The sequence below is a fragment of the Myxococcota bacterium genome, from assembly GCA_035498015.1.
GTDB lineage: Bacteria > Myxococcota_A > UBA9160 > SZUA-336 > SZUA-336 > VGRW01.
Genome location: DATKAO010000055.1, coordinates 1 through 40,617, shown reverse-complemented (window position 1 = coordinate 40,617; position 40,617 = coordinate 1). Strand labels below are relative to the sequence as shown.

Annotated in this window: 41 protein-coding genes and 2 pseudogenes; 13 read left to right on the top strand and 30 right to left on the bottom strand. The window is 71.4% G+C overall.

Features of this window, described 5'->3' with window-relative positions; all coding sequences use genetic code 11:
• From VMR86_04790 to VMR86_04745, 10 genes are all read right to left on the bottom strand, one after another.
• On the bottom strand, window positions 1-392 hold a 392-nt coding region (locus tag VMR86_04790), incomplete at its 3' end, for a LysM peptidoglycan-binding domain-containing protein (protein HTO06354.1).
• 77 nt (window positions 393-469) lie between these two features.
• Complete coding sequence (locus tag VMR86_04785; protein ID HTO06353.1) at window positions 470-2,920, bottom strand: tetratricopeptide repeat protein; 2,451 nt, start codon at window positions 2,918-2,920, stop codon at window positions 470-472.
• Between the two features lie 76 nt (window positions 2,921-2,996).
• Window positions 2,997-3,668, bottom strand: a complete 672-nt coding sequence (locus VMR86_04780) for a Crp/Fnr family transcriptional regulator (protein HTO06352.1) — start codon at window positions 3,666-3,668, stop codon at window positions 2,997-2,999.
• Window positions 3,669-3,709: 41 nt separating this feature from the next.
• Window positions 3,710-4,780: a mannose-1-phosphate guanylyltransferase gene (locus VMR86_04775; protein HTO06351.1), complete on the bottom strand. Its 1,071-nt coding sequence runs from the start codon at window positions 4,778-4,780 to the stop codon at window positions 3,710-3,712.
• Between the two features lie 14 nt (window positions 4,781-4,794).
• On the bottom strand, window positions 4,795-6,105 hold the full coding sequence (locus VMR86_04770) for a UDP-glucose/GDP-mannose dehydrogenase family protein (GenBank protein ID HTO06350.1): 1,311 nt from the start codon (window positions 6,103-6,105) through the stop codon (window positions 4,795-4,797).
• Window positions 6,102-6,503 (bottom strand): VanZ family protein, encoded by a 402-nt coding sequence (locus VMR86_04765; GenBank protein HTO06349.1) that lies wholly within the window; start codon window positions 6,501-6,503, stop codon window positions 6,102-6,104. The genes VMR86_04770 and VMR86_04765 overlap by 4 nt, the downstream gene beginning before the upstream one ends.
• Window positions 6,504-6,507: 4 nt before the next feature.
• Entirely contained in the window at window positions 6,508-7,467 is a 960-nt protein-coding gene (locus VMR86_04760; GenBank protein ID HTO06348.1) for an NAD-dependent epimerase/dehydratase family protein, read from the bottom strand.
• Window positions 7,468-7,477: 10 nt separating this feature from the next.
• Window positions 7,478-9,022 (bottom strand): hypothetical protein, encoded by a 1,545-nt coding sequence (locus VMR86_04755; protein ID HTO06347.1) that lies wholly within the window; start codon window positions 9,020-9,022, stop codon window positions 7,478-7,480.
• Complete coding sequence (locus VMR86_04750; protein HTO06346.1) at window positions 8,991-9,629, bottom strand: polysaccharide biosynthesis/export family protein; 639 nt, start codon at window positions 9,627-9,629, stop codon at window positions 8,991-8,993. The genes VMR86_04755 and VMR86_04750 overlap by 32 nt, the downstream gene beginning before the upstream one ends.
• A 14-nt stretch (window positions 9,630-9,643) precedes the next feature.
• Window positions 9,644-11,080 (bottom strand): sigma-54 dependent transcriptional regulator, encoded by a 1,437-nt coding sequence (locus VMR86_04745; protein ID HTO06345.1) that lies wholly within the window; start codon window positions 11,078-11,080, stop codon window positions 9,644-9,646.
• 236 nt (window positions 11,081-11,316) lie between these two features.
• On the opposite strand from VMR86_04745, the gene VMR86_04740 reads away from it, so the two are divergent.
• Both VMR86_04740 and VMR86_04735 read left to right on the top strand, forming a co-directional pair.
• On the top strand, window positions 11,317-11,673 hold the full coding sequence (locus VMR86_04740) for a cupin domain-containing protein (GenBank protein ID HTO06344.1): 357 nt from the start codon (window positions 11,317-11,319) through the stop codon (window positions 11,671-11,673).
• Between the two features lie 561 nt (window positions 11,674-12,234).
• Window positions 12,235-12,837, top strand: a pseudogene (locus VMR86_04735) (glycosyltransferase family 4 protein).
• 26 nt (window positions 12,838-12,863) lie between these two features.
• On the opposite strand, the gene VMR86_04730 reads toward VMR86_04735, so the two are convergent.
• The 7 genes from VMR86_04730 to VMR86_04700 form a co-directional block, all read right to left on the bottom strand.
• On the bottom strand, window positions 12,864-14,264 hold the full coding sequence (locus tag VMR86_04730) for an O-antigen ligase family protein (GenBank protein HTO06343.1): 1,401 nt from the start codon (window positions 14,262-14,264) through the stop codon (window positions 12,864-12,866).
• Between the two features lie 2 nt (window positions 14,265-14,266).
• Window positions 14,267-15,433 carry an MraY family glycosyltransferase gene (locus VMR86_04725; protein HTO06342.1) on the bottom strand — a complete coding sequence of 389 codons (1,167 nt, stop codon included), beginning with the start codon at window positions 15,431-15,433 and terminating at the stop codon, window positions 14,267-14,269.
• Window positions 15,434-15,458: 25 nt separating this feature from the next.
• Window positions 15,459-16,298, bottom strand: a complete 840-nt coding sequence (locus VMR86_04720; GenBank protein ID HTO06341.1) for a CpsD/CapB family tyrosine-protein kinase — start codon at window positions 16,296-16,298, stop codon at window positions 15,459-15,461.
• 18 nt (window positions 16,299-16,316) lie between these two features.
• Complete coding sequence (locus tag VMR86_04715; protein ID HTO06340.1) at window positions 16,317-17,243, bottom strand: AAA family ATPase; 927 nt, start codon at window positions 17,241-17,243, stop codon at window positions 16,317-16,319.
• Window positions 17,236-18,708 carry a Wzz/FepE/Etk N-terminal domain-containing protein gene (locus VMR86_04710; protein HTO06339.1) on the bottom strand — a complete coding sequence of 491 codons (1,473 nt, stop codon included), beginning with the start codon at window positions 18,706-18,708 and terminating at the stop codon, window positions 17,236-17,238. The genes VMR86_04715 and VMR86_04710 overlap by 8 nt, the downstream gene beginning before the upstream one ends.
• Window positions 18,709-18,928: 220 nt before the next feature.
• A complete protein-coding gene (locus VMR86_04705) occupies window positions 18,929-20,386 on the bottom strand; it encodes a sigma-54 dependent transcriptional regulator (GenBank protein ID HTO06338.1) in 1,458 nt (485 codons plus the stop codon).
• On the bottom strand, window positions 20,383-21,408 hold the full coding sequence (locus VMR86_04700; GenBank protein HTO06337.1) for a PAS domain-containing sensor histidine kinase: 1,026 nt from the start codon (window positions 21,406-21,408) through the stop codon (window positions 20,383-20,385). Before VMR86_04700 ends, VMR86_04705 begins: the two co-directional genes overlap by 4 nt.
• A 269-nt stretch (window positions 21,409-21,677) precedes the next feature.
• Here VMR86_04700 and ligA point away from each other — a divergent pair, with 269 nt between their 5' ends.
• Window positions 21,678-23,657 (top strand): NAD-dependent DNA ligase LigA, encoded by a 1,980-nt coding sequence (gene ligA / locus VMR86_04695; GenBank protein HTO06336.1) that lies wholly within the window; start codon window positions 21,678-21,680, stop codon window positions 23,655-23,657.
• Here ligA and rsmI read toward each other — a convergent pair.
• Window positions 23,632-24,495: a 16S rRNA (cytidine(1402)-2'-O)-methyltransferase gene (rsmI, locus tag VMR86_04690; protein HTO06335.1), complete on the bottom strand. Its 864-nt coding sequence runs from the start codon at window positions 24,493-24,495 to the stop codon at window positions 23,632-23,634. The genes ligA and rsmI overlap by 26 nt on opposite strands.
• An 85-nt stretch (window positions 24,496-24,580) precedes the next feature.
• Here rsmI and VMR86_04685 point away from each other — a divergent pair, with 85 nt between their 5' ends.
• Window positions 24,581-24,952: a YraN family protein gene (locus VMR86_04685; protein ID HTO06334.1), complete on the top strand. Its 372-nt coding sequence runs from the start codon at window positions 24,581-24,583 to the stop codon at window positions 24,950-24,952.
• Between the two features lie 11 nt (window positions 24,953-24,963).
• Here VMR86_04685 and VMR86_04680 read toward each other — a convergent pair whose 3' ends face one another.
• The 6 genes and pseudogenes from VMR86_04680 to rpsP form a co-directional block, all read right to left on the bottom strand.
• Complete coding sequence (locus VMR86_04680; protein ID HTO06333.1) at window positions 24,964-26,889, bottom strand: hypothetical protein; 1,926 nt, start codon at window positions 26,887-26,889, stop codon at window positions 24,964-24,966.
• A 74-nt stretch (window positions 26,890-26,963) separates the two neighbouring features.
• Window positions 26,964-27,290 (bottom strand): annotated as a pseudogene (gene rplS, locus VMR86_04675) (50S ribosomal protein L19).
• The gene (gene trmD / locus VMR86_04670) at window positions 27,287-27,985 is read right to left on the bottom strand and encodes a tRNA (guanosine(37)-N1)-methyltransferase TrmD (protein ID HTO06332.1); all 699 of its coding nucleotides are present in this window, start codon (window positions 27,983-27,985) and stop codon (window positions 27,287-27,289) included. Before trmD ends, rplS begins: the two are co-directional and overlap by 4 nt.
• Window positions 27,982-28,572: a ribosome maturation factor RimM gene (gene rimM, locus VMR86_04665; protein HTO06331.1), complete on the bottom strand. Its 591-nt coding sequence runs from the start codon at window positions 28,570-28,572 to the stop codon at window positions 27,982-27,984. The genes trmD and rimM overlap by 4 nt, the downstream gene beginning before the upstream one ends.
• Window positions 28,573-28,575: 3 nt before the next feature.
• Window positions 28,576-28,842 (bottom strand): KH domain-containing protein, encoded by a 267-nt coding sequence (locus VMR86_04660; protein HTO06330.1) that lies wholly within the window; start codon window positions 28,840-28,842, stop codon window positions 28,576-28,578.
• 7 nt (window positions 28,843-28,849) lie between these two features.
• Window positions 28,850-29,107, bottom strand: coding sequence for a 30S ribosomal protein S16 (gene rpsP, locus VMR86_04655; protein HTO06329.1), 258 nt, complete (start codon window positions 29,105-29,107; stop codon window positions 28,850-28,852).
• 287 nt (window positions 29,108-29,394) lie between these two features.
• Here rpsP and VMR86_04650 point away from each other — a divergent pair, with 287 nt between their 5' ends.
• On the top strand, window positions 29,395-29,754 hold the full coding sequence (locus tag VMR86_04650) for a DUF721 domain-containing protein (protein HTO06328.1): 360 nt from the start codon (window positions 29,395-29,397) through the stop codon (window positions 29,752-29,754).
• Here VMR86_04650 and VMR86_04645 read toward each other — a convergent pair.
• A complete protein-coding gene (locus VMR86_04645; GenBank protein HTO06327.1) occupies window positions 29,751-30,962 on the bottom strand; it encodes a cytochrome P450 in 1,212 nt (403 codons plus the stop codon). The two genes, VMR86_04650 and VMR86_04645, sit on opposite strands and share 4 nt — an antisense overlap.
• Before the next feature lie 20 nt (window positions 30,963-30,982).
• Window positions 30,983-31,636, bottom strand: a complete 654-nt coding sequence (locus tag VMR86_04640) for a helix-turn-helix domain-containing protein (protein ID HTO06326.1) — start codon at window positions 31,634-31,636, stop codon at window positions 30,983-30,985.
• Between the two features lie 99 nt (window positions 31,637-31,735).
• Between VMR86_04640 and VMR86_04635 the strand changes: the two genes are divergently transcribed.
• Genes VMR86_04635 through VMR86_04620 form a run of 4 tightly spaced genes read left to right on the top strand, consistent with a single transcriptional unit; the run spans window position 31,736 to window position 34,551 of the window.
• Entirely contained in the window at window positions 31,736-33,310 is a 1,575-nt protein-coding gene (locus VMR86_04635) for an AAA family ATPase (GenBank protein ID HTO06325.1), read from the top strand.
• Between the two features lie 3 nt (window positions 33,311-33,313).
• Window positions 33,314-33,961 carry a zinc ribbon domain-containing protein gene (locus VMR86_04630; GenBank protein ID HTO06324.1) on the top strand — a complete coding sequence of 216 codons (648 nt, stop codon included), beginning with the start codon at window positions 33,314-33,316 and terminating at the stop codon, window positions 33,959-33,961.
• A 4-nt stretch (window positions 33,962-33,965) separates the two neighbouring features.
• On the top strand, window positions 33,966-34,343 hold the full coding sequence (locus VMR86_04625; protein ID HTO06323.1) for a DUF1257 domain-containing protein: 378 nt from the start codon (window positions 33,966-33,968) through the stop codon (window positions 34,341-34,343).
• 1 nt (window position 34,344) lies between these two features.
• Window positions 34,345-34,551: a DUF2997 domain-containing protein gene (locus tag VMR86_04620; GenBank protein ID HTO06322.1), complete on the top strand. Its 207-nt coding sequence runs from the start codon at window positions 34,345-34,347 to the stop codon at window positions 34,549-34,551.
• A 169-nt stretch (window positions 34,552-34,720) separates the two neighbouring features.
• On the opposite strand, the gene VMR86_04615 is transcribed toward VMR86_04620, so the two are convergent.
• The 4 genes from VMR86_04615 to alr are packed head-to-tail and all read right to left on the bottom strand — an operon-like array spanning window position 34,721 to window position 38,417.
• The gene (locus VMR86_04615) at window positions 34,721-35,383 is read right to left on the bottom strand and encodes a 4Fe-4S single cluster domain-containing protein (protein HTO06321.1); all 663 of its coding nucleotides are present in this window, start codon (window positions 35,381-35,383) and stop codon (window positions 34,721-34,723) included.
• Between the two features lie 6 nt (window positions 35,384-35,389).
• Entirely contained in the window at window positions 35,390-35,986 is a 597-nt protein-coding gene (locus tag VMR86_04610) for an L-threonylcarbamoyladenylate synthase (GenBank protein ID HTO06320.1), read from the bottom strand.
• Window positions 35,983-37,254, bottom strand: a complete 1,272-nt coding sequence (purD, locus tag VMR86_04605) for a phosphoribosylamine--glycine ligase (GenBank protein ID HTO06319.1) — start codon at window positions 37,252-37,254, stop codon at window positions 35,983-35,985. The genes VMR86_04610 and purD overlap by 4 nt, the downstream gene beginning before the upstream one ends.
• 32 nt (window positions 37,255-37,286) lie before the next feature.
• On the bottom strand, window positions 37,287-38,417 hold the full coding sequence (alr, locus tag VMR86_04600) for an alanine racemase (protein HTO06318.1): 1,131 nt from the start codon (window positions 38,415-38,417) through the stop codon (window positions 37,287-37,289).
• A 40-nt stretch (window positions 38,418-38,457) separates the two neighbouring features.
• On the opposite strand from alr, the gene thiS reads away from it, so the two are divergent.
• The 4 genes from thiS to VMR86_04580 form a co-directional block, all read left to right on the top strand.
• Complete coding sequence (thiS, locus tag VMR86_04595) at window positions 38,458-38,661, top strand: sulfur carrier protein ThiS (GenBank protein HTO06317.1); 204 nt, start codon at window positions 38,458-38,460, stop codon at window positions 38,659-38,661.
• On the top strand, window positions 38,658-39,437 hold the full coding sequence (locus VMR86_04590; GenBank protein HTO06316.1) for a thiazole synthase: 780 nt from the start codon (window positions 38,658-38,660) through the stop codon (window positions 39,435-39,437). The genes thiS and VMR86_04590 overlap by 4 nt, the downstream gene beginning before the upstream one ends.
• A complete protein-coding gene (locus VMR86_04585; GenBank protein HTO06315.1) occupies window positions 39,434-40,060 on the top strand; it encodes a thiamine phosphate synthase in 627 nt (208 codons plus the stop codon). The genes VMR86_04590 and VMR86_04585 overlap by 4 nt, the downstream gene beginning before the upstream one ends.
• On the top strand, window positions 40,057-40,617 hold a 561-nt coding region (locus tag VMR86_04580), incomplete at its 3' end, for a trypsin-like peptidase domain-containing protein (protein HTO06314.1). The genes VMR86_04585 and VMR86_04580, both read left to right, overlap by 4 nt.

Below are 40,617 nucleotides of genomic sequence, written 5' to 3'. Positions count from 1 at the left end.
TGCTGCGGCACCTGTCGGGGCTCCGGCGCCTGCGCAGCCTCCGGTGCAGCGGGCGTCTCGGGCGGAGTCTGTCCGCCCGCGGCCGCGAGTCGCGCCGCCTCTTCGGGAGTCAGCTTGCGCATCGAGCCGGACGAGATCCAGATCAAGTCACCGGGATAGATCAGGTGCGGATTCACGAGCTTCGGCTCGTTCTCCTTCCACACCGACGGCCAGATCCACGGCGTACCGAGATACTTCTCGGAGATTGCCCAGAGAGTGTCTCCCTTCTGGACCTTGTAGATCTGTCCCTTCCGGCCGTCCGGAGTCACACCCTCTCCCTGCTCCTGCGCAGACGAGAGCGCAGGCAGGACGAGCAGTCCGACGGCGAGAATGACGGGGCGCAGCGAGGACATGGGTTCCCCCTTCTGCGCCGCGCATCGGCAACGGCCGAGCGCCGCTTTACAGGGGAAGACACGTCCCTCGAGGACGCTCAGCCCGTCTGCAGCTCTTTCAGGAACTTCTCGGCGTCGGCGCGCTCGCTGAAGTTCGAGACCTCGTCGAGCGCGCGCTTCAGCTCTGAGACAGCGCGGTCTCTCTCGCCATTGCGGTCATAGGCCTTGGCCAGGTGGTAGCGCACGGTGCCGCGCAGCGGGTGACCTTCCGGGTACTTGTCGATCGCCTCGCGGAAGAGCGCGATCGCCGCGGCGGGAATGCCCTTCTTGTACATGATCCAGCCCAGCGTGTCGGCGACGCTCGGGTTGTTGGGCAGCGCGTTCTTCGCGTCCTGCGCCAGCTGGAGCGCGCGGTCGAGCTCGGTCGGGCTCGGGTTCTCGCTGTTGGCGAGGAGCCACGCGAGATTGTTCTTGGCCGCGGGCTGGTCCTGGTCGACGCGCAGGACGTCCTCGTAGTAGTCCTTCGCCTGCTGGGTCCGGCCCGCCGACTCACACAGCTGCGCGAGCTCGAGCGAGATGGCCGGGTTGTCCTTCTGCAGCGCGTGGGCCTGGTCGAAGGTCTGGATCGCCTGGTCGAGCCGCTTCTCGCCGCCTTCCTTCTTCCAGGCTTCGCGGTACAGCTTGCCCAGCGTCATCATGGTCTCGACGCGCTTGGGGTCCTTCTCGATCGCCTTCTTCAGGTCGGCTTCGGCCAGCTCGAAGGTGTCGGGCTTCTGCTCCGAGCTGCCCAGACGGATCTTGGCGCGCATCTCGTAGAGCGCCGGGTTGTCGGGCTGCTTCTCGATCCAGCCGTCGACCTTCTTCATGGCCTCTTCGGGCTGGCGATCGTCGATGTCGGCCTGGGCCAGCTCGGCCATCGCCGCGGAGTTGTTCGGGTCCTGCTCGAGGATCTTCTCGAGGATCGGCGCCGCGACCTTCCGCTCGCCGGTGCGCCGGTAGAGCTGCGCGACCTTCAGCCGCACGTCGGCGGGCGCGTCGTCCTTGAGCTGGATCTTGTGCAGCGCCTCGCGCGCCTCGAAGTTGCGCTTCAGCCGCACGAGTGACTCGACGTAGATCAGCGCCACGCGCAGGTCACCGGGGTTCTGCTCGAGCGCGGCCTTGGCCTCGCGCGCGGCACTCTCGTTCTCGTTCGTGTCGAGATAAAGCGCAGCCAGCTGGCTGCGCGCAGGCAGGCTCTGGGCGTCGAGCTGCAGCGCCTGCTGGAACTCGCTGCGCGCGAGCTCGTTCTGATGCTGCGCGAGATAGGCGGTGCCGAGCAGCACGTGCGCCGAGGCGTTGGGCTGCTCGTCGATCACGCGCCGCAGGCTGGTCGCCGCCTCGGCGTATTTCTTGTCGAGCAGATAGAACTTCCCCTGCGTGAACAGGCCGAGCACGCTCTTGGGGTTCTTGGCCAGCACGTCGTTCACGATCTTCCAGGACTCGGTCGTCGGCGTGGCCAGCTCGCCCTTCTGGTCGACCATCAGCTCGGCCTTCCGCAGCTTCGCGGCCTCGTTCGACGGGTCGAGCGCGATCGCGCGGTCGACGTCGGCGAGCGCCTTGTCCATCGCGCCCGTGCGGCGGTGGTAGTCGGCGAGCACGAGCAGCGGGTCGACCTCTTTGGGCTTGGCCTTCACGCCCTCTTCGAGCATCTCCTCGGCCTTGTCCGCCTTGCCGGCCGAATAGTAGAAGCGCGCGAGCGTGAGCAGCACGTTCGAGTCGGTGGGCGAGTCGTCGCGCGCCTGCAGCAGCACCTTCTCGGCCTCGTCGTTCTTGCCCTGGTTCACGTAGAAGTTGGTGAGGAACAGGCGGACGGCGGTGCGCTCTTCGGGTGTCTCCGCGACCTGGACCGCGGTCTGCAGCTCCTTCAGCGCTTCGTCGTTCTTGCCCGTGATGGCAAGGAAGCGCGCGAGGCTGGCGTGATTCGCAGCCGAGCCCTTGGCCTCGACCAGCTTGCGCAGCGCGTCCTCGGCGCCCGCGACGTCGCCCTTGCGGCCGAGCGCCTGGGCCTTCAACGCGAGCGCGGCTTCGTGCTGCGGGTTGATCGCGAGCGCGGCGTCGACGTCTTCGAGCAGGCCGTCCACGTCGCCCTTCACCGACTTCAGCCCGCCGCGCAGGAGCAGCGCGTCGATGTTCTTCGGGTCCTTCTCGAGCAGCTGAGTCGTGTTCTCGAGCGAGGCGTCGTAGTCGCGCGCGACGAACAGGATCTGCGCGAGCTTGAGCTTCCAGCTCTCGTTCTCGGGCTGGAGCCGCGAGGCCTCCTTGTACTGCCAGAGCGACTCGCCGTACTCCTGGAGGTTCCAGAGTGTCTCGGCCATCTGGTAGTGCGCCTCGCCGTCGTTCGGGGCGAGCTTCAGGAGGTTGAGCAGCGCGATCTTGGCCTCGCTCCACTCCTTCTTGTCGTAGTACTCCTTGGCCGTCTGGCGCTGCTGCAGGATGCGCGCTTCGCGGGACTTGCAGCCGCCGGCAAAAGCCAAGAGGAGGACGATGGAGCAGACCAGGGCGGCGCGCATGCTGGGAGACCCTCCCTCGGGTGAGACGGGGCGGAGAACCGGTGCGTTTTCGCCCGGTAGTCTAACCCGGGTTGGGCTATTCGGAATTCGCGTCGGCCGCCGGGACCAGGTAGCGCTTGCCTTCCTGCTCCAGCCAGCCCTCGTCCTTCAGCTCCTTCACCACGCGGGTGATGGTCTCGCGGCTGGTGCCCACGAGGTCGGCAAGTTGCTGGTGCGTGATGGGTGACGTCGCCATGCGGTCCTGGCGTTCGGGCACCGGCTCCTTGGCCAGGCGGGCGAGCAGGCGCCGGGTGCGGCCCTCGACGCGCTCGAACAGGAGCCCCTTGATCTGCTCGTCGGTCTCGCGCAGGCGGCGCGCGAGCACACGGATCAGCTCGAGAGTCACTTCGTGGTTCTGCTTGAGCAGGCCCAGGAAGTCCTGGCGCGACAGCGCCAGCAGCACGCAGGGCGTCGTGGTCTTCACGGAGGCCGAGCGCGGCGCGCGGTCGAGCAGCGCCATCTCGCCGTGGAAGTCACCCGGGCCGAGGATCTCGAGGATCTTCTCGCGCCCGTCCTCGGACATCTTGGTGACCTTCACCTGCCCTTCCTGGATGATGTACATGTAGTCGCCGATCGAGCCGTCCTCGTAGATGACGGCATCGCGCGGGAACTTGCGGTCGATCAGCAGGCCCGCGATGTCGGCGAGATCCTTCTCACCGAGATCCCGGAACAACGGAATCGCGCGCAGAGCTTCGTTGCGGTCTTTCATCCCTGATCCCCCGGGTGTTGCGTCGGCGAGGTCTCGGGCGCTCACAGGAGATCCTCACGGCCGCGGCGAGCCAGCTCGTCCACGATCTTTCGCACGTCTTGCGCCCGATGGTTAGCACAGACCAGAAGTGCATCGGTGGTCTGGATCACAAGCAGATCCTTCACGCCGAGGAGCGCGACAGTCTTATCGGTCGAGGTCCACACGACATTGTGTTGCGCATCGAGCAGGACCGGTGGCGTGCCCGCATGCACCCGATTCTCGCCGAGCGCGGGCAGGTGCGCACCCAGCGCGTCCCAGCTGCCGAGGTCACTCCAGGCGAAACGCCCGCGCAAGGCGAACACGCGCCGGCTGCGCTCCAGGACCGCGTAGTCGAACGAGAGCGGGCGGACCGCGCGATAGGCGCGCGCGAGCGCGGCGCGCGGCGGGCGGCCGCCCTTGGCGATGCGCTCCAGCGTCGGGCCCAGGGCGTCCCAGACCTCGGGCGCGAGCGCGCGCGTCTCGGCCAGGATCCGCTCGGGCCGCGCCAGAACCATGCCCGCGTTCCACAGGTAGCCGCCGTCGGCGACGAAGCGCCGCGCGCGCGCGGCGTCGGGCTTCTCGACGAAGCGCGCCACCGGCACCACGCCGCCGCGCGCGCCCTTGCCCAGGCGCAGGTAGCCGTAGGCGGTGTCGGGCCAGGACGGCTCGATGCCCAGCAGCACGAGTTTCTCGCCGTCGGCGGCCGCCCGCGCGCACGTGCGCACCGCCGCCGCGAAGGCGCGCGCGTCGGGAATGTGGTGATCGGCGGGAAACACTCCGATGACTCCCGAAGCGCCGCGACCCAGCGCCTCGGCCGCGGCCCAGGCGATCGCGGCCGCAGTGTTGCGCGCGACCGGCTCGAGCAAGAGCCGCGTGCCCGGGTGCCCGCGCAGCGCCGCGCGCGTGGCGCCGGCCAGCGCCTCGGCCGACACGACCAGGGTGCGCGCCGCGGGCGCGAGCAGCCGCAGGCGCTGCAGGGTGTCACCGATCAGTGTACGGCGGCCCACCAGCGGCACGAACGGCTTCGGCACCGCGCGCCGGCTGGCAGGCCAGAAGCGCGTGCCCGCGCCGCCCGCCAGCACGACGGGCAGCACCTGCGCCCGCGCCGCTATCGGCCGACCCCGGTGTAACGGAAGCCCAGGCGCCGCATCTCGGCGGGCTCGCAGATGTTGCGCATGTCCACGACCACGGGCTGGCGCAGGCGCTCCTTCAAGAGCCCCAGATCGAGCTTGCGGAACTGGTTCCACTCGGTGAGGAACAACAGCGCGTCGCAGCCCTTCGCGGTGTCGTAGGGGTCCTCGCAGAACACCGCGCCCTCGAGCTCGCGCGCGGCGTTCTCCATGGCCTGCGGGTCGAAGCAGCGCAGGTGCGCCCCGCGCCACAAGAGCTGCTGACTCACCCAGATGGAAGGTGAGTCGCGCACGTCGTCGGTGTTGGGCTTGAACGAGAGACCGAGCACGCCCAGCGTCTTGCCCGCCACCCCGCCGACCATGCGCTCGACCTTGTCGAGCATGCGCTCGCGCTGCGCCTGGTTGGCGGCGACCGTGGCCGAGACGATGCGCTGCTCGACGCCGAACTCGCGGCTGAACTGCACCAGCGACAGCGTGTCCTTCGGGAAGCACGAGCCGCCGTAGCCCGGCCCGGGGTGCAGGAACTTGCGGCCGATGCGCCCGTCGAGGCCCATCGCGCGAGACACGTCGTGCACGTCGGCGCCCACCGCCTCGCACAGCGCGGACACCTCGTTGATGAAGCTGATCTTGGTGGCGAGAAACGCGTTGCTCGCGTACTTGATCAGCTCCGCGGTCGCGACGTTCGTGATCACGAACGGGACCTCGATCAGGTTCAGCGGCTTGTACAGGTCCTTCAGGATCGCGATCGCCTGCGGGTCCTCGGCACCGATCACCACGCGGTCGGGGCGCATGAAGTCCTCGACCGCGCTGCCCTCGCGCAGGAACTCGGGGTTCGACGCGACCGAGCACAGCACGCCCTCGCGGCCCGCGGCGGCGGCCGACTCACTGATGATGCGCCGCACGCGCTCCGCGGTCTTCACCGGCACGGTGCTCTTGGTGACCACGACCTTGTAGCCGTCGAGGTGGCCGCCGATCGTGCGCGCGACCTCGTCCACGTACGACAGATCGGTGCTGCCGTCCGCGCTGGGCGGCGTGGGCACCGCGATGAAGATCACGAGTGAGTGCTGCACCGCGCGCTCGGCGTCGGTCGTGAACTGCAGCAGTCCCGCCTGCATGTTGCGGCGCACGATCTCCTCGAGCCCCGGCTCGAAGATCGGGATCTCGCCCGCCTCGAGGCGCGCGACCTTCTCCGCGTCCTTGTCCACGCAGGTCACGTGGATGCCGAACTCTGCGAAACACGCGCCGGTCACCAGACCGACGTAGCCCGTACCGATCACCGCGATGTTCATCTTCCCCACTCCCTCAGCGCGATGGCGACCGGCCGCATGCCCTCCGAGAGCGCCACGCCGATCACCGCCCCGAGCGCGTCGCGCGCGAAATCCGCGTACGACGCCACGCGTCCCGGGACCCAGAGCTGCAGAATCTCGTCGCCCGCCGCGAACAGAGTCACTGCCAAAAGCACACACAGCGCACGCGGCACGCGCGGGGCAACGATCGCCCATAGGGTAACCATTGCCAGGCCGGCGAACAGCGGGATGTGCAGCAGGTCGAGCTGGTGCACCGACAGCCCCCAGCGCGCGACCGTCCGCCCGGGCAGCGCCGAGAGCGAGAGCACGCCGCCCATGTACAAGAGCGCCACCAGCCCGCGCAGCGGCTCGATCCCGACCCCGGACCTGCCGGCCTTCATCGAGTCACCCAGTGACACACTCGCCTTCGTCGCGCAGCCAGGCCACGGTGCGCGCCACGCCCTCCTCGAGCTCCACGCGCGGCGCGTAGCCCAGCTCGGCGGCGGCCAGCGCCGTGGAGGCCCAGGTGCGCGGCAGGTCGCCCGGCGCGGCCGGCAGGCTCTCGCGCTCGGCGCGCCGGCCGATCACGCGCTCGAGCGTCGCGATGATGTCGTTCACGGTCACGGGCTTGCCGCGGCCCAGGTTGTAGACGTGGAAGCCCGCGGCGCGGTCGAGCGCACGCACGATGCCGTCCACGGTGTCGGCCACGAACGTGAAATCGCGCTCGATCGAGCCGTCGCCGAACACCGGGATCGGCCGGCCCTCGAGCATGAGCGTCGCAAATTTGTGTAGGGCCAGGTCGGGGCGCATGCGCGGGCCGTAGGCGTTGAAGAAGCGCAGACAAGTCACCGCCAGCCCGCTCGCGGCGTGCGCCGCGTGACACAACAGCTCGCCGCCGCGCTTGGTCGCGCCGTAGGGCGACAGCGGCCGGTCGGCCGCGAGGTCCTCGGTGAACTCGCCGCGCGGCCGTTCTCCGTAGACGCTCGACGACGACGCGAACACGAAGCGTTCGACGCCCTGGCGCGCGGCCGCGTTCAGCACCACCGAGGTGCCGAGCAGGTTCACGTCGGCGTAGGTGACCGGGTCCGCCAGGCTGGGCCGCACGCCCGCGCGCGCCGCCAGGTGCACGATCGCGCGCGGCGCGAAGCGCTCGACCGTCTTCGCGACCCCGTCCACGTCGCGCACGTCGAGCTCGAACACGCCCGCGAAGCCAGGCTGCGCGCGGGCGCGCGCGAGATTCAGCTCTTTGCGGGCGCGCGGATAGAAGTCGTGGAAGGAGTCGAGGACGGCGACCTCGTCCCCGCGCGCGAGCAGCGCATCGACCAGCACCGAGCCGATCGCGCCCGCGCCGCCGGTGACCAGCACGCGCGCGCGGCTAGTGGCCGAACGCGTAGTCCCAGGAGAACCCGACGCCGACGGTGAACTTGTTGTATGGCGGCCCGAAGAGCTGGACATCCCCCGTCCGGTCCGTGAAGCGGAGGGTCACGAAGGTGGCCAAGCGCTTGCGCAGCTGCCAGTCGAGCCGCGCCTCGGCGTAGTAGGCGTCGCTCTGCAGCGTGGAGCGCGCGTTGAACTGGCACTGTCCCGCCTTGTTCGCGCCCGAGCCGAAGAGCGTGAGCCTCCCGCCCGTGGGGCAGGAGAACGACGGCCCCGTGACCGGGTTGAAGGAGTTCGCGATGTACTGCGCCCCGACTGCGACCGGCGAGTCGTTTACCGACTCGTAGTGCTCGTAGAGTCCGGTGAGCGACAGGGTCGCGCGCTGCGACAGGTTGTGGATGTAAGCCAGGCTGACCGTGTCGACGTCGACGTCGGAGCTGAACAGGCTGCTCGTGGTGCGCGTCTCGCGCTGGTAGGCGAACTGCACGCGGCCGCGCGGCAGCGCGCGGCGGACCAGGATCTGGCCGACCACGCCGGGACCGACCGAGTCGAAGTCGGTGGCCAGGAAGTCGTGGAACGGGAACGCGTCGCTCGAGCCGCCCACTGGCGGGCCGACCCGAGTCACCTGGCGCTGCGCGCCCTTGGTGAGACTCTCGAGCCGCCGGACGCCGATCTCGATGTGCGTGGTCCAGAGCTCGCTCCAGGTCCGGTCCCAGCCGATCGAGAAGCTCTGCTGGTTGCTGATGTCGCGGCCCGTGTTCACGCCCACGGTGTGCGGGTCGAACGGGTCCTGCACCGGGACGTCGGCCAGCACCGCGTCGGCGACGTTGGTGGAATTCGCGCTGAGCTCGAAGCTGATCGTGTCGAGATACGAGAGGTCGTGCTGCAGCACCAGCCGCGTGAACCAGCCGTCGCGGTCGCGCAGGTCGGCGCGCCCGATCTCGTGCGCGAGATAGTCGACCGAGAACGGCCCGCCCGAGAGCTGGAGCTTGTCGAGCGGCGTGAGCTGATAGCGGCCGCCGAACTGGCCCTGCGCGAGGTCCGCATTGGGCACCGCGCCTTCGATCAGCTGGCCGGGGCTGATCACGGGCTCGGTCGGCGTGCCCGGCTCGGTCACGAAGCCGACTTCGGAGGGCGCGCGGATCTCGGCGTGCGGGGCGATCCGCATGTAGCTGCCGTCGCCGAACAGCGAGAGCCGGGGCAGGACCGTGCGGTCGAAGCCGCCGCTCATGCCGCGGTCGACGCCGTCGAGATCGCTCTCGTCCCAGTAGGTGTGACTCGACAGCCAGCCGTCGAGGTACCAGCGGCCCAGCGTGCCCGTGCTCTCCAGGTTCAGCGAGGGCCGCACGATCGTGACCGGGCTGCCCTTGGCGGCCGGGTCGCTGTTCGGGATGGAGAAGATGTTCGAGTCGTAGTCCTGCTCGACGATGATCTGCGGGCGGAGCTCGACCGTCTCGCCCGCGCGAGCGGCCGATGCGAGACACGCGAGCGCGGCCAGGGCGAGGGCCGCGCTAGCGCCAGAACGGTCGTTCTTCCGGAACAATGATCTGATCTCCGGGCAGGAGCAGGATGTTCTGCGCGACGTTCTCGCCGTCCACGAACGAGTCGTAGTCGAACAGGAACTCCGCGGGCTGTGACCCGTGACCGCGGATGATCTTCACGCGGCGCTTGCCGGCGAAAGCGCTGAAGCCGCCCGAGATCGCGATCGCGTCGAGCACGCGCATCTCCGGCTGCAAGGGGATCACGCCCTGGCGCGCCACCTCGCCCAGCACGAACACGTTCTTGGACCCGACCTTGAGCACGATCACGGTGACCTGGGGCGCAGTCACGAACTCCTTCAGGCGCTCGGTGATCGCGTCCTTGAGCTGCGTGGTGGTGAGCCCGGCGGCCTGGATGTCGTCGACCAGCGGCACCGAGATCTTGCCGTCGAGCCGCACCTCGACCTGGGCGAGTGACAGCGCTTCTTCCTTCCACACGCTGATCTGCAGCACGTCCATCGCGCCGATCAGGTAGTCGCTCTGCGCGGCGACCGCGCCCTCTTCGAGCTGCTGCGCGGTCGGCTGCTGGCGCATCGTGGTTCCGCAGCCCGCGAGGCCCAGCGCCAGAAGCGCAGACAGAAGGGTCTTCGCGGGAGAAGGTCGGGGGGGCATCGTTCGTCTCCGGGCTAGGGCCTAGGGGAGTCCGAGAGACCCGCGTCTCTCATCTTGTACAGCAAGGCCTTGTAGCTGATCTGCAGGATCGCCGCGGCTTCCTTCCGGTTCCAGCGCGTGCGCTGCAGGACCCGCGCGATGAGTCGCGCCTCGGCCACCTGCGCCGCTTCGCGCGCGACGCGCTTCAAGCTGACTCGTGGGGTCTCCCCAGCGAGATAGCGATCGAGCTCGCCGGTCGAGGCCGGGGCCGGCGCGGGCGCGCGCGGCGCGGAGGCGCTGCGCGCGCGCAGCTCGGCGAGCACGGGCGCGGCGTCGCCCAAGACGACGATGCGCTTGACCAGGTTCTCGAGCTCGCGGATGTTGCCCGGCCAGTCGTAGACCAGGAACGCGGCGCGCACCTCGTCCGGCAGCGGCTTGGCCTCCTTGCCGTACTCGCGCGCGTAGCGCTCGAGGAAGTGATCGGTGAGCGGCGGAACCTCGTCGCGGCGCTCGCGCAAGGGCGGCAGCTGGATGGTGACCACGTTCAGCCGGTAGAAGAGGTCTTCGCGGAAGCTGCCCTCGCGCACCGCCGCCTCGAGGTGGCGGTTGGTCGCCGCGATCACGCGCGCGTCGACCGCCACGTCGCCGTGACCGCCGAGCCGCGAGAACTGACCGTCCTGCAGCACTTGCAACAGCTTCGCCTGCAGGCTCGGGTGCATCTCGGAGATCTCGTCGAGGAAGATCGTCCCGCCGTTGGCGATCTCGAACTTGCCGAGCTTGCGCTTGTGCGCGCCGGTGAAGGCGCCCTTCTCGTAGCCGAACAGCTCGCTCTCGAGCAGCTCGTGCGGCAGCGCCGCGCAGTTCACCTTCACGAACGGCCGGCGCGCGCGGTTGGAGCGGGTCCAGATCGTGCGCGCGACCAGCTCCTTGCCCGTTCCGCTCTCGCCGCGGATCAGCACGGTGATGTCGGTGTCCGCGACGTGGTCGATCATGTCGTCGACCAGGCGCATCTTGCTGCTCTGACCCGCGAACAGCGGCGCGGACGCGGCGCCGAACGCGCCGTCGGAGAAGCGCACGCGCGGCCCGCTCTCGGCCTCGAGCGCGGCGCGCGCCAGCACCTTGTCGAGCGCGATCTCGAGCTCCTCGACTTCGAAAGGCTTGCGCAGGAAATCGGCCGCACCGAAACGCAGCGCCTCGACGATGGCCTGCGTGGTGCCGACGCCCGAGAGGATGATCACGGGCACGCGCGGCGCCGAGGCCTTCAGCGCGCGCAGCGTCGCAATGCCGTCCATGCCCGGCAGCACGAGGTCCAGGGTCACCACGTCCGGGGTCGCGCGGCGCAGCTCCTCGAGCGCTTCCTCGCCCGAGGCCGCCGCGACCGGCACGAGCCCGCGCGAACGCATGAACGCGCCGAGCCACTCTCTGGCGCTCGCGTCGTCGTCGACGATCAGGACTCTCTGTACCGGCTTCATTCTCGGTCGTAGGTCAGGGGGATTTCGGTGAGGCGGATCCGGAGACCGGCCTTGCGACAAGCGTGCCAATTGTACTCCGAGCGCTTCCATCGCGGGGTCGCGGTCACTGGGGCCGAAGCTGCACAAGTGTGTAGAGCCCCTCCAAAAAGGAGAGCCGGGCTACTCACCGCGCCCCCGCGCGCAGGCGATGCGCAGATCGGGTGCAGAAGCTCTGTGCTACGCTCCGCCGCGCGAAGATGTCGCGGCGTGTCGAAAAGCCCTGGGGGCACGAAGAGATCTGGGCGGAGACCCCGCGCTATCTCGGCAAGATTCTCGCGATCAAGGCGGGCAAGCGGCTCTCGCTGCAGCTCCATCGCCAGAAGGACGAAGCCATCTACGTGCTGCGCGGCACGCTGCGGCTCACGCTCGAGAACGACAAGGGCGCGCTCGAGGTCACTGATCTGCAGCCCGGCGCGAGCCGCCGCATCGAGCCCGGCCGGCGCCACCGCTTCGAGGCCGTCTCGGACTGCGAGCTGTGCGAGGTCTCGAGCCCCGAGATCGACGACGTCGTGCGGATCGAAGACGACTACGGCCGCGCGCCCAACGCTTCGTAGGGCGCAGTGGGGAGCGGGCCCGATCCGGCCGTCGTGGCGGTCGTCGGCAGTGTGTTTCCGATCCCGCCCGAGCCCGGCACGCCGCGTCCGTTCCAGCTCTTGAAGCGCCTCGCGCAGCGCACGCCGGTCCACCTGCTCGGCGTGGTCGGTCAGTCGCCCGAGGAGTGGGAGCGCTTTCGCGAGCACCCCGCCCTGCGCGACGTGTTCGCCTCGACCTGCGCCTTCTACCGGCGCGGCGCGGCGTCGGTGGCGGCTGAGCTGGCGAGCGCGCTCAGCGTGCGGCCGAGCTTCGACCTGCGCTTCCGCGACCCCGCGATCCTGCGCGCCGCGCAGGCGCGCGCGCGGGCGCTGGTGCGCGCGCACGGCCCGGTCGTCTTCTACTGCTGGGAGCGAGACACTCTGCAGTACGTGCCGCGCGCGCTGTGGCGCTCGACGTTCTGGGACCTGGTCGACGACCCGGTGCGCGGGGCCGAAAGTCGCCTCTCGGCCGACGAGACATTGTCGCGCTGGGAGCGCGCGAAGCTGCGGCTCTCGCTCCGCCCGCTGCGGCGCTTGGAGCGCATGGGCCTCACGCGCGCGGGCGGGGCCGCGCTGAGCTCGGCGGTGGACATTGCGTCCGTGCGCGCGCGGCTCCCGGCGCTCGAGGTCGCGCGCGTGATCGAGGGCGTCGACCTGGCCTACTTCTCGCCCGACGCCGCCAGTGACTCGCAGGAGGCGCCCTACGACCTCTTGTTCTTCGGCAGCCTGGCGCTGCCCGCCAACGCCGACGCCGCGCTGCGCTTCGTGCGCGACGTCATGCCGCTGGTGTGGCGCGCGCGGCCCGATGCGCGCGCGATCGTCGTCGGGCCCGACCCGCCCGAGGCGCTGCGCACCCTGCAGGACGGCCGGCGCGTGCTCGTGACCGGCTTCGTGCCCGACCTGCGGCCCTACCTCGCGCGCGCCACGGTGGTCGTGAGTCCGCTGCGCTTCGGCGCCGGCATGAAGCACAAGCTGCAGGCCGCGCTGGCCATGAGGAAGGCCGTGGTCGCGAGCCGGGTCAGCTGCGAGGGCTTCGCGGAGCTCGAGCCCGGCACTCACGCCCTGCTGGCAGACGGCGCGGACGAGACCGCGCGCGCGGCGCTGTCGCTCCTCAACGATCCGGCGCGGCGCCGGGCGCTCGGCGCTGCGGGCGCCGAGCTGGTCCGCACTCACTACAGCTGGGACACCGCGGCAGCCGCCCTCTGGGAGAACCTGCGCCACCTGGGAACCGCCGCCGCCAGCGAAGGCTCGGCCTCGGCCGCGGACACCCATTCCACGGCGCCGCGCGCCGACATGCCGTAGAGGATCCAGAAGTAACTCGAGATCTGACTCGTGGTGATGAAGGCGTTGGTGGAGAAGTTCGCGACCAGGAGATGCGCGCCCGACGCCAGCAGCACCGCGCCGAGCCGGTAGTCGACGGTGTTCGCCTTCCACAAGCGGCGGCCGCAGCGGTAGACCGCCCACCAGATCCAGAGCAGCACGCCCACGCCGATCATGCCCATCTCGACGGCCATCTTGACCAGCAGGTTGTGTGCGTCGCGCTGCTCGAGGCTGCCGTACTTCGCGCTGAACTCGGGCGTGCGGAAGAAGAAGAAGTTCAGCCCGCGGCCCCAGATGGGCGAGGTGCGGAACATGTCGAGCCCGGTCTGCACGAGCACGAGCCGCTGCGCGGTCGAGCCCTCGAGCCGCTCGCCGCCCGCGACGCGGTAGCCGGCGCCGCCGCTGGCGGTGTACTCGATGCGTTCGCGCACCACGCTGGGCAAGAGCGGGAACGCGACCGTCGAGAGCAGCGCGACGGTCGCGACGCCCGCGATCAACAGCCCCCGGTTCAAGAGCGCGAAGAACACCAGGTGGGCGACCACCAGCGCGACGTAGTTGCCGCGCGAGAGCGTGAGCACGACGGCCAGGAACGAGATCGCGTACGTGCCCAGATGGAACGCGCGTCGCATGAACGAGACGTCGGGCGCCCAGAACACCAGATACAACGAGGCGAACATCGCCATGCCGATCGCGCAGGCGGTGCCGTTCGGGTCACCTTGCAGGCCCGTCGCGCGGCCGAGCGCGCCGTTGGACGTGAAGGGGTGGACGAAGTCGACCAGCGCAATCACCGACGAGAGCAGCGTGCCGAACGACAGCGCCTCGAGCATGCGCTGGCGGTCCGCCGGACGCGAGAACCACCAGTACGACGCGAAGAAGAACAGCGTGCTGAACGTCGCGCTCTTCCAGTGTTTGAACGTGTACCAGATGGCGGGCTCGCCACCCATGACGGTCATCTTCCGCGCCCAGGGCACCGAGAGCAGGAAGCCCGCGCCCATCACCACGATGAACGCGATCACCGGCGCCGAGTAACGCAGCGGCGGGAGCCGCGCGCCGAAGCGCAGGATGGTGACTGCCAGCGCGCTGAGCAGGAGGATCGTCTCGGTGTTCACGCCCGGAACGCCGAGGCGCGGCGACACCGCGTCGAGCGGGAAGAACGCCGCCACGAACACGAGCGCCACCACCGGGCGCCAGAACATGAGCGCGAGCGCCAGCGCGGCGAACGGCAGATACGCGTAGCCCAGGGCGTCGGCCATGGTCACCCGGCCACCCGCTGCTCGGCGTGGGGCAGCTTGGCCGGCGCGCCGGCCTCGGCCGCCCGGGCCGCGTCGGCCTCGAGGCGCGAGGCGCGGCGCTCCAGCACGCGCAGCGCCGCGTAGCCCGCCGCCACGAGCGCTCCGAAGATGCCGAAGCGCAGGTCGCTCGCGAGCGCGCGCGTCTCGAAGCCGACCGCGGCCAGCGCGGTGCAGATCGCGTACAGCACGAGCAGCGACTGAGTCACCGACAGGCCGTTGCGCAGCAGCAGGTGGTGCAGGTGACCGCGGTCCGCGCGAGTCACCGCGGAGAGCAGCTCGCGCACGCCCAGGCCGCGCGTGCCGTGCACGGACAGGTGCGAGAGACCCCGGCGCACGATCGAGAGGATGGTGTCGAGCAGTGGCAGCCCGAGCACGAGCAGCGGTACGATCAACGCCACGGCGGCGGGCGCCTTCTGGTACGACGCGAGCGCGAGCACGGCCGTGAGATAGCCGATCGAGAGCGCCCCGGCGTCACCCAGGAAGATGCGCGCCGGCGGCAGGTTGAAGCGCAGGAAGCCCGCGAGCGCGCCGGCCAGCGCGAGCGTCCCGATCACCGGCACGGTCGCGGCGTACTGGTTCGCGAGCAGGAAGATGGTGAGCGAGGTGACCAGCGCCACGCCCGACGCCAGTCCGTCCATGCCGTCGATCAGGTTGAAGGCGTTGGCGACGATCACGATCCAGGCCACGGTGACCACGAACGAGATCGGCCCCGCGTCCGACAGATCGAAGCCGAACGGCAGCTCCACCGCACCGGCCTTGAAGCCCATCCAGTAAGTCAGCGCGGCGATCGCGATCTGCCCCGCCGCCTTCTGGAACGCGGTGATGTCGTACAGGTCGTCCCACAGGCCGAGCGCCACCATCAGCCCGCAGCCCAGCGCGAGCGCGCCGAGTGACCCGGGCCCGAACGCGAGCTCGCGCAGCGGGTGCCCGATCCAGAGCAGCACCCCGACGCCGAGCACCATGGACAGATACAGGGCGACCCCGCCCAGCATGGCCACCGGCTGCTTGTGCGCCTTGCGCGCGGTGGGCCGGTCGAGCAGGTCGAAGCGGTGCGCGAACGCGATCGTCGCAGGCGTCAGCGCGATCGCCAGCAGCCACGGGACGATCAGGATTGCCGCGAAGACCGCCATGTCCGCCTTTGGGCTCGCCGGTCCTTCAGGACTTCCCGTAGCCGTAGTTGCCGATGTAGCCGAGCTCGTGTCTGGCGCAGCGGTTCAGCACCACGCCGATCACCTTGCTGGCGTCGAGTCTCTCGAGCGCCGACTCGACCTCTTCGCGCGGCGCCCGGCCGGCGCCGACCACGAACAGCGCGGAGTCACACAGGTCGACCAGCGTGACCGTGTCGGGCAGGCCCAGCACCGGCGGCGCGTCGAAGATCACGGTGCCAAAGCGCGTATGCAGCTCGGCCACCAGCTGAACCATCGCACGCGAGCTCAAGAGCTCCGACGGGGCGGTGGGCAGCGCCTTCACCGGCAGCACCATGAGCCGCGTGTCCGGCACCGGCACCAGCGCCTCTTCGAGCTTCGCATCGCCCTCGAGCACCTCGGCCAGGCCCACGATGCCGGCGCGGAAGGCCTTGTGGATGCGCGGCGTGCGCAGGTCGGCGTCGACCAGACACACCGAGTTCTCGCGCTCGGCGCCGAACGAGAGCGCCAGGTTCACGGCCGTCGTGGTCTTGCCCTCGCTGGGCCGGGCCGACGACAGCACGATGCTGCGCACCTCGCGCGTGCGGCGCAGTGACTGGATGCGCGCGCGCAGCGTGCGGTATTCCTCGGAGAACGGCGCTCCCGTGCCGCCGACCAGCACCTCGGGAGACGGGCCGGCGTCGACCTTCGCGGGCGCGCGGGGCTTCGCCGAGCGGCGGAAGCGCGCGCGCCAGCCGACGCGCTCTGCAGGGACCTGCGTCAGCTCGGGCGCCGACAGCGACGCGAGCGTCTCGTCGCTGCGCGGGCGCAGCGACTCGGCGCGCTGCAGAGCGTCGTGGATCTTTCCCATGCCCCAGAACCTCCTGAGCTACAGCTCCGGTCGCGCGCCGGCGCCGCCTCTTCGCCAGAGGCGTCGCAGCCAACCGGTCCGAGCCCTGGGCTCGGAGCTGCCGCCCTCGCGAACGAAGTGCGGCTCGTGCGGGCTCAGCGAGAGCCCCAGATCGGAAGCGGACGACTCGACCATCTGCGCGCTCACGTGCCCTGACTCGCGGGCGTAGGCCGCGATCAGCGCGTTGTCGCAGAGAACGTTGATCACGCGCGGGATGCCGCGCGCATAGCGGTGCACGGCCTTCTCGGCGGGGCCCGCGAACACGTCGCCGCGCGGGTGACCCGCCACCACCAGCCGCTCGCGGATGTAGAGCGCGGTCTCCTCGGCGCGCAGCGGGCGGATCGCGTGGCGCAGCTCGACGCGCTGGCGCAGCTGCCGGAGCGCCGGCCGCGAAAGCTTCTCGGCCAGCTCGGGCTGACCCACGAGCATGATCTGCAGGAGCTTCGACTGCGGCGTCTCGAGGTTCGACAGCATGCGGATCTCCTCGAGCATCTCGTCGGAGAGGTTCTGCGCCTCGTCGACGATCAGGAGCGTTTGCAGGCCATCGCTGAGTCGCCGGATCAAATGCTGGTTCAGGCGCGAGAGCGCCGCGGTCTTGCGGAACGGCTCGACCGGCGGGAGCTCGAGCTCCTCGAACAGAGCGGCGAACAGGTCCTCGACGGTGAGCGAGGTGTTGAAGATGTAGGCCGTCTGCACGGTGCTGCCGAGCTTCTGCAAGAGCGCGTTCAGGATCGTGGTCTTCCCGGTGCCGACCTCGCCGGTCAGCGTGATGAAGCCCTTCCGCTCCTGCACGGCGTAGATCAGCGTCGCCAGCGCCTCGGCGTGGCTCTCCGACATGTACAGAAAGCGCGGATCCGGGTTGACCCGGAACGGATCCGAATCGAAGCCGAAGAAGGAGTTATACACGCGACCACCACAGGAGCCGGCGGCGTTCGCCGCCGTTCCCGTTGTCGAGCACCGGCACCGCCGCGAGCACGGGCAGGCCGAGCGAATTCTGCAGGTCGACGACACTGTGGTAGCTCTGGTCGCTCATTTCGCGCACGACCAGCGCCCCCAGGCCGATCAGCATGCCGATGAGCGTCCCCGCGATGAACCACACCGGCCGGTTCGGGCTGATCGGCGAGGTCGGGAGCTCGGCGGACTCCACCACGCGGAAGCGCTCGCCCTTGCTGGTGGTTTCCATGGTGCGCCCGATGTCCGCGTCGACCTTCTTGAGCTGCAGGGTGCGGATCGCCTCGGTGATGTTCTTGTACTGGGCCTCGAGGTGGTCGAGCTCGGCGGCGCGCCGGGGGGTGTTCTCGATGCGCTGCTCGTACTCCGCGATGTCGGCCTTCAGCCGCTCGATCTCGCCCGAGAGCACGCTCTGCTCGACCTCGTAGTCGCGCAGCTTGTCGCGCATGGCGATCTCTTCGCGCGACTGCGCCGCGGTGACCGGCTGGTCCTGGCGGGCGGCGATCATCTGCTCCAGCGCCGCGATCTCGGCGCGCGTGCGCACCACGTCGGGGTACTTCTCGGTCTTGCCCGCCGACAGCATGCGGTTCAGCTCGAGCTCGAGCGCGCTCTTGCGCACCGACGGGTCGGTCTGATCGTTGGCGGCCGCGGTGCGGTACTCCTGGAGCTGCTGGGTGAGCAGGCGCACCTGATCGCGCGCGCCCTCGGCCTTGGACTCGGTGGTCGCGAGGTCGATGCGGTTGCGCTCGAGTCTCTCGCGGTTGAGTGACAGCTGCTCCGGCAGCTCGCCCTGGTAGTTCTCCTTGTAGTCACTCACCTGGCGCGCGATGTCGGCCAGGTCGGCGCGCGCCTTCTGCAGCTGCTGCTCGAAGAACTCGGTGGTGCTCTCCGCGAGGGCGGTGCGATCGCGCAAGTTCGCGGAGATGAAGTCACGCGCCAGCCGGTTCGCGACCTCGGCCGCGGTCTTCGGGTTGCGGTGCCGGAACGAGATCTTGAACGAGTTCAGCTCGACCGGCTTGCGCGGGTCCACGATCGCGGGCGGCAGCGGATCGAGTGAGATCTGCTTGCGCAGAGACTCGACCTGGTCCTCGCGTGAGTCCTTCGAGTTCTCGTACAGCTTGAAGTCGGTGATGATCGACGAGAGGCTGTCGCGCGCGAGCAGCTGCAGCTTCAGGTTCTCGTAACGGTTCTCGGTCTTGGCCTCGATCGTCGACGGTGCGAGGTCCTTCGGAATCACCTGCGGCTCGACGGTGACCGTCGCGACGCCTTCGTATTCCGGCGGCAGGCTGAGGGCGAGAATGCCCGAGATCAACAGGCCCAGGACGGCCGGGATCAGGAAGAACCACATCCGTCGGCGAAAGATGCCGGCCAGATCCCCCAGGCTGACGCCGGTCTCGTTCCGGATGTCTCTCGCGGTCATTGGATCACCCTCGTCGTCGCGCTGCGCGCGCCCTGTTGCCGACGCGCAGATACACCGCGGCACGCGTGCCGGGGTCGGCTGGGGCGCACATCATGCCACAAGCGTGCCAAAGGTCTCGGTTGACCTCGGCGTCCGGCGCAAGGGGGCGGTGGGAAGCGCACTACATATTACGGGAAGTGCAGGTGACCGGAGAGACTTTTCCGCGAAGAATGCCCGGCGCTCACTCGCCCAGGCCGCATTCCTTGATCTTCTGGAGCAGCGTCTTGTACGACACTTCCAGGATCCGGGCGGCCTTCTTGCGATTCCAATTGGTCTGGTAGAGGACCCGCTTGAGCGCTTCGCGCTCGGCGTCCCGGGCCGCCTTGCGGCCGATGTCGCGCAGCGAGATGGGGCCGGACAGAGCCGGCCCCCCCTCGGACTCCGGCTCTGCCGCCTCGGCGGGAGACGAAGCCGCCGCCGTGCGCCCGGCCGCGGCCGTCGCCCCGAAGATCTCTTCTGCGATCGCATCCTCGCTCTGTAGGACGACGATGCGTTTGACCATGTTCTCCAGCTCGCGGACGTTGCCGGGCCAGCCGTAGTCGAGGAATCCGCGCATCAGGCGCTCCGAGATCCCGTTCAGCTGACGGCCGTACTTGGCGCTGTACAGCTGGCGAAAGTGGTCGACCAGGACCGGGATCTCCTCGCGGCGCTCGCGCAGCGGCGGGATCCAGACGTTGACCACGTTCAGCCGGTAGTACAGGTCCTCCCGGAAGCCGCCCTTTCGCACCATCTCTTCGAGGTTGCGGTTGGTGGCGGCGAGCACGCGCACGTCGACGTGTACGTCGGTGTCGCCGCCCAGCCGGGAGAACTCGCCGTCCTGCAGGACCTGCAGGAGCTTGGCCTGGAGCTTCGGGCTCATCTCCCCGATCTCGTCCAGGAACATGGTGCCGCCGCTGGCCACCTCGAACTTGCCGGCTTTGCGGGACGAAGCGCCGGTGAAAGCGCCGCGCTCGTAGCCGAAGAGCTCGCTCTCGAGCAGCTCCTCGGGCAGCGCCGCGCAGTTCACCTTCACGAAGCGGGCGTCGCGCCGGTTCGACAGGTCGTGAGTCGTGCGCGCCACGACCTCCTTGCCCACGCCGGACTCGCCGTGGATCAGGATCGTGACGTCGGCGTCGGAGACCTGCTCGAGAATCTCCTTGATGCGCGACATCTTGTCGCTCGCCCACAGGAAGCCCGTGCGCTCGCGCGCCTCGACCTCGCGCAGCCGGTCGCGCAGCTCGTCGCGGTCGCCCTTCAGGTTCTCGATCTCGAGCACCTTCTTGAGCGCGATCTCGAGCTCTTCCTCCTCGAAGGGCTTGTTGATGTAGTCGGCCGCGCCGAGGTTCATGGCATCGACCACGGTGCCCGCCTTTCCGACGACGGACAGCATGATCACCGGCACCTCGGGCATGAGCTGCTTGATCTTGCGCAGTGTCTCGATGCCGTCGATGCCGGGCATCATCACGTCGAGCACCACCACGTCGGGGCGCGCGCCGCCGTTGAGCAGCTCCATGGCTTTGAGCCCGTCCTCGGCCAGGAGGACGTCGTAGCCCTTCATCGGCAGCAGGCTCTTCAGATACGTGCGGATGACCTCGGCGTCGTCGACGACCAGGATCGTCTTGCGCTGCGGCACCGTGCGCGGAGCTCCGGCTCGCCTCATCGCGCGTCTCCCCGGTGACCCGGCAGAGTGACTCGGAACAGGCCGTAGCCCAGGTCGGGCACCGCCTCGATCCGGCCGCCGTGCGCGGCCAGGATGCGCACGCAGATCGCGAGCCCCAGGCCCACGCCCGACGACGCCGCGCCGGGCGCGCGCGGGCCGCGCACGAACGGCTGGAACACGCGCTCCGCATCGGCGCCCGACAAGCCCGGGCCCTCGTCGCTCACCGCCACTTGCAGCACCGCCCCACCGTCGAGCTCCGCCAGGTCGGTGGCGATGCGCACGCGTGCGCCTTCGGGCGAGAAGCCCGCGGCGTTCGCGAGCAGGTTCACGAACACTTGCTCGAGCCGCTCGGCGTCGCCGAGCAGCGTGTCGGGACTTGCGCCGAGCTCGCACTCGACCTTCACGCCGCGGTCGGCCAGCAGCGGCCGGGCCGTGCGCAGGGCCAGCTCGATCACGTCGTGCAGGCGCACCGGCTTGCGGCCGCTGGGCAGCGGCTCACCACTGCGCGCCAGCTCGAGCAGGTTGTCGAGCAGCGGTCCGACGCGCTCGATCGCGCGCCGCGCCTCGCGCACCCAGGTCCAGTGCCCGGGCTCGAGCAGCCGGTCGCTCTCGCTGCCGAGCCAGCGCAGGTAGCCGCGGACTGCGGTCACCGCGGTGCGGATCTCGTGCTCGATCATGCCGATCTGCTCGCCCCCGAGCGGGGCGTCTCCGCCGGCCGCGGGGCGCGCGCGCAGCTCGGTCGCCAGCCGCCAGACTTCGCGCTCGAGCCGGCTCTCGCGCTCGCGATCGATCACCAGCCACAGGTCGGACCCGAAGCGCTCGAGCGAGATCGGGCGCAGCCGGCCGTTCAAGTCGCGCAGGCCGAAGCCGTCACCCGGCTCCAGCTCGATCAGGGGCCGGTCGCCGGCGTCGGTGAACAGCTCGGCGATCTCCCGCCCCACCAGCTCGCTCGGGGGCAGGCCGGCGAGCCGGCCGAAGGCACCGTTCGCGGCCGCGATCCGGCCTTCGGCGAGCCGGACCACGCCCCGGTCGAGAGCTTCGATGAGGTCCCTCGATTCCCCTTCGGACAGAGCCGCATCCATCGAGATCCTCTTCGGCACCAGCTTACCCAAGAGTGAACCTTTTCTTCCCTTCCTTTTGCTCGCATGGGCACCCTACCCATGCTCGGGATTGCTCGCATGGGCACCCTACCCATGCTCGGGATTGCTCGCGTGGGCACCCTACCCATCTTCGGGATTTGTCATGATCGAAACCTGCCGTGGCGAATCGGGATGCGAAGCTTCGGGAGCGCTTGGATCAGCTCCGCCGGGAGATCGACTTCCACTCGCGGCAGTACCACGAGCTCGACGCGCCTCAGATCGCCGACGCCGAGTACGACCGCATGTTCCGGGAGCTTCTGGCCATCGAGGCGGCTCACCCGGAGTGGGAGGATCCGAGCTCTCCCAGCAAGCGGGTTGGATCTGCCCCCGCGCCCGGCTTCCGGGTCGTGGAGCACGCCGTCCCCATGCTCTCGCTCGACAACGCGTTCTCCGGCGAGGACCTGGCCGCGTTCGACGCGAGGATCCGGAAGTACCTGGGCCGGACCGAGCCCATGGCCTACACGGCCGAGCCCAAGTACGACGGGGTGGCCGTGACGCTTCGCTACGAGCGGGGCTTGTTCGTGCTCGGCGCCACGCGCGGTGACGGCCGGCGCGGCGAGGACGTGACCCACAACCTGCGCACGGTGAAGACCGTGCCCAAGAAGCTGACCGGCGCGCCCGAGGTGCTCGAGGTGCGCGGCGAAGTGCTGATGCGCCGCGCCGAGTTCGCCGAGCTCAACCGCGAGCGCGCCGCCCAGGGGCTCGAGGTGTTCGCCAACCCCCGGAACTCCACCGCCGGCACGCTGCGCCAGCTCGATCCCAAGGTCGCGGCCGCACGGCCGCTCGAGCTGTTCGCCTACGGCGTCGGCGAGGGCGAGACGAAGCTCGGCACGGCGACTCACTCCGAGCTGCTCGATCGCCTGGTCGAGCTCGGCTTCCGCATCGACCGCAGCCGCATCGCCGCCGGCGGGATCGAGGTCGCGCAGGCCTTCCACGCGCGCCTGCAGCAGGAGCGCGACGCCCTGCCCTACGAGATCGACGGCACGGTGGTGAAGGTCGACTCACTCGCGCTGCGCGAGCGGCTGGGCACCTTGAACCGCACGCCGCGCTGGGCAGTCGCCGTGAAGTTCCCGCCGCGCCAGGAGACCACGCGCGTGGCCGCGATCGAGACCTCGGTCGGGCGCACGGGCGCGCTGACTCCGGTGGCGGTGCTCGAGCCGGTGCAGATCGGCGGAGTCACGGTGACCCACGCGGGCCTGCACAACCAGGACGAGGTCGACCGGCTCGACATCCGCGTGGGAGACACGGTGTTCGTCGAGCGCGCGGGCGACGTGATACCGAAGATCGTCAAGGTCGTGCACGAGAAGCGCCCGCCCGGGACGGCGCCCTTCCGGCTGCCGACGCACTGCCCCGTGTGCCACACCGTGGCGGTGCGCGCCGAGGGCGAGGTCGCGCTGCGCTGCCCGAACCTGGAGTGTCCCGTGCAGGTGCGCGAGGTGATCCGGCACTTCGCGAGCCGCGACGCGCTCGACATCGACGGGCTGGGCGAGCAGCGCATCGACCAGCTGCTGGCGGCCAAGCGCGTGCGGCGGCCTTCGGACCTCTTCTCGCTCAGCGCCGGGGAGCTCGCCGAGTACGAGCGCATGGGCGAGAAGTCGGCGCAGAACCTGGTGGCCGCGATCGAGAAGGCCAAGGACGTGACGCTCGCGCGCTTCCTGCTCGCGCTCGGGATCCGCCACGTGGGTGAGCGCGGCGCGGGCATCCTGGCCCAGGCCTTCCCCGACCTCGACGCTCTGCTCGAGGCGCCGGTCGAGCGCATCGAGGCGGTCGACGAGATCGGGCCGACGATCGCGCGCGCGGTGCGCGAGTGGCTCGACGATCCCGCCAACCGCGCCGAAGTGACTCGCCTGCGCGCCGTGCTGCGCATCCAGAGCGGCCCGTCGCGCGCGCACGCGCGAAGCGACCGGCTCGCGGGCAAGACCTTCGTGATCACCGGGACGCTCGACGAGCCGCGCTCGACCTGGAAGGAGCGGCTCGAGGCGGCGGGCGCCAAGGTGAGCGGATCGGTGTCGAAGAAGACCGACTATCTCCTGGCCGGCGAGAACGCGGGCTCGAAGCTCGAGAGAGCGCGCGAGCTCGAGGTCGCGGTGATCGACGAGGCCGAGGCTAGCCGCCTGGTTTCCGGCGGATGACTCGGGCGTAGACCTCCGAGCGCGGCAGACCGAAGCGCGCGGCGACTTCGCGCGCCGTGTCTTTCGCGGACTGGCCGGCGGCGCGCAGGCGCTCGATCTCGGCGTCGAGCTCTTCGTCACTCGCCACGGGCATGGGTGACTCGCCGGGGCCCTCGACCACGATCACGAGCTCGCCGCGCAGGTCGTCGAGCGCGACCTCGCCCAGCACCCCGCGCGTGATCGTCTCGTGGCGCTTGGTGAGCTCGCGCGCCAGCGCCACGCAGCGCGGTCCGAGGGCCGCGCGCAGGTCGGCGAGCGTCTGCGCGGCGCGGTTGGGCGCCTCGAACAGCACGAGCGTTCCGGGGAACGCCGCCAGCGCGGCGAGCTCCCGCGCGCGCTCCGCGCCGCGCCGGGGCAGGAAGCCGGCGAACGCGAAGGGGCGCGCCGCAAAGCCCGAGGCCACGAGCGCCGCCAGCAGCGCCGAGGGGCCCGGCACGGGCACGACCGCCGCGCCCGCGTCGAGCGCCGCGCGCACCAGGCGCTCGCCGGGGTCGGAGACGAGCGGCGTGCCGGCGTCGGACACGAGCGCGATCGCGGCGCCGCGCGCCAGCCGCGCCAGCAGCTCGGGCACGCGCCGCGCCTCGTTGTGCGCGTGCAGCGAGACACGCGGGGTCGCGATCTCGAAGCGCTGGCACAAGAGCGCCGTGTGGCGCGTGTCCTCGCAGGCGATCACCTCGACCTCGCGCAGCACGCGCTGCGCGCGCGGCGAGAGGTCCTCGAGGTTGCCGATCGGCGTCGCGACCACGTAGACGGTGCCGTGCGCGTCGCCTATCGTCGGCTCAGTTTCCCATGATCGCATGGGCACCCTACCCAGGCTGTCCGATGATCGCATGGGCACCCTACCCATGCTCACGCGCCTCACCCCGCACACGAGAGGCCGCGGGATGAAGCCACGGGACCGGCGCGCTGCCGGACGCGCCGGCGAGGAGCTGGCGCGGGAGTATCTCGAGCGCGCGGGCTTCCGCATCGTGGCGCGCAACCTGCACCTGCGCCACGCCGAGCTCGACCTGGTCGCGCTCGACGGCGCCACGCTGGTGTTCGTCGAGGTGCGGCTGCGCCGCGGCGACCGCTACGGCAGCGCCGCGGAGTCGGTCGACGCGCGCAAGCGCCGCCGGCTCACGGCGGCGGCCAGCGCCGCGCTCGCGCGCGGGGAGCTGCCGCGCGCCGCGCGCTATCGCTTCGACGTGATCGCGATCGACTCGGCGCACGATCCGCCGCGCCTGACGCACCTGCGCGACGCGTTCTGGGCGCAGTGAGTCGCCGGGGCTCAGAGATCGAGACACTTCGCCGCGTGCTCGGCGAACGGCGCGTCGCCCGCGGAGGCGTGCACGACCTGGATCACGGCCGACAGACGCTTCAGCGCGCGCCCCAGCGCGCGCGCCTCGACCTCGCCGCGGATCGGCAGCTCGGGCCCGAGCAGGAGCGGCACCCTGCGCTCGCCGGACAGTGCTTCCAGCAGCGCGAGCTGGAGCGCAAGACACACCAGCGCACGCTCGCGGTCGGGCAGCGCCAGGTACGGCTGCTCGTCGCGCGCGGCGCCGCGGAACACCCAGCTGCCGTCGTCGGCACGGCGGGCCGCGGTGAACGTGCCGGCCGTGAGCGCGCGCAGATACACGGTGAGCGCCGGCGCCACGCGCGCGCGGATCTCGGCCTCGCTGCGCCCCAGCAGGCGCGCCGCCGACTCGACCAGCGCCCCCGGTCCGCTGGGCCGCGGCACGGTGACCGGCTCGAGCGGCGTGGCTTCTCCAGGGTCGTCCTCGAACGGAAGCGGGTGCGGGACTTCGGGCTCGGCGGCAGCGCTCGGCGGGGCAGCCGGCAGCGGCGGAAGCTCGGGCATCGGAATCTCGGCCGGCAGCGCGAGCAGCGCGTCGCGCGCGGCGCGCACCGCCTGCACGGCCTCGCCCTGGCCGCGCTCGCGCTCGAGGGCGGCCAGCTCGTCGCGCGCCTCGGTCGGATGCTTCGCGCCGAGCTCGGCCATGCGCTGCTTCTCGCGCTCGGCGCGGCCCACGAGCTCGCCGTAGCGGGTCACGGCCGCGGCAAGTGACTCGACCGAGTCCATGCCCAGCGCGATCAACAGGCCGCGGATCTGCGCGCCCTCGGTCTCGAAGCGGCGCTCCGAGCCGCGCTCGCGCACGCGCAGCGCCGCGAGCAGCGCCTCGGTGCGGCCCAGCTGGGAACGCGCCGCGCGCGCCATGAGCAGCGCCCCGCACAGCGCCACCAGCCCGAGCGCCGCGAGCAGGTAGCCGACCGGATAGCCGACCGCGCCGGCGGCGGCGCCCGCGGCCCCGAGCGCGAGCCCCAGGCCGATCGGCACCAGCTGTCGGCGCGGCGTGCCGCGCAGGCGCGCGCGCTCGGCCAGCACCTCGGCGCGCGTCTCGTCGATCGCCTTGCGCTCGGTGTCGCGGCTCGCGGCCAGCGCGCGGAAGTGAGTCAGGCGCGCGTCGAAGTCGTCGACCACCTCGGCCAGCGCGGCATGCTTCTCGAGCTCCGAGAGCGTGCTCTCGTGCTCGCGTTGCAGGCGGACATACTCCGCGTCGGCGGAGCGCAGCTGCTGCAGGCGCTCCTCGCTGCGCACGCGGCCGCTGCGCGCCGCGGCCAGCGCGTGCTCGAGAGCGGTCTCGCGCCGCGCGCGCTCCTGGGCCAGCGCGAGCGTGCGCTCCTCGTGCTCGGCCAACAGCCTCGCGCGCTCCGCCGCGCGCGCCAGCGCGTCGGAGTCGGGAGTCACTCTGGGCGCCGCGCGCGGCGCCGGCTGGGGCTTGGCGCGGCGCATGGGCAGGAGCTCGTCGCCGCTGCCGGCCGTCATGCCGGCGGTGTGCAGGCGGCGGAAGTCCTCGGGCGGCGGCAGCCCCACCGCGAGCGCGTACTCTTCGATCTCGCGCGGGTCGCTCGACAGCGCCTGGTAGCCGCCGTCCTTCGCGTCCTGTCGGCCGAGGCTGATGCGCTGGCGCGCGAAGTCGGCGGCGATCACGTAGGCGTCGCTGCGCAACGCGAGTGACAGCACCGCGCGGCCGCGCGAGTCACGCCGCGCGATCTCGTCGCTGGCCGGATACAACAGCGCCTGCAGCAGCTCGATGAAGCGCCGCGCCGCGCCGGCGTCTCGGAAACGCACGGCGGTGTAGCCGGGGTCGAGGCCGAGCGGATGATCCCCCGCCGGTGCCGAAAGGCCGCGAAGGTGGATCCCGTGGATCCTCATGCGTCGGAGGGCGTCTCCTTGGGGGGTTCCGCCGCGCCGGCCGGTGCCACGTCCTCGACGGCGAAGGTCTCGCGCTCCTTGATGCGCGCCGCCTTGCCGGACAGGTCGCGCAGATACGTGAGTCGCGCGCGCCGCACGCGGCCGCGGGACTTCAGCTCGATCTTGGCGATCGAGGGCGAGTGCAGCGGGAAGATGCGCTCGACGCCGACGCCGTACGAGATCTTCCGCACCACGAAGCTCGACGACGCGCCGGCGCGCCTCCGCTGCAGGACGATGCCTTCGAACACCTGCACGCGTTCCTTGTCGCCTTCCACGATGCGCACGTGCACGCGCACGGTGTCACCGGCCCGGAAGTCCGGCAGGTCGCGTTCGGGGGTCTCGAGCTCCTTGAACTGTCTCATCGCTTGGCTCCATTCGACACGAGAAGATCGGGCCGCCGCTCGCGAGTGACTCGCTCGCCTTCGCGCGCGCGCCAGCGCGCGATCTCGGCGTGATTGCCCGACAACAAGACTTCGGGGACGGCCAGGCCGCGGAACTCCCGCGGCCGGGTGAACAACGGGTGCTCCAGCGCGCACGCCGAGAACGAATCCGCCTCGGCCGAGACCGGATTCCCCAACACCCCCGGAACCAGACGGGTCACGGCTTCCGTCACGACCAAGGCCGCGGCCTCACCCCCCGCCAGCACATAGTCTCCGATCGAGAGCGGCTCCGCACCCGTCAGGGCGAAGATTCGCTCGTCGAAGCCGGCGTAGCGCCCGGCCAGGAGGACGATCTGCGGCGCGCCGGCGAGCTCGCGCGCGAGCGTCTGGTCGAAGCGCCGGCCGCGCGGGCAGAGCGCGAAGACGCGGGCAGCGGGCCCGGCCAGCGCCTCGACCGCCGCCACCACGGGCTCCGGGCGCAGGACCATGCCGTCGCCGCCGCCGTAGGGCGTGTCGTCCACGCTGTGGTGCCGGTCCAGGGTGAAGTCGCGCAGGTCGGTGACCCGCACGTCGAGCAGGCCCTCCTGGCGCGCCGCACCCAGCAGCGAGCCCGAGAGGAAGTGCTCCACGAGCTCCGGGAAGATGGTGACGATGTCGATGCGCGGCCCGGCGCTCATCGCCCGCCCTCCGCCAGGAGCTCGGCAGGCGGATCGAGCCAGAGCTCGCTGCGCTCGCGGTCGACCTTCAGGATGAGCGCGTCGGTCGCGGGCAAGAGCAGGTCCGGGCCGCTCGGCCGGCGGAGCACGAACACGTCGGCGCCCGCGGTCGGCACGATCTCGACCAGAGTACCGAGCTCGGCGCCGTCGCGGCCCAGCGCCCGCAGCCCGAGCAGGTCGCGCCAGTAGAACTCGCCCTCGGGGAGCGGCTGCAGGCCGGCTTCGGCCACCAGCACCGCCGCGCCGGCGAACAGCTGGGCGCGCTCGCGATTCTCGAGGCCCGCCAGCTCCAGGCGCACGCGCGCACGGCCCCCCGGGCCCTGGCCCGCAGACTCCGCATGCACCACACGGAACGGGATCGTGCCGGGCTCGCCCGCGAGCCGGAGCTCGCGCGCCGCGATCAGGTTGGTCGGGTCGTCGCTATGGAGCGCGACGAGCAGCGAGCCGTCGAGGCCGTGGGAACGCAGCACCCGGCCGAGCTCGACCCAGTCTCGAACCGCTCGGCCTTGCGGCGCTGCGGTGGAGTTCGCGCTTCGACTCGACGCCACGTCTCACTCCTGGTCGTCCTCGTAGTCGTCCTCGAACTCTTCGTCTTCTTCGTCTTCGCCGTGACCGGCGATGTCGACGTCCCAGCCGCCGCCCGCCGCGGCGAGCAGCGTGCGGATGGCCTTGGCGGTCTTGCCTCGCCGGCCGATGATCTTGCCCACGTCGTCCGGAGCGAGCCGCAGCTCGACGACCTTGTCGTCGGCCGCGTAGACCTCGATCTGGCCCGGCTCGTCGGCGAGCGTCTTGGCGATGAACTCGACGAGCTCCTTCATGGCGGCCCTACGCGCTCGGCGACGCCGCGGCCGCGCGCTTGTGGCGCGTGACGAGCGTGCGAACGGTGTCGGAGAGCTGCGCCCCGCGCTCGATCCACTTGGCGAGCGCCGCCTCGGAATACTGGATGCCGCCGGAGCTGCGTGGCTCGTAGGTGCCGAGCAGCTCGAGCACCCGGCCCTGGCGCTTCTTGCGCTGGTCCATCACGACGATGCGGTAGGACGGCTTGCCGCGCGCGCCGGTGCGATAGAGGCGGACTTTGACCATATGGGGATCCTTCCGCCGGGGCGCTCTGACGGCCCGGCGAGCGAGGGCGCGAAGCTATAAGGGGTCGCGCTTGGCGTCAACGTTTGTGCGCGACTCCTCCTTACGGCGCGAGCAGTCCTCGCACGCGTAGCGGACGACGTGGCGCTGGCCGAGCCGGTCATACCCCTGGTCGAGCGCGACCCGCCGCACGCGCTCGCTCTCGGCGCCGCAGAAGTCACAGCGCAGGGACTGGGGTTTTCGGGTCGGCATTTCGGCGCGGAGCGTACCACGTCGGTTACGATGCGGCCGTGGAGACGCGCCCGCCCCGCCACGCGAATCCCACCCCGCCGCGCAGCGCGCCGGGGCGGCGCCGCAGCTCGACCGAGTCCCTGGGGTCGCTCCTGCCCAAGCTGCTCGACGAGGTCGGGCTGGGGGCGACGGCCGGAGCGGTGGCGGTGATCCGGGCCTGGGACGAGGCGCTCGGCCCCGAGCTCCGCGCGCACTGCCGGCCCGACGGGGTGCGCAACGGCGTGATCCAGGCGCGCGTGCGCGACTCGGCCTGGATGCAGCGCATCCAGCTCGAGAAGCCGCGCATCTTCGCGCGCCTGCGCGCCGTGCTCGGCGACCAGGCACCCGCGCAGCTCCGGCTGCGGATCGGACCGCTCTAGGGGGCCTCGAAGCGCACTGGCAGAGAAGCCGGGACGCGGAACAGCGAGTCACTCCACTTCAGCGGCTCGTCGCCGAGCGAAAGGCTCGGCAGCCGGCGCACCAGCGTGCCGATCGCGGCCTGGGTCTCGAGCCGGGCGAGGTGCGCGCCCAGGCAGAAGTGCGCGCCACCGCCGAAGCCCCAGTGCGGCGCGCCGCGGCGCGCGATGTCGAAGCGCTCGGGGTCTTCGAAGGCGCGCGGGTCGCGGTTCGCGGCGCCCAGCATGGCCAGGATCGGTGTGTCTGCCGGGAGTGTCTGGCCGTGCCACTCCACGTCTTCGTGGAGCACCCGCAGCGTGGCGAGGATCGGCGGGTCGAAGCGCAGACACTCCTCGACGGCGCTCCCGATCAGGCCGGGATCGGCGCGCAGCTTCGCGAGCTGGTCGGGATGGAGCAGGAGCTGGCGCATGCCCAGGCTGATCAGCCCGATCGTGGTCTCGAAGCCGGCGGCGAGCAGCCCGACCGACTGCACGAGCAGCTCGGCGCTGGTGAGTCGGTCGCCGTCCTCCTCGGCGCGGATCAGCTCCGAGACCAGGTCCTCGCCCAGGTTCTTGCGCCGCGCCTCGATCATGGCCTCGAAATACTCGACCAGCTTCTCCAGCGCGGGCCGCGCGCGCGCCATGGCCTCGGTGGGCGCGAACTGCACCACCAGCGCGTGCGTCGCGTTCGCGGTCCACTCGGTGAAGCGCGGCCGGTCGGCGAGCGGCACGCCGAGCATGAGACAGATCACCGTCGAGGGCACGATGCGCGCCACGTCCTCGGCCACGTCGAGCGTGCCCTTGGCGAGCACGCGCTCGACGCACGCGTCGCACACCGCCTGCACCTCGGGCCGCAGCCGCTCGACCATGCGCGGGGTGAACGCCTTCGCGACGAGCTTGCGCAGCCGCGTGTGCGGCGCGCCGTCCTGCAAGAGCATGAACGCGTTGGGGTCGAAGCGCTCGCCCGGGCCGACGTCGGGAATCACGAAGGGCGTGCCGTCGCGCTTGCGCATGCCGCAGCGCACGTCGCGCAGGAGCCGCCCCACGTCGTCGTAGCGCGCCAGGCCCCACAGTCCCAGCGGAGTCTTCACCAGCGGCTGCGCCTCGCGCAGCATGTTGAGCACGGGGTACGGGTTCGCGCGGAACGCGTCGTCGGCGATGCCGAACACGGCGGGGCGCTTGGGCTGCTCCATCGGTCTCTCCTGCTCGCGAGTCACTCGGGCGCGATGCCCGCGTAGGCGAGGAACATGCGGGTGAGCTCCGCCGCGAGCCGGTCGTCGTCGAGCGCGGCCACCGCGCCTTCCTGCGCGGCGAACAGGACGCGCGCCTGGATGAACGCGAACGCGAACTCGAGCGCGAGCGCGACCGCGAGCTCGGGCTCGGGGTGGGTCATCTCGGCGCGGCGCGCCAGGAACAGCGCGCGCATGCGGTCGGTGAGTCGCTCGTGGAAGCGCTGCACGCGCGTGGCGAGGCTCGCCTGGTGCGCGGAGCGGAACACGAACGCGCACACCAGGCGGGCGTGCTGGCGCAGCCGGCGCAGCATCTCGCGGTTGCAGGCCTCGATCAGCTCGCGCGTGGGCCGGCCGCTCCAGCGCGCGGGGTCGGCCAGCTCGTCGAGCACGCGGTGCATGTCGGCGAAAAAGCGCTCCTCCAGCGCCGCGAGCAGCGCGTTCTTGTCCTTGAAGCGCGCGTAGAAGCTGCCGGTCGAGGAGCGCGCGCGGCGCACCACCTCGGGGATCGACAGGCTCGCCAGGCCCTCGCGCTCGATCGTGGCCTGGGCGGCATCGAGGATGCGCCGGGCCGTCTCCTCGCTGCGCGCCTGCTTGGTCGGCGAGATGGAGCTCAGCAATTTCAATGAGTTGGCCATGGTCACCGCACCAACTAGAACTAGAACCTGATTCTATTATCGGCCGGCGCCGGCAGGCAAGGCTCAAGCCGTGCGCGCCGGCCGCCGACCCGGGCTCGGATGAGCGCGAAGCCGAGTCACTCGCCCCTCGCCGGGTTCGTCGAAGAGCTCGACCTGCACGTGCGCGCCCGCTACCCGCTGCTCTACCTCTCGACCTGGGAGGAGCAGCGGCTCGACGACGTGCTGGCGAAGCTCGCCGAGACCCACGGCAAGACACTCGTGACCTGGTCGATCACCCAGGGCCTGCGCCGCCGTGACCCGCGCGCGGGCACGGGCGGCATGTCCGATGGTCCGAAGGACCCGACCGAGGCGCTGACCGCGGTCGGCCAGCTCACCGACCCGAGCCTGGTGGTGTTCAAGGACTTTCACCCGTATCTCAACGACCCCACGGTCGTGCGCGCGCTGCGCGAGCTCGCGCAGCAGCTCAAGAGCTCCTACACCACGCTGATCCTCGTGTCTCCGGTCGTGAACATCCCGACCGAGCTCGAGAAGGACGTGTGCGTGCTCGACGTGCCGCTGCCGTCGACTCACGACCTGGGCGTGCTCTTGCGCGACATCGTGCGCGTGGTGCGCGAAGGCAAGCGCGCCACCGTCGAGCTCACTTCGGAGACGGTCGAGCCGCTGCTCAAGGCGGCGCTGGGACTCACGCTGTCGGAGGCCGAGAACGCCTTCGCCAAGGCGATCGCCCAGGACCAGAGACTCGCGCCCGACGACGTGTCGGTGATCCTGGCCGAGAAGCGCCAGGTGATCCGCAAGAGCGGGCTGCTCGAGTTCTGCGGCTCCGACGAGAGTCTCGCCACCGTGGGCGGGCTCGAGAACCTGAAGACCTGGCTCGGCCGGCGCGCGAACGCCTTCGGCGACAAGGCGCGCGCCTTCGGGCTGCCCGCGCCCAAGGGTCTCTTGCTCTTGGGCGTCCAGGGCTGCGGCAAGAGCCTGACCGCGAAGGCGATCGCGGCGACCTGGCAGCTGCCCCTCCTGCGCCTCGACATGGGCCGGATCTTCAGCGGCCTGGTCGGGTCGTCGGAAGAGAACATGCGCCGCGCCACGCGCGTGGCCGAAGGCGTCGCGCCTGCGGTGCTGTGGGTCGACGAGCTCGAGAAGGGGCTGGCCGGACTGGGCGGCTCCGCGAACGGCGACAGCGGTGTCTCCGCGCGCGTGTTCGGCTGCTTCCTGACCTGGCTGCAGGAGAAGACCGCGCCCGTGTTCGTGGTCGCGACCGCGAACAAGATCGACGCGCTGCCGCCGGAGCTCCTGCGCAAGGGCCGCTTCGACGAGATCTTCTTCATCGACCTGCCGAGTGACTCCGAGCGGCGCCAGATCTTCGCGATCCAGCTCGCGCGCTACAAGCGCGACCCGAAGGCCTTCGACCTGGCCGCGCTGGCCAAGACCGCCGCGAGCTTCAGCGGGGCCGAGATCGAGCAGGCGATCGTGGCGGCGTTGTTCACCGCCTACTCGGACGGCGTCGACCTGCAGCAGAGTCACTTGATGGACGCGATCGGCGAGACCCTGCCGCTGGCCGTGACCATGAAGGAAGACATCGACCGCCTGCGCGAGTGGGCGCGCACGCGCACGCGCGCCGCCTCTGCGGCCGGCCCGGGCGAGCGGCCCGCGCCGCTCGCGTCGCGCTTCGGCTGAGTCATGCCCGGACCCTTCGACCGCTTCCGCAACCTCGAGCGGCCCCGGCCCGAGCGCGAGGGCGAAGCCGAGCCCGAGCCGACACCGGACGGTGTCGCCGAGCGCTTCGGCCAGCCGGACATGCCGCCCGACGCGTCGGACGCCGCTCCGGTGCGCTGCCCCAAGTGCGGCGGTGAGAACCCGGTGCGCGCCGCCGCCTGCTTCAACTGCGGCGCCGAGCTCGACACGCCCGAGGTGCGCGCGCACCGCGTCGAGGAGAAGGCGCGCTTCGCGGCCGAGCAGCGCCGCGCCAGCGCTCAGCGCGAGGCGCGCCGCCGCGAGGCCGAAGCCTACGCCGAGCGCGAGCTCGCCCGGCACAAGGCACAGCTCGAGCAGAAGTCGGCGCCGACCTCGGACGTCGACTCGGGCCAGAGCAACGTGCCCGTCGCCTGGCTGTGGCGCGCCACGGGCCAGGTCTCCGACCCGTGGATCCGGCTCGTGCTGCAGCTCGCGATCATCGGCGGAGTCGGCGCGCTCGTGCTGTACGGCATCAGCAGCCCGGGCCGCTACGGCCTCTTGATCCTGGTCGGGATCCTGCTCGGCGGCGGCAGCTATGTGGGCGGCTACTACGGCTACGGGCGCTACGGCCGCTACCGCCGCTGGTGGTGGTGAGCCGATGTCGCAGTCACTCGAGATCAGCCTGGTGCTGGCCAGCGTCGAGTTTCTGGCCGACGCGATCGCGTCGCTGGGCGCGACCTTGCGAGAGTGCCGGCAGCTCAGGACCCGGGACGGCCGCAGCCACACGGTCGACCGCGTGGCGACCGACGTGGACGGAACCGAGGTCGGCGTGCGCATCGACCCCAGGACCCAGCAAGCGGTGCTGGTCTCCGAAGGCTGCGGCTCGAAGGCCCAGGCCTTCGCGCAGCGCATCGCCCAGCGCTACGCCTACGCGCGAGTCACCGACGAGCTGCGCCGCAAGGGCTACGACCTCGGCCAGGAGAGCCGAGCCCCCGACGGCACCGTGCGCCTCGTGGCCACGCGCTGGGGAGCCTGACGTGGCGACCAAGGTAGAGCTCGAAATCCAGATCGACCCCGACGGCACCGTCCACATCGAGACCAAGGGCCTGAAAGGCGAAACCTGCCTCCACGAAACCGAGTCACTCGAAAGAGCCCTGGGCAGCGTGCGCTCGAGAGAGAAGACGAGCGAGTTCTACGGGAAGGCAGAGGTCAAGAGCGCCTCCACGCGCCGCGCTCCGGGCTAAGTGCAGTCCACGTCGACGATCGATCCGACTCCAACTCATCGTCCGCGCAGGCAGATCGATCAGGCGCGAGCAGCATGCGGCCCGAGCCAGCAGCCGCACCGAACGCGGGCGACCAGAATGAGTCAGCCAGATGCTCGCCGCGTCCGGAAAAAAGGGGAGAAAGAGTCCCTCATTCGCGAGCGGGGCCGGGCATCTGCCCTGACGAGTGGGTTTCGCAGGAGTCTTCGACGAGAAGGGACCCGCGAGGAAGGGCAGATGCCCGGCCCCGCGAAGCGCCGAGAAGCTCCGGCCAGCCGTGCAAGCGCACCGTCCCGTCGGGCGCGATCTCGACTCCTACCTCACGAACGACGACACACTCGATTCCTGACCGATATCGGGCCGTCAGGAAGTGAAAGCGCTGGTTCGTCGACCCGACCCAGCGCCGCTGCGTCTCGGGACGGGTGCGGTCGTACGGCCCGTCGACGAGCAGGTCGGTGGCGGCGAGCAGCGCGCGGGCTTCTGGCCGCGTTCGGAGCTCCTCGAGCGCGTAGCCGCTGAAGACCATCACCGACAGCCCGAGTGACTGCGCCGCGCGCGCCAGCTCCGCCAGCGGCTCGGCCTGGTCGAACGGCTCGCCGCCGAGGAAGGTGACTCCCTCGAGCTCGCCTGCCAGCGCGCGCAGGCGCTCGGCCAGGGCGTCGGTCGTGACTCGCTGGCCGCCGCGGGCCGCGAACAGCTGCGGGTTGCAGCAGCCGGCGCAGCGGATGCGGCAGCCCTGGACCCACAGGGCGAACCGCGCCCCCGGGCCCTCGCAGGTCGTGCGCTCGACCCGCCCGCCGATCCGCAGCCTCATGCCTGTCTATCGGAGGACGGCCTCCTGCACGCGAGCGAAGTCGAGCGCCCCGGCGCGCAGCAGCCGGAGCGCGCCATCGGCCGCGACCGCGACCACCGTCGACGGCGCGAGGCCGGTGGCCGGCTCGCCGCCCAGCACCGCCAGGTCGGGCCCGAAGCACGCCTCCACCTCGGCGCCGCTCGTGCACGGGGGCTCGCCCGTTCGGTTGCAGCTGGTCGACACCACGGGCGCCGGCGCGGCGCGCGCGAGGGCGGCGGCGCTGGGCTGTGGTGAGCAGCGGAAGCCGACGCCGAGCTCGGTCGCGACCGCGGCGAAACGCGGGTCGGAAACCGCCACCACGATCGTGAGCGGCCCGGGCCAGAAGCGCGCGGCCAGCCGCGCCGCCGCGGCCGGCAGCGGGCGGGCGTGCTCGGCCAGCGCTGCCGCGTCGCGCACCAGAACCGACAGGCCGCGGTCCGCCGCGCGCCCCTTCGCGGCCAGGAGTGACTCGAGCGCGTGCGGCGCGAAGGCGTCGGCGCCCAGCGCGTAGACCGTCTCGGTCGGGTAGGCCACCAGCTCTCCGCGCGCGAGCCGCGCGACGGCCTGTTCCAGAGCGACGATCACCCGCGCGGCTGCGCGACGTCGCTGCGGCTGAACGCGCCCTCGAAGCGGACCCGGCGCACGGCGTCGTAGGCGCGGGCGCGCGCGTCCGCGAGGTCGCGCCCGCGCGCAGTGACTCCCACGACCCGCCCGCCGGCGGTCTCCCAGCCGCCGTCGGCGCTGCGGCGCGTGCCGGCGTGGAACGCCTTCACGCCCGCCAGGCCGGACAGTGACTCGAGGCCCTCGATGCGCCGGCCCTTGGCGTACTCGCGCGGGTAGCCGCCGCTCGCCACGACCACGCACACCGCGGCGTCGGCCAGGCGCGGCGCTGCACCCGCTTCCGGCAGCCGGCCCTCCGCCGCGCCGACCAGCAGCGGCACGAGGTCGGAGTCGAGCCGCATCAGCAGCACCTGTGTCTCCGGGTCGCCGAAGCGCGCGTTGTACTCGATCACGTACGGCCGCCCGTTCTGGATCATGAGCCCCACGAACAGCATGCCGCGGAACGGCCGGCCCTCGGCGCGCATGCCGGCGAAGGTGGGCCGCACGATGCGCTCCACGACCTCGCGCTCGAGTGACTCGTCGAGCACCGGCGCGGGCGAGATCGCGCCCATGCCGCCCGTGTTCTCACCGCGGTCGCCGTCGAGCGCGCGCTTGTAGTCCTGCGCGTGGCCCAGCACGAACGAGCGCTCGCCGTCGCACAGCGCGAACAGGCTCGCCTCGGTGCCGGTGAGACGCTCCTCGATCAGCACCGTCTCGCCCGACGCCCCGAAGCGCCGCTCGCGCATGGCCTCGCGGATGGCCGCGAGCGCCTGCTCCGGCCCGTCGCACACGCTCACGCCCTTGCCCAGCGCCAGGCCGTCGACCTTCACCACGCAGGGTCCGCCCAGCGCGCGCACGTGCGCCTCGGCGGCCTCCGCCGAGCTGAACGCCGCGTGACTCGCGGTGGGAATGCCGTGGCGCGCCATGAACTCCTTGGCGAAGCGCTTGCTCCACTCCAGCTGCGCGGCGGCGCGGCTCGGTCCGAACACCGCCACGCCCGCCTCGGCCAGACGGTCACTCACTCCGGCGGCGAGCGGGTCGTCGGGCCCGATCACCACGAAGTCGACGCCTTCGCGCTTCACGAGCTCGAGCACGGCGCCCGCGTCGCACGGATCGACGGGCAGCACCCGCGCCTCCTGGGCGATGCCCGCGCTGCCGGGCGCGGCCAGCAGCTCGTCGACCAGGGGGCTCTTCGCGATCGCCCAGGCGAGCGCGTGCTCGCGGCCGCCCGAGCCCAACAGCAACACTCGCATGAGCGGCGATTTACTCGCGGGGGCGCGCCCGGTCAAGTCGGAATGCGCGGCACGCGCGGCCCGATCCGCACCAGCACCTCGTACGAGATCGTGCCCACGGCGCTCGCCAGCTCGGCGACCGGCAGCTCGAAGCCGCGGCGGCGTCCGAACACCAGCGCCACGTCGCCCGGGCCCGCGGGGTCGGCGGTCGGCACGGCCACGGTCGCCAGGTCGCAGGAGACACGGCCCACGATCGGCGCGCGCCGGCCACTCACTGCGACCGACGCCCGGCCGCCCGCCGCGCGCGGCAGCCCGTCGGCGTAGCCGACCGCCAGCGTCAGGATGCGCGTCGCCTCGACGGCGCGAAACGCGCCCGCGTAGCCGATCGGCGTGCCCGCGGCCACGTTCTTGGCGTGCACCACGCGCGCGCACAGACTCATCACCGGCTCGAAGGGGTGACCGCCCTCGAGCGTGGGGTCGACGCCGTAGAGGGCGATGCCCGGCCGCACCGCGTTGCAGCCCTCGGCGGCGCCCCGCACGATGCCCGCGGAGTTGTCGATGTGCAGCCACTGCGGAGTGACTCCCGCGGCGCGCACCCGCCCCACCAGCTCCGCGAACAGCGCGCGCTGGCGCGCCGTCTCGGGCGAGGCCGCGTCGTCGGCGCACGCCAGGTGACTCATCACGCCCACCACGCGCACACGCCGCGCGCGCACGGCGCGCGCGAGCAGCGCATCGAGCTCGCCGGGCGTGGCGCCGAGCCGGCCCATGCCGGTGTCGAGCTCGAGGTGCACGCGGCACTCCTGGCCCGCGCGCGCGGCCGCCGCGTCGAGCCATTCCAGCGGCTCGGCGCGGGAGAGCACCGGCTCCACGTCGAGCGCGAGCGCGCGCGCCGCCTCGTCGGCGTCCTGCACGCCGCCCAGCACCAGCAGCGCCGCGCGCAGCCCGGCGTCGCGCAGCTCGGCGGCCTCGTCGAGGCTGATCACCGCGAACGCGTCGCAGCCGGCCGCCGCGAGCGCCCGCGCCGCGGGCACCGCCCCGTGCCCGTACGCGTTCGCCTTCACCACGGCGATCACGCGCTTGTCCTGCGCGCGGGCGCGGATCGCGCGGTAGTTGCGCGCGAGCGCCGCCACGTCGATCTCGGCCCACGCGCGAGTCTGCGCGCGGCTGTCTCTGGCCTCCCCCACACGCTTCAATCTAGGGGAGCTTTCGGCTAACGTCCCGCGAGTGAACTACGTGTTGAACGGCGAATCTCACTCGACCCCCGCGCCGTTGACGGTGCTCGAGCTGCTGCGGAACTTCGAGCTCGCCCAGCGCCGCGTGGCCGTCGCGATCAACTCCGAGGTGGTGCCGCGCTCGCGCTTCGCCGAGGTGTGGGTGCGCGACGGAGACAAGGTCGAGGTGATCCAGGCCGTCGGAGGCGGAGCGTGACCTCGACTTACAAGCTCGGCGGCCTCGAGCTGCGCTCGCGGCTGATCGTGGGCAGCGGCAAGTACAAGAGCTTCGAGGAGAACCGCAAGGCGCTCGACGCCAGCGGCGCGGAGATGACCACGGTCGCGGTGCGCCGCATCGACCTGACCCGGCGCGACGCGGGCTCGCTGCTCGACTTCATCCCGCCGGACCGCTTCCACATCCTGCCCAACACCGCCGGGTGTACCACGGTGAAGGAGGCAGTGACCACGGCGCAGCTCGCGCGCGAGCTGCTCGACACCCGGATGGTGAAGCTCGAGGTGATCGGTGACTCGCGCACGCTGTTCCCGGACACGCCGGCCACGCTCGAGGCGGCGCGCATCCTGGTCGCGGAGGGCTTCACCGTGTTGCCCTACATCACCGACGACCCGGTCGCCTGCATGCGGCTGGAGGAGATCGGCTGCGCCGCGGTCATGCCGCTGGGCGCGCCGATCGGCTCGGGGCTCGGGATCCGCAATCCCGCGAACATCCGCATCATCCTGGAGAGTGTCTCGTGCCCGGTGATCGTCGACGCCGGCGTGGGCACGGCCTCCGACGCCGCCATCGCCATGGAGCTCGGCTGCACCGCCGTGCTCATGAGCACCGGGATCGCCGCCGCCAAGGACCCGGTGAAGATGGCCCACGCCATGAAGCTCGCCGTAGAAGCGGGCCGCGCCGCCTACGAGGCCGGCCGCATGCCGAGGCGCCTGCACGCGCAGGCGTCGAGCCCCGAGACGGGACTCGCCGACCTGTCTTGATCCCGCGGCTGGGCTACTGGACCGACGGTGTGCGCGGCTGCGCGGGCCGCGACCCGTGCGACGTGATCGAACGCCTGGCGCGCGGCGGCGTCGAATTCGTCGTGCTGCGAGAACGGGACTGGTCTGTCGGCCAGTGGAGTGAGTGTGTCGCGCGGCTGGCGAAGGCGCGCGCCGCGGGCCTGCGCCTGCTGGCCGGCCGGCGGCTCGACCTGGTTCGCGCGCTCGGTCTGGACGGCGTGCACCTGGGCGCCGAGTCCGTGCCGGTGGCCGAGGCGCGCGCGTTTCTCGGCGCGGCGGCGTGGATCGGCTACTCGGCGCACTCGCGCGCCGAGGCCGAGCAGGCGGCCGCGCAGGGTGCGACCTACGTCACTCTCTCGCCGATCTTCGCGACCGGCTCCAAGCCGAGTGCCGCGCCGCGCGGCTGTGCCTGGCTGCGCGAGGCCGCGGCCGGGCTCGCCGTGCCCGTGCTCGCCCTGGGCGGCGTGACGGCGGCGCGCGTGCCCGAGCTGCGGCGCGCGGGCGCCGCGGGCGTGGTGGCGATCGCGGCCCTGGGCGCAGCCCCCGACCCGGAGGCCGCCGCGCGCGAGTTCCGGCGCGCATTGGCCGATGAGGCAGGAGCATGAAGCTGCGCGCCGCGCTCGTGAGTCTGGTGTTCGTATCCGCCGGATGCGCCGCGCTGCCGAGCGCGCTGGCCAAGGACGCGCTCGACGAGCTGCAGGCGCGCATCATCGAGATCAACCGGACGGTCTCGCCCTGCGTGGTGCACATCGAGGCTGCGGTGCGCGTGAACGGCCGGCGCAACCTGCAGGAGGGCTCCGGCTTCCTGATCGACCCGGCCGGCGTGCTGCTCACCAACTGGCACGTCGTGGACCGCGCCGAGAAGGTGAGCGTGATCGTGCCCGGTCGCGACGGCCGCTACGAGGCCGAGATCGTCGGCACCGACAAGCAGACCGACGTCGCGGTGCTGCGCATCTCGCCGCACGACGGCGAGAAGCCGTTCCGCGCGGTCACGATCGGTGACTCCGACAAGCTGCAGGTGGGCGAGTGGGTGATCGCGATCGGCAACCCGTACGGCCTCGAGGGCTCGGTGTCACTGGGCATCGTGTCTGCCAAGGGCCGCGACCTGCGCACCGAGCAGCTGCTCAACGACTTCATCCAGACCGACGCCATGATCGACCAC

Bases quoted from the DNA above. Each gene is read 5' to 3' on its own strand.
- VMR86_04640 (HTO06326.1), bottom strand. From the start codon at position 31,636: ATGGCCAACTCATTGAAATTGCTGAGCTCCATCTCGCCGACCAAGCAG.
- VMR86_04685 (HTO06334.1), top strand. From the start codon at position 24,581: ATGAAGCCACGGGACCGGCGCGCTGCCGGACGCGCCGGCGAGGAGCTG.
- VMR86_04635 (HTO06325.1), top strand. From the start codon at position 31,736: ATGAGCGCGAAGCCGAGTCACTCGCCCCTCGCCGGGTTCGTCGAAGAG.
- VMR86_04730 (HTO06343.1), bottom strand. From the start codon at position 14,264: ATGGCCGACGCCCTGGGCTACGCGTATCTGCCGTTCGCCGCGCTGGCG.
- rsmI (HTO06335.1), bottom strand. From the start codon at position 24,495: ATGCGATCATGGGAAACTGAGCCGACGATAGGCGACGCGCACGGCACC.
- VMR86_04625 (HTO06323.1), top strand. From the start codon at position 33,966: ATGTCGCAGTCACTCGAGATCAGCCTGGTGCTGGCCAGCGTCGAGTTT.
- VMR86_04740 (HTO06344.1), top strand. From the start codon at position 11,317: ATGTCGCGGCGTGTCGAAAAGCCCTGGGGGCACGAAGAGATCTGGGCG.
- VMR86_04660 (HTO06330.1), bottom strand. From the start codon at position 28,842: ATGAAGGAGCTCGTCGAGTTCATCGCCAAGACGCTCGCCGACGAGCCG.
- VMR86_04785 (HTO06353.1), bottom strand. From the start codon at position 2,920: ATGCGCGCCGCCCTGGTCTGCTCCATCGTCCTCCTCTTGGCTTTTGCC.
- VMR86_04630 (HTO06324.1), top strand. From the start codon at position 33,314: ATGCCCGGACCCTTCGACCGCTTCCGCAACCTCGAGCGGCCCCGGCCC.
- rpsP (HTO06329.1), bottom strand. From the start codon at position 29,107: ATGGTCAAAGTCCGCCTCTATCGCACCGGCGCGCGCGGCAAGCCGTCC.
- purD (HTO06319.1), bottom strand. From the start codon at position 37,254: ATGCGAGTGTTGCTGTTGGGCTCGGGCGGCCGCGAGCACGCGCTCGCC.
- VMR86_04780 (HTO06352.1), bottom strand. From the start codon at position 3,668: ATGAAAGACCGCAACGAAGCTCTGCGCGCGATTCCGTTGTTCCGGGAT.
- VMR86_04720 (HTO06341.1), bottom strand. From the start codon at position 16,298: ATGGGAAAGATCCACGACGCTCTGCAGCGCGCCGAGTCGCTGCGCCCG.
- VMR86_04765 (HTO06349.1), bottom strand. From the start codon at position 6,503: ATGAAGGCCGGCAGGTCCGGGGTCGGGATCGAGCCGCTGCGCGGGCTG.
- VMR86_04750 (HTO06346.1), bottom strand. From the start codon at position 9,629: ATGCCCCCCCGACCTTCTCCCGCGAAGACCCTTCTGTCTGCGCTTCTG.
- VMR86_04645 (HTO06327.1), bottom strand. From the start codon at position 30,962: ATGGAGCAGCCCAAGCGCCCCGCCGTGTTCGGCATCGCCGACGACGCG.
- VMR86_04615 (HTO06321.1), bottom strand. From the start codon at position 35,383: ATGAGGCTGCGGATCGGCGGGCGGGTCGAGCGCACGACCTGCGAGGGC.
- trmD (HTO06332.1), bottom strand. From the start codon at position 27,985: ATGAGCGCCGGGCCGCGCATCGACATCGTCACCATCTTCCCGGAGCTC.
- VMR86_04745 (HTO06345.1), bottom strand. From the start codon at position 11,080: ATGAAGCCGGTACAGAGAGTCCTGATCGTCGACGACGACGCGAGCGCC.
- VMR86_04710 (HTO06339.1), bottom strand. From the start codon at position 18,708: ATGACCGCGAGAGACATCCGGAACGAGACCGGCGTCAGCCTGGGGGAT.
- VMR86_04705 (HTO06338.1), bottom strand. From the start codon at position 20,386: ATGAGGCGAGCCGGAGCTCCGCGCACGGTGCCGCAGCGCAAGACGATC.
- VMR86_04770 (HTO06350.1), bottom strand. From the start codon at position 6,105: ATGAACATCGCGGTGATCGGTACGGGCTACGTCGGTCTGGTGACCGGC.
- VMR86_04725 (HTO06342.1), bottom strand. From the start codon at position 15,433: ATGGCGGTCTTCGCGGCAATCCTGATCGTCCCGTGGCTGCTGGCGATC.
- VMR86_04680 (HTO06333.1), bottom strand. From the start codon at position 26,889: ATGAGGATCCACGGGATCCACCTTCGCGGCCTTTCGGCACCGGCGGGG.